This window comes from Lysobacter hankyongensis, from assembly GCF_039543145.1.
In the GTDB taxonomy this organism is placed as follows: domain Bacteria; phylum Pseudomonadota; class Gammaproteobacteria; order Xanthomonadales; family Xanthomonadaceae; genus Lysobacter_I; species Lysobacter_I hankyongensis.
Genome location: NZ_BAABJE010000010.1, coordinates 370,699 through 428,369 on the forward strand (window position 1 = coordinate 370,699; position 57,671 = coordinate 428,369).

Consider the following 57,671-nt stretch of genomic DNA (forward strand, 5'->3'; position numbering starts at 1 on the left):
AGCGCCGGCTTTCAACAGCCGAAGGCTGGTCAAGGCGCGAGGCCCGCGCTGGAATCGGTACCGCGAAGCGCGCAATCCGGGCACTCCGTACAGGGATTCGGATTGCATTCGGCAGCATCATTTCGATGTCGCGGGCTTCGCGCCTGCCGGCGCTCCTGCAAAAGCGCTCGGAACCGCTGTTATCCGCGCTGTGCCACGATCAACCAATTGTTGAACGGCGTGTTGCCGTACAGCGGCGCGGATTCCACCTGCAGGCCGGCGGCTTCGAGCGGCGCGCGCAGGCGATCGAGCGTGGGCCAGCTGCGCGGGCGGAACTGCATCCAGCCGATCCACTGCGCCATCCGGTCGGTGGTGCGCGAGGTGCGCGCGCGGCCGCTGTCGTCGTCGATCGCGCTGCGGATCACCAGCCGCGCGCCCGGCGTCAGCATCGCCGCGGCGTTCGCCAACAGCGCGCGCTGCGCATCGCTGTCGAGATATTGCAGCACGTCGAGAATGGCGACGCTGCCGCGATGCGCGGGCAGGCCGCGGGCGAGATCCATCACCTCGAAGCGCACGCCCTCGAAGCCGCGCTTTTCCGCCGCGCGGCGGGCGCGGGCGATCTTCGCCGGATCGTTGTCGACGCCGACGTAGTCCAGCGGATGCGCGTCGTGGCGCAGCGCGTGCGCGAGCAGGCCGAGGCCGCAGCCGAGATCCAGCAGCGGCGCATCGCACCCGCGCAGCGCGGCGAGCACGCCGGGATACAGCGGATCGCTGCCGACCTTGCCGCGGACGTAGTAGTAATCGAAGCGGTTGCCGAACGGATGCGGCGGCAGGAACGCTTCGGCGATCCGGCGCGCGTCGCTGCGCGCGAAGGGCGCCGTGGTGCCGCTCATGGCGACGACGTCCGGCGCAGCAGGTCGCGCACGACCGGCAGCGCGAGCCGCGCCCATTCGGCGTACATCGCCGCGGACGGATGCAGACCGTCGTCGGCCAGCATCGCGGGCTCGGCGCCGCGGGCGCGGCTCACCGCGGCGATGTCGACGAAGGCGACGCCGCGGGCCGCGCAGATCCGCGCGGCCGTCGCGTTGTAGGCATCGAGTTCGCGCGCGATGGCCGCGGTGTCGCGGCCGCTGCGCGCGGCGAACGGGGTCACGCCCCAGTCGGGAATCGCCAGCACGAACACGCGGTCGGCGCGGCCGCCGGCGAAACCGATGGCGCGTTCGAGCAGCGCGGAGAATTCGCGCGCGTACTCGTCGACCCCACGGCCGCGGTACTGGTTGTTCACGCCGATCAGCAGACTGACCAGGCCCCAGTCGCGGCCGAGCGGTTCGGCCGCGTCGATGGCCGCGGACAGCTCGTCGGTGGTCCAGCCGGTGGTGGCGATGATGCGCGGGCCGCCGACGGCCGCGCCATCGAGCACGAAGCCATCGGCGCGCAGCATCGCCGCCAGTTGCATCGGCCAGCGTCCCGCTTCGTCGACGCTCTCGCCGATGGTGTAACTGTCGCCGAGCGCGAGGTAAGCGATCGGCGCGTCGCCGGCGACGGGGCCGCCGAGCATCGCGGCCAGCATCGCCGGAACGGCGCCGGCGAGCATGCGTCAGGCCACCGCGACGCGCGTGGACGCGGCCGCATCGGCGCGACGCTGCAGCACGCGCTCGATCCGCGCGAACACCTCGCGCAGCACCGGCGCTTCCGGCAGCAGGGTCACGCGGAAATGATTGCGCTCGGGCACGTTGAAACTGGAGCCCGGCACGATCAGCACGTCTTCGGTTTCCAGCATCTCCAGCGCGAAGGCGTGATCGTCGAAGCCCTTCGCGGCGTCGCCGACCACCGCCGGGAAGCCGTACAGCGCGCCGGCTGGGGCGACCAGCTGCAGGTGTTCGCTGGCGTCGCAGCAGTCGATCAGCGCACGGCGGGTTTCGTAGAGACGGCCGCCCGCCGCCGTCAATGCACTGATCGTGTCAGTGCCGTGCAGCGCGGCGTCGATCGCGAACTGGCCCGGCACGTTCGCGCACAGGCGCAGCGCGCCGAGCAGATCCATCGCATGGTGGAAATCGCCGCTGCGCAGCGGATCGCCGCTCAGCACCGCCCAGCCCACGCGCCAGCCGCAGGCGCGATGCACTTTCGACAGCCCGCCGAACGAGAGGCAGGGAATGTCGCCGGCCAGCGGCGCCAGGGGCTCGAACGTCGCGTCGTCGTAGAGGATGTGGTCGTAGATCTCATCCGCCATCAGCAGCAGGTTGTGCTTCGCGGCGATCGCGACGATGCGTTCGAGGATCTCGCGCGAATAGGTCGCGCCGGTCGGATTGTTCGGGTTGATCAGCACGATCGCGCGGGTGCGCGACGAGACCAGCTGCGCGATCTCGTCGGGATCGGGCAGGAAACCGTTCTCGGCGCGGCAGCGGTAGTACACCGGGCGGCCGTCGTTGAGGATGGTCGCGGCCGACCACAGCGGATAGTCCGGCGACGGCAGCAGCACTTCGTCGCCCGGGTTGAGCAGCGCGCGCAGGCTGAGGTCGATCAGTTCGCTGACGCCGTTGCCGACGAACACGCGCTCGGGCGACGCGTTCGGCGTGCCGCGCTGCCTGTGGAACGCGGCGATGGCTTCGCGCGCGGCCGGCAGGCCCTGCTGGTGGGTGTAGGGATCGGTGTCGGCAATGCGGTCGGCGATGGCGCGCTGCAGGTGCTCCGGCGCGCGGAACCCGAAGGCGCCGGGGTTGCCGATGTTCAGCTTGATCTGCTTCCGGCCCTGGGCTTCCAGCTCCCGGGCCCGGCGGGCCAGTTCGCCGCGGATTTCGTAGCGGACTTCGGAGAGGCGTTCGCGGGTCTTGAGGCTGGGTTTCGCGCTGGAGGAAGACATCGTGTCGGAAAGGCGGAAAAAGTCGCGAAAGACTAGCGGAAATCGCCCGGGTCCGCTGCCGCGGCATAGAATCCGGGCATGAACGCCGCCCGCCGCCCCGCTTGAACACCCCCGCCCCCGACCTCCGCGCCATCGGCTGGCCCGATGCCGGGGACGCGACGCCCGCCGCAGACCGCGCCGGCGCCCTGGCCGCCCATCCGCAGGCCCGCCCGGCCCGGGTCATCGAACAACACCGCTCCGGCTACGTGGTCGCCGAGGCCCCCGGGCACGCGCTGACCGTGGAATCGCCGCCGGAGTGGATGCGCCGCCGGTTCCCGCCGCAGGACCGCGCCGCGGTCGGCGACTGGGTGCTGATCGAGGACGCGACCCCGCGGCCGCGGATCGTGGCCCTGCTGCCCCGGCGCAGCACGATCAAGCGCGCCGCCGCCGGCGAGCACTACCAGCAACAGCTGATCGCCGCGAACATCGACACCGTGTTCGTGGTCTGCGGCCTGGACGCCGACTTCAACCCGCGCCGGATCGAGCGCTATCTGCTGCTGATCCGCGGCGGCGGCGGCACCGGGCCCGACGCGCCGGAGGCGGTGGTGGTGCTGACCAAGGCCGACAAGGACGGCAGCGACGCGGACGCCTCGCTGGCGGCGCTGGCCGAGCTGGCGGCCCAGGGCATCGTCGCGGTGGCGGTGAACGCCAAGGACCGCGACAGCGTCGCCGCCCTCGATCGCTGGCTGGGCCCCGGCCGCACCGCGGTGCTGGTGGGCTCATCCGGCGCCGGCAAATCGACGCTCACCAACACCCTGCTCGGCATCGAGAAGATGAAGACCAGCGAAGTGCGCGAGAGCGACGCCCGCGGCCGCCACACCACCACCTACCGCACGCTGATCCCGCTGCCGTCCGGCGCCTGCCTCATCGACACGCCCGGCATGCGCGAGCTGAAGCCGACCGGCGAGGAAGACCTGGCCGACGGCGGCTTCGCCGACATCGAAGCGCTGGCCGCCGAGTGCAAATTTCGCGACTGCCATCACGCGAAGGAACCCGGCTGCGCGGTGCGCGCGGCTCTCCAGGCCGGCACGCTCGATGCGGCGCGGTTCGCCAATTACCTGAAGCTGCGCGACGAAGTCGCCGGCGCCGCCCATCAGCTCGCGACCCGGCTGGCGCAGAAGTCCGACGCCCGCGTGCAGGGCAAGGCGCTGAACAAGCGGCTGGACGAAAAATATGGGAAGCATTGACGCCCCGCCGCCCGCTTTCTGTCATCCCGAGCGCAGCGAGGGACCTGCTGTTTCATTTTTTCGCGACCACAGCAAAAGCAGGTCCCTCGCTGCGCTCGGGATGACAGGCAGCAGTACAGGACCGCGATGACCCCCGACGCCGCCCTCGCCCACCACGCCGCGCTCGATGCGCGGATGACCGCGGCGGTGCGCGGCATCCGCCTGCTGGAAACCCTGAGCTGGCCGGCGAGCGCGCAGGAGACCTTCCTCGCCGCGTGGAAGATCGGCCGCATCCACCTGCCGAAGATCGACTATCCGAAGGACGACTACGCCGCGGTGCGGACGGAACTCGACGCGGTCGCGGCCGGCGCCGATCCCGACCACCCGCTCGGCCAGTACCTGCAGCGCACCGCCGAGAGCTGGCGCATCGCCACCCGCCTGCTCGACGCCGCCGGCAGCCATCGCGTCACCGCGTACTCGACGCGACTCTACGGCCGCCCCGTGGAGATGCTGCCCGGCGATGGCCCGACCAACTTCGAGGCCGCCGAGCACTTCGTGGCGCTGGCCGACGACCTGGACCAGGAGCTGCGCGCGATCGAACCCGACGCCGTGATGGCCGCCGAAACCGTGCGCGACGAGCTGCAGCGCGACGTCGACGCCTTCTTCGTCGACCACACGGTCACGGTCGAGCTCGACCCCGGGCTGATCGCCAAGGCCGCCGCCAGCCCGACCCGGATCCGGGTCCGCACCAACACCGGCTTCAGCGAGTACGACCGCCACCAGCTCCTGGTGCACGAAGCCTTCGTGCACACGCTCACCGGCATCAACGGCCGCGAACAGCCGCTGCTGAAATCGATGGCCCGCGGCGCGCCGCGCACGACCGCGACGCAGGAAGGGCTGGCGACCTTCGCCGAACTCATTTCAGGCTCGATGGACATCGAGCGGATGAAGCGCATCAGCCTGCGCATCGTCGCCATCGACATGGCGATCAACGGCGCCGACTTCGTGCAGGTGTTCCGCTTTTTCCTCGACGCCGGGCAAACGCAGGAAGACAGCTTCGCATCGACCCAGCGCGTGTTCCGCGGCGCCCCGCTCGGCGGCGGCGCGGCGTTCACCAAGGACACCGTGTACCTGCACGGCCTGCTCAGCGTGCACACCTTTTTCCGCTGGTGCCTGCGCCATCGCAGACTCGCCGTCGCGCGGCAGCTGTTCGCCGGCAAGCTCGCGCTGGAGGACGTGTTCGCGCTGCAATCGATGTTCGACGCCGGCGCGATCGCCATGCCGCACTATCTGCCGCCGTGGATGCAGCGCGCGAACGGTCTGGCCGGGATGCTCGCGTTCTCGCTGTTCGCGAACAAGATCCGCCTCGACCGCGTCGACGCCGACGATCTGGTGCTCGGATTGGGCGTGTGAGAACGCCGGCGGCCGGGCCGCTCAGCGCAACGGCACGAGTCGCCCGTCCGCTTCGACCCTGTAATCTGCCGACGCATCCACCGACGCATCCGCCGCGACCAGCACCACCCGTGCGCCGATCGGCACCCCGCGATAACGCGGAATCTCGTGGGTCAACCGCTGGAAGATCCACGCGCCCGCGTCCGGCGCGACCCGCAGTCTGACCGGATGGGCCGGCGCGGCGGCCACCGCGGCGGCCAGCGCCGGCGAAAACACCGACTGGATCGTGCCGACGCGATGGATCAACCGCATCACCATCGCACCGTGGGCCAGCGCCAACAGCGCGGTGAGCACCACCAGCGCGCGCGACGATCGCGGCATCGCCGGCCAGCCCGCCGCAAAGCACATCGCGGTCCAGGCCGCCCAGGCATAACCGTAGTGGTTCCAGCTCGCGCCCAGCGGCAGCACCGGCAACAGCGCGGCGATGCCACCGACCAGCGCCAGCGCCAACAGGCGCCATCCGCCGCGCGACAGCGCGAACAGACCACCGAGCCACAACAGTGCCGCGATCGCCAGCCCGATGCGCCCGCCTTGCGGGAACGTCGCGAAGGTCTCCGGCACGTGCAGCAGCGGCGCGAACAGCTGGTATTCGAGCCAGCGCAGCGGCGGATGCGCGAGGCTCAGCGCGTACTGCGGGCCCTGCGCCACGGGTTGCAGCAGCGCCTCCAGGCGCAGCAGCAGATAGACCGCCGCCACGACCGCCGACGACACCATGGCGAACCGCCAGACGCGCCTGCGCCGATCGAACCACCAGGCCACCGCGAGCATCGCCGGAATGGCCATCGCCGCTTCCTTGGCCAGCAGCGCCGACGCCGTCAGCACGACCGTACCGGCCACCACCCACCCGGTGCGGACGCGCGCGGTCGCCAGCAGCCCGATGCCCAGCGCGCAACTGCTCCAGATCAGATCGCCGAGCGTCCCGACCCAGCCATGCACCAATGCGGCGAAGGGGCCCAGCGCGAACACCAGCGCCGCCGCGGCCGCCGGCAATGGCGCCACGCCCAGACGCCGGCCGAGCACGGCCAACAGCATCGCGTTGACGCTGCCCCACAGCACGCAGACCGCGTGGAACGCCTGCGGGTCGTCGAACAGGCGATGCGACAGCCACAACCACAGATTGAAGGTCAGCGGCCGGTACTGATACGCATCGACGGCCGTCCACGGAAACCACGGCAGCGGCGCTCCCGCCGCCACATCCGCAGCGGCCGCCCACTGCAGTTCGTCGTGGCTGAAATAACCGGGATTGAGCAGCAGCGGTATTTGGCCCAGCAGCGCCAGCAACAGCACCATCCACATCAGCGCGTTCGGCGACGACGACAAGCGGGCGATGTACGAACGGCGGACCGGCATGCGGTGTCTCCTCGGGCAAGCCGGATTCTGCGCGATCCGGAGGCCGCGGCGCGAATCCCGCGCGCGCATCCTGCGTCGACCATCCGCCCCCGCACGGCGGAGTGCCTGGGTTGCGGCTAGAATCGATGGCCCTGACCCGACTCCCGGCGCGGCGCCGCATCACGATGTCCGACCACAACGATCCGAATCAGTCCGACCTGAAGCAGTCCGCCCTCGACTATCACCGCCAGGACCCGCCGGGCAAGATCAAGGTCGCGCCGACCAAGCCCCTCGTCACCCAGCGCGACCTCGCCCTCGCCTACTCCCCGGGCGTGGCCTACGCCTGCGAAGCCATCGTCGAAGATCCCAACGCCGCCAGCGAAATGACCGCGCGCGGCAACCTGGTCGCGGTGATCACCAACGGCACCGCGGTGCTCGGTCTCGGCGACATCGGCCCGCTCGCCGGCAAGCCGGTGATGGAAGGCAAGGGCGTGCTGTTCCAGAAGTTCGCCGGCATCGACGTGTTCGACATCGAAGTGAACGAGCGCGACCCCGACAAGCTGGTCGACATCATCGCCTCGCTCGAACCGACCTTCGGCGGCATCAACCTCGAAGACATCAAGGCGCCGGAGTGCTTCATCGTCGAGCGCAAGCTGCGCGAACGCATGAACATCCCGGTGTTCCACGACGACCAGCACGGCACCGCGATCATCGTCGGCGCCGCCGTGCTCAACGCGCTGGAGATCGTCGGCAAGAAGATCGGCGACGTGAAACTCGCGACCTCCGGCGCCGGCGCCGCCGGCATCGCCTGCCTCGACATGCTGGTCGCGCTGGGCATGAAGCCGGAGAACATCCTCGCGGTGGATCGCGACGGCGTGATCTACGCCGGCCGCCCGCATCTCGACCCCGACAAGGCCCGCTACGCGCGCGACACCGACAAGCGCACGCTCGCCGACATCGTGGTCGGCGCCGACGTGTTCCTCGGCCTCTCCGCCGCCGGCATCCTCAAGCCGGAGATGGTCGCGACGATGGCGGAACGGCCGATCATCCTCGCGCTGGCCAATCCGAATCCGGAAATCCTGCCGATGGAGGCCAAGGCGGTGCGCCCGGACTGCATCATCGCCACCGGCCGCAGCGATTATCCGAACCAGGTCAACAACGCGCTGTGCTTCCCGTACATCTTCCGCGGCGCGCTGGACGTGGGCGCCACCGAGATCAACGAAGCGATGAAGCTCGCCTGCGTGCGCGCGATCGCGCAGCTGGCGCGCATGGAAGCCTCCGACCTCGGCAGCGCCTACGGCGGCGACGTGCCGTGCTTCGGCCCCGACTACATCATTCCGCGCCCGTTCGACCCGCGCCTGCTCACGGTGCTGGCGCCGGCGGTGGCGCGCGCGGCGATGGATTCCGGCATCGCCCTGCGGCCGATCCTGGACATGGCCGCCTACACCGAGAAGCTGGCGCAGTTCATTTACCGCACCGGCCTGTTGATGAAGCCGATCTACGACCGCGCGCGCAGCGATCGCAAGCGGGTCGTCTATGCCGAAGGCGAAGAGGAAACCGTGCTGCGCGCGGTGCAGACCGTGATCGACGAAGGCCTGGCGCGGCCGATCCTGATCGGCCGTCCCGACGTCATCGACACCCGCATCGAACGCCTCGGCCTTCGCATGCGCGCCGGCGTCGATTTCGATCTCACCAACATCAACGACGACCCGCGCTTCAACGAGTACTGGCAGCAGTACCACGCCATGACCGAACGCCGCGGCGTCACCCCGGCGGCGGCCAAGAACCTGCTGCGCTCGCGCCCGTCGCTGATCGCCGCGCTGATGGTGGAGCGCGGCGAAGCCGACGCGATGATCTGCGGCCTGGTCGGCCGCTTCCACAAGAAGCTCGGCTACCTGCTCAGTGTCTTCAATTTCGACCGCGGCGTCACCGGCACCGCGGCGATGACCGGCGTGATCAACGATCACGGCGTGTGGTTCTTCCTCGACACCCACGTGCAGGTGGACCCCAGCGCCGAACAGATCGCCGAAGCGACGCTGATGGCGAGCTATCGCCTGAAGCTGTTCGGCTTCGAGCCGAAGGTCGCGCTGCTGTCGCATTCCAACTACGGCAGCCACGAGAACCCCAGCGCGGCGAAGATGCGCCAGGCCTACCGGCTGATCCGCAAACGCGCGCCGCGGCTCGAAGTCGACGGCGAAATGCAGGGCGACACCGCCTGGGACGAAGTGCTGCGCAAGCGCATGTTCCCCAACACCACCCTGCACGGCCGCCCCAACCTGTTCGTGCTGCCGAACCTCGATGCCGCCAACATCACCTACAACATGGTCCGGGTGATGACCGACGGCGTCGCCATCGGCCCGATCCTCATGGGCCTCGACCAGCCCGCCCACATCCTCACCCCCGCCTCCAGCCCCCGCCGCGTGGTCAACATGACCGCCATCGCCGCAGTGGATGCGCAGATTCGCGGGTTGAGGTAGCACGACGGCAGGCTGTCGACGGCTCCGGCGAGGGCGTCCGCTGTTCGTCGCGACTTCCGTCGCTCCCACAGGGGCTGGCGGCGGAATCGCGGCGACACGACATTTCGCGCGCTGTCGCTTTACGAAGCACGCTGTGCGAGTCAAGGCGTTCAACGAACCGCGACGACCAACCGGCAGCCCCTGTGGGAGCGACGGAAGTCGCGACGAACCACCGCGCACACCCCGCAAGCCGCGCCACCTCAGCCGATCGGATCGTCGATGTCATCCACCGACCACGCACATCCCCAGTACGGATAGTCGGCGACGCACTTCACCAGACCCGCACGCATCGGATTCGCCACCACATATCGCGCAGCCGCCAGGAGATTCTCATCGCTTCGCAGGGCACGATCGTGATATCCGCTCATCCACACCGAGCCATATCGACCGCCGACCGTGTTCGCGATCCCGGCCGTCACGCATTTCACCCGCTTCATCAGTACAGCCAGCGATTCGCTCTGGCCGAGTTCAATCAGCGCATGCAGATGATCCGGCATCAGCACCCAGCAGAGCATCCGCGAATCACGCCATAACCGTACGCTGCCGATCGCGGCCGCCACCGGTACGGCATGGCGCGCATGTGCGGATCGTCGTTCGCGTGCATGGCAGACGGTCGTGACCAGATAGTGTCGACCTGCGGCGGACCGACGGCCGGAGCGCAATGCCCGGGCTCCGGGTGTGGTGAGGATATCCATGCCTTCAGTGTTTCCGGTCGATGCCGTTGGCGATCTCGGCGAATACCGCGATGTCTTGTCGGTGTTTTCCTGGTCCATGCGTCGTTGAAGTTCGCCGGCAGCCTGTCGCGACTCCCGTCGCTCCCACAGGGTTATTCGTAGGAATTGCGACGACTCGATGCGCCGCGCACCGTCGCTTGCGAAGATCCCCGCGCGAGTCACGGCTTTCGACGAACCACGACAGACATACCGCCAGCCCCTGCGGGAGCGACGCAAGTCGCGACGAACAACCGCGTTCCCTCCGCACCACCACCCACCGAAATCGATTTCCTGCCCGGATCGCGCCCACCGCACGCCCCCGTACGGGGAAGCGCCATGGGCCGCTGCTAGAATCCCTGCTCTAACTTGACGATCCCCCATCGAAGCGGCCCCGGGCCGCGCGCGGAGCCCACGGCATGAGCTGGTTGAACGAACTGCTGCAGAACGACCCCGACCCCACCGAGACCCGCGAATGGGTCGAGTCGCTCAAGGCGGTCATCGATACCGACGGCCCCGGCCGCGCGCACCAGCTGCTGGAAGGCATGGTCGAACTGACCCGCCGCGCTGGCGCCCACCTGCCGTTCGCGCCGACCACCGAATACATCAACACCATCCCGTCGCATCTCGAACCGCGGATGCCCGGCGACCAGCACATGGAATGGCGGATCCGCTCGATGATCCGCTGGAACGCCATGGCCATGGTGGTGCGCGCCAACCGCAAGCCCGGCGACCTCGGCGGTCACATCGCCTCGTTCGCCTCGTCGGCCACGCTCTACGACGTCGGCTTCAACCACTTCTGGCGCGCGCCCAGCGCCGACCACCCCGGCGACCTGATCTGCGTCCAGGGCCACAGTTCGCCCGGCATCTACGCCCGCGCCTTCCTCGAAGGCCGCCTCACCGAATCGCAGATCGACCACTTCCGCATGGAAGTCGACGGCCGCGGCATCAGCAGCTACCCGCATCCGTGGCTGATGCCCGATTTCTGGCAGTTCCCGACCGTCTCGATGGGCCTCGGCCCGATCGGCGCCATCTACCAGGCGCGCAACTGGAAATACCTCGAAGGCCGCGGCCTGATGCCGAAGACCGACCGCAAGGTCTGGTGCTTCCTGGGCGACGGCGAATGCGACGAACCCGAAAGCCTGGGCGCGATCTCGGTCGCCGGCCGCGAAGGCCTCGACAACCTCGTCTTCGTCGTCAACTGCAACCTGCAGCGCCTCGACGGCCCGGTGCGCGGCAACGGCAAGATCATCCAGGAACTCGAAGGCCAGTTCCGAGGCGCCGGCTGGAACGTCGTGAAGACGGTCTGGGGCAGCTACTGGGATCCGCTCCTCGCCAAGGACAACACCGGCCAGCTCAAGCGGCTGATGATGGAAACCGTCGACGGCGAATACCAGAACTGCAAGGCCTTCGGCGGCGCCTACACGCGCGAGCATTTCTTCGGCAAATACCCGGAGACCGCCGCGATGGTCGCGAACCTCAGCGACGACGACATCTGGCGCCTCAACCGCGGCGGCCACGATCCGCACAAGGTCCACGCCGCGTACGACAACGCGATGAAGACCACCGGCATGCCCACCGTCATCCTCGCCAAGACCGTGAAGGGCTACGGCATGGGCGCGTCGGGCGAATCGCTCAACCCCACGCACCAGACCAAGAAGCTCGACGACGACGCCGTGCGCGCCTTCCGCGACCGCTTCAAGATCGACATCCCCGACGAGCAGTTCAAGGACGGCGCGGTGCCGTTCTTCCATCCCGGCGAGAAATCGCCGGAAGTCGAATACATGCTGGAGCGTCGCCGCGCGCTGGGCGGCTTCCTGCCGCAGCGCCGCCGCAAGAGCACGCAGACGCTGGAAGCGCCGAAGCTCGAAGTCTTCGACCGCCTGCTGAAATCCAGCGGCGACCGCGAGATCAGCACCACCATGGCCTTCGTGCAGGCGTTCAACGTGATCCTGCGCGACAAGCAGGTCGGCCCGCGCTGCGTGCCGATCGTCGCCGACGAAGCCCGCACCTTCGGCATGGAAGGCCTGTTCCGCCAGATCGGCATCTACGCGCCGGAAGGCCAGAAGTACAAGCCGGTCGACCGCGACCAGCTGATGTACTACCGCGAAGACGCCGCCGGCCAGGTGCTGGAAGAAGGCATCACCGAATGCGGCGCGTTCTCGTCGTGGATGGCCGCGGCCACCAGCTACAGCACCAACGACCTGCCGATGCTGCCGTTCTACATCTACTACTCGATGTTCGGCTTCCAGCGCATCGGCGACAGCGCCTGGCAGGCGGCGGACATGCGCGCGCGCGGCTTCCTGCTGGGCGCCACCGCCGGCCGCACCACGCTCAACGGCGAAGGCCTGCAGCACGAAGACGGCCACTCGCACCTGCTGGCCGGCGCCATCCCGAACTGCCGCGCCTACGACCCCACCTTCGGCTTCGAGGTCGCGGTGATCCTGCAGCACGGCATGCAGCGCATGCTCACCGAGCAGCAGGACGAGTACTACTACCTCACCCTGATGAACGAGAACTACGCCCACCCGGACATGCCCGAGGGCGCGGCCGACGGCATCATCAAGGGCATGTACCTGCTGAAGGACGCCGGCAAGCCGAAGAAGGGCGAGCTGCGCGTGCAGCTGCTCGGCAGCGGCACCATCCTGCGCGAAGCCATCGCCGCCGCCGAACTGCTGGACAAGGACTTCGGCGTCACCAGCGACATCTGGTCCTGCCCCAGCTTCACCGAACTGCGCCGCGACGGCTTCGACGCCGAACGCTGGAACCGCCTCAACCCCGAAGCCAAGACTCCGCGCAAGGCCTACGTCACCGAACTGCTGGAAACCCGCCAGGGCCCGGCCGTCGCCGCCACCGACTACGTCCGCGCCTTCGCCGACCAGATCCGCGCCTTCGTCCCGATGCGCTACACCGTCCTCGGCACCGACGGCTTCGGCCGCTCGGATACCCGTGCGAACCTGCGCCGGCATTTCGAAGTGGACCGCTACTACATCGCCCACGCCGCGATCGACGCGCTGGCGAAGGAAGGCAAGATGACTGGGAAGGATGTGGCGCGGGCGATCAAGCTGTACAAGATCGATGCGGAGCGCGCCAATCCAGCCACAGCGTGACTCGATCAATCCAACATGCCGCGCGAGAAGCGTTTTTTGAAACAAGTAGAAAAAACTAGCAGCTTCGCAGCAGGCGTCCAACGACAGCGAATAAATCAACTTATATAGAACGACAAAAGGGGCGTAAATGCGCCCCTTTTGTCCATTTTTATATAAACAAAAATCCAATAAGAGTGGCAAGTCAATAGTTCAAGCCAAGCGATTCTCTATCACGTGCAACAGCTTCAATAGAATGACTGCAGGCACGAACGTCAAGCGAGCTTCTCGACAAGCTCAGTGGGATCAAGGTCAGGAGTACCAATTCGCCCGTAGTAACGAGAAAAATGAAGCATCAGCTCTTCAATATACGGACTGTCGAGTTGGCATATGACCTTCTTACGCTCCATGTCTGCCAATGGCAGCTGATTGAGCTTCTGAATGTCGACAACAAGATTGGGCAAGAAGAAAGTTCCCGGAAGGAATCGCCATCTATCTCCTCCATTGTTCCTCATGAGGGCTGTAAGTTTGTTCCAAGCGGCTCCATCAGGCTTACTTGGGGGCTCACCAACGCCTTTCCATTTGGCAGTAGCCTGCCACGCAATAAAGCGCTTCTCATTAGCAAGATCGTCTGCTCCAACCAAGAGCACATGCTCGGCATTGGCTTGAGCAAAATCGCAAGCCGGCGTCACAACAACCCAATGACTACCGCCCTCATCCTTGAAAATGCAGCCAGTTTTTATCTTTCGATCAATTGGAGGATAAATGTACATCTCAACTGGACGAGCCGCCCCGGGCTTGTGGCCAAGTAGCTCCTTAACCGAATCTCGATTGAATCTTGCAGCCAATCGCCTAGCAAGCAAGTAAGCAAGATCAGATTCGGCACTCTCGGCACCAACATCTGACCAATATCGATCGACTGTATCCCACATATACTCTCGCTTTTCACTATCTATCTGTCGAAGCAGCCTTGGCAGACCCGTGTCGTATATCTTGCGCGCAGCACTCCGCAAACCTTGTGGATCATCCTCACCCTTCTTCACGACGCGCACCACACCTGTCTCTATAGACTTTATTCTCTCTGCAAAGCCCGTATAGAAAATTACAGGTAAAAATCGCACTTCTCTTAAGGACTTGAGAACTCGCATACCTTCTTGATCGGCATTGTCACCTGCAGTACTGAGAGGATCAGGGTCGCCGGTGCCATGCAGATCAAGTGTGACCAAGTCAAAATGTTCGTTTTTTAGTCGACGAATTGCGCTTTCAAAGCTGCGCTCAATAACTACCTCGATTCCATCAGCCCCAAAAGGATTATCGTCATACCATTCAGAAAAAAAATCGACAAGATTCAACGCCACAGCTTCGTCATCCTCTACACAAAGAATTCTCCACATATATCCGCCCCTGATTGGATTTGATCAGACCCGCTTCCTTAGCTTGATTCGAAACGCCGCGCCGGATAAAGGTCCCGTATCAAGAAGCTCAAGACTTCCGTTGTAGTAGTCTCTAATGATCTCGCCCGCAATAACCAGGCCCAGACCAAGACCATCCGGCTTTGTTGAAAAGTAAGGCTCAAATATTGAAGATCTATTGCTTTTAGGTATCCCAGGTCCGCTATCTGCAAAAATGATATCCATCTCCCCGGCAACCGGCCGAGTCCATTCGACCAGTATTTTTCGCCCCCCTTTTGGGGACTGCTGCAGCCAATAAATACTATTCCCAATGAGATTGATTAGGACCTCCTGAAGCTCTAGCGCATCAACTTGCACCAAATCATCCGAATTCGGGATAGTGACATTAATACCAAGACCATCAATCTCTTGCGAAAAGTGCGAGAACGCATTTCGCACAATTTCGTTTAGATATACTTTTGATGGTCTACCCTTCTTTCGGCCTCCGAGCGGCTCTATTCGTCTAAGTAGCAAGTCAATTAATCCTGCAGAATCCTTGACTCGACTAACACGCTCAGTTAGAGATGAAATCAAGCCGCTGCACTTTGGCAGAATCTCAGGATCTCCAGCAGCTCTCTGGAGCGCCTCAAGAACCAAAGTAGATTGGCCTTGAATAGTTAAAAGCGGCTGTCGCCCGTCATGTATAACCTTGTCAACCAACTGCCCCAAGGTCGCTAGGGAGTGGTATCTGGAGAGAACTTCCTTGATCCGAATGATTTGTGCCTCCCAATCATTCGTGGTGTGCTCCAAAAGGGTTAATGCCTCTTCATCCCCACCCAGTTGAATAAGCCGCTCTTTGAGAGCGACTGTATCCGGAGAGGCGAGCAGTGGCTGCTCTTGTGCCCCACCAGACTCTTTGAGACCAGGGCGTTTTTTCTTCTCGCGGAATCTCAAGCTCTCCAGCTTGGCGAGCGACAGGCGAATTATTTCCTGAAGATCAGCATAAGCTTGATTGTTGTCTAAGCCTTCCCTGTTACTTTGATCTTTAAGTTGCGGATTCGTATCAGCTCCAATTTTAATAAATCCCGTCAGCTGATTATTAGAAATTCGAAGGGTAGGATTCTGCACTCGGCGTAAATCAAGCTTTAGCCAATCATTCTCCTGCTCGCCATATGGAAGAACTCGAAAACCATCCCGATAAATACTGATTCCAGCAATAGAATCCAAATCCTTTCGAATACTCCTGATGCCTGTTCCTATTTTTTGCTCGACGTTGTCTAACTGATCCCGATCCCAAACAAATATCTGAAATGAAATAGGACCGCATGTCATGAAGGCCGCTTTTTCAATCGGCTCGATCGCCTCGGTAACAGCTGTCGGCGCTACTCGCTGAAACCATCCTGAAAAAACTTCTGTTTCACCAGTCGCGTGCAGTTCCACGGCTATATGGAATTTCCCCTGAGCATCAACATCGCCTTTTAGTGTGTAGTGGGGATACTTTATTACTTCAGGCGGCTCTAACTCTTGCGAACTACTTTCATCTTCGTCAGGCAACTGCAAGAAAATCCGAAATTCGCGCTCCGCTTCGAATGGCGAGATCAATCTACTCAAGCCTCGACGGAGCTCACCAACCTCATGCGTAGACCACCCGCGCTTAAGACCATTCATTCGAAGCACCGTCCCGTGACTTCCATCTCTTGGAAGTTCAGGATGTCCTGATGGATGCAAATCAGCCAAGTGGCGTCCGGCAACCAAATCCTCTGGATCTCTTTCCTCAGCGAGAACTATCACTTCATCGAGATAAACATCTTCATTATCGAACTGCGACCAGTCGAAATATGCATATATTTCTTTACTACTGCCAGCAGCCCGTGTACTCAATTCGAGCTCAGATGCTAGGCGAGCGGCAGCGAAACGACCGACACCTTTTTCACCCAGCAGCCTCCTTTTCAGATAGGCGCTTTGTTTCATCTTCTTCTTGTTATTTGTCGCCGGCTCCATCCAAGATCTCTCTACAACAGAAAGGCTCATCCCATGGCCATTGTCTTCTACGCTCACAGAGCCGATGTCCTGCTCAAGACTTTTATGAAATCGGATCAGTACGTAACCAGCGTCTGCGTCGTAAGAATTTTTGACAAGCTCTATCAAAGCGACAGTTTCGCTACTTATCAACTCCTCGCCTAGAGTTCGGAGAATTCTAGCCCTTGGCCTTAGTGCTTTTGAGACGACAGCTGTTGCGTTTGTCATTTCATATGTCCTTTTCGGAGCAAGATACAAAATCACATGGTTAAAATCTCAACACATACAAGACGTCGAACGGCGCTGCAGTTATTGCGCTATTGTTAAAAACACTTCATTGTCAAGTTGGCCACCATACGTGCCAACAGGGGAGGCACTGCATTCCCTACTTGCACATACTGCGCGGTTCTTTCTCCTGTGAAGAAGTAGTTGTCCGGAAAGGTTTGCGATCGAGCAGCCTCACGCACAGTGAAACTTCTACACTGCTCCAACTCAGGGTGAATAAAGTAATGCCCATCCTTCGATATGTGGCTCACTACCGTTGCCGATGGACTGCCCGGTGCCTGAACACGAAAGCGATTGGCGAACTTCCCGGACTCCCAGCTTTTGTGATCCGCCGCCAGCGCCGAGGGAAATTCATCCGTGGAGGGAGACCTCCCCTCCCGCGCAGCACAGTATCCGGCGCAGAACATGTATCGCCCAAGATCGCTTGCCATGTGACCACGCGAATCATGATTCAGCGTGATGCCTAGGCGCTTATCCCGGTACCAATCGGCATGTGCGAGCGAGACGCGCAGGTCGGGTGCACGCAGGGATGATCGTTCCGCATTGTCGATGAACTCGACGCTCCTGATCGTGTCCGCCACATCCTGAAGATCACGTCTGCGAGCAAGCGCCGAAAGCACGATGCGCCGCTGCCTTTCAACCTCATCCTGCCAGGCATCCCTTGAATCGCCTTTCGACAGCGCACTGCGGATTCTCGGCAGGTCGCGAATGACCTTGCCGACCGGAATCGTGTCGGTACCCGCGAGGGGCACCGGGGCTCGAAGACCCAATCCCCGGCGGATGCCCAGAAGGATCACCCGGTGCCTCGCTTGGGGAATTCCCAGTTCCTCGGCCTTCACGAGAAAACGCGAGAGCCCAGCTTCCGGTTCGCCGGGTTGATATGCCCCGTCGACCGCATCCGCGGACAGGGGGTAGATGTCATAGATTCCGTTTGAACGGCCACCAAGCGCCCGGCCCGGATCATGAAGATCCCGAAGGATGTCCGGAAACATCCTTCGCTCCCCGACCCTTGCCGTCAGGATGCCCTTGACGTTCTCCATGACGAAGACGGGAGGGGCGAACTTCGAGAGGATCTGCAGGTACTCCCGATAGAGAAAGTGTCGAGGGTCTTCCTCGGGGACATAGTCCAGCTTGCCCTTGTTTCGCGCCCGCCCAACCAATGAGTACGCCTGACAGGGAGGGCCGCCGACCAGCACCCAAGGCTCATCGCGCTTCACACGGGTGGCAATTTCTGCATGCAGACGCGCCGACTCCGGGCCGAGTTCAAGCAGCAACGCCTCTTTCTCGGCCTCCTGCCATTCGCGCGCATTCGCGCCGCGAAGATCCGCGATGCTCATTTCGCCTCGAACAATTCGATAGTAATCCTCGGGCACATCCGAGGGACAGCCGAAACGGCGGAAGAACGCACGCAGCATCAGCGTTCTTTGAGCATTGACTTCCTTCTCGGCCGAGACAAGGATCTTGAAGGCCGATTGATTGCTCCCGGGCGGCACGAAGCTTGAGAACCCTTCGCCCAGCCCTCCGGGGCCGGCAAAGATGTCGACGACTCCGATCGAGGAATGTGTGTGGTATGGCTTGACCGACAAGACAAAAGGCTCGCGTGATGGCTGACGTGATGAGCGCGGAAAAGCGATCTTCGCTGATGTCCCGCATCAAGGGCAAGGACACGCGCCCTGAAATGCTGGTGCGGCAGGGCCTTTGGCGCGCAGGCCTCAGATATCGTCTTCATGATCGACGTTTGCCGGGGCGTCCCGATCTTGTGCTGCCCAGATGGCATGCGGTGGTGCTCGTACATGGATGCTTCTGGCATCAGCACCCGGGCTGTCCGCACGCGGCAGTGCCGGCAACACGTGCGGAGTCCTGGCAGCAGAAGCTGTCGGGGAACCGGGAACGCGATGCCCGGGCACACGGCGCACTGCTTGCTTCGGGCTGGCGCGTTGCCGTCGTCTGGGAATGCGCGCTGCGGCAGGACGCCGAGCGATCCATCAGGACGCTGGAACAGTGGGTGCGCAGCAGCGGGCAGACCATCGAGATCGGCCGTCAGCCCTGAAGTGTTCAACCGACTCGCTTACGGCCATCTCCTTCGATAGGGTCGCCCCCGGTATGGCGCTCAATCGAGGAACGGTATCCCATCTTCTTCGCACAGCTTTTTCAGTTCCAGAACCGCGTCCCCAAGCACCGGATGGCGCGGGTCGACCGAAATTTCGATATCGCCATCGATCTTCAACGCAGCCCTCGCTGCCTGATCAAGAAGTACCGTCAGCCTGTCATGGCCCGCCCAGACCTCAACGATCCCGCCATATCCGGATCGTGATTGATCCTCGATCTGGATGTGAACCTTGTCGAATCCCATTGCGCGATCACGCTCATCGACCTTCATCGATTTCTGGACAAGCACGAACCTCGATGGCGAGAATTCATTATCAGCGAAGCCGATGACGACCGCCGAGCCATCGGTATCGACTGCAATGTGGTGCGCGTTGAATTGATATTTCGCTGCAGTATTGATCATTGGGTGACTCAAATTTCCTATCTCACCATATCCATTAATCGCCTTGCGCTCACCAATAAAATCACGACTCATCGCCTGAGCCGACCTTATTGCCTCCAAGTCCGAGTCCTGTCGCTCAAGCTCTTTCTGCATCAATGGATGCCTCAATATCTTCGCCTCAAGCTCAGGATCACCCGGCTCGACCCCATCCGTTTCTTGAACAAACAGATCCACGGAATCGGTCGCGTACGTAGCCGCCTGCACGATCTTATCGATGTCGTTCTCCAGAACGTAATCCAGCAGGCTGCAAACGGCAAAACATGCATCCTGGGCCGCAGTCACGTATATGGACGTGAAGTCATCCGAGCTTGGCGCAGCCAATTCGCAAACACTGCTCGCGTCGACAATTTCCGCCGCCTGCTGCGCATTGCCGTAAACATGCGCCCACACACAATCAAGCGCCTTTCGTACTGCGGCGAAGTCGCCCCATCCAGAATTCCTCTGAAACGATATGTAATTGGGCAGCAGCCTCTCGCAGCAAAGAGCGCCAAAGACGAGCCTTCTGCCGCTATCCAGCGCTACAAGTTGCTCACGAATGTATGTGGTTCGGGGCCTGCCGCTTGCCATTTTGATCTCATGCCATGAAATGAAGATGCGCGCGTTTCGCAGGCATCTTCATTCGATCGAATTCAGACCGTGGCCGCGCTGATGGTGATGAGCCTGACAGATTGATTGTCTTCTGAGTACTCAAGATGCAGCCTCTGCCCATCAACGATAAAGGCATCCCATGCTGGACGGGGACCAAGCAGAAGAACCCGGCAGCCATCCCCGCACTGCGCAGGATTGCCAAGGCGAGCTCTTGCCTCTTCGCGAGACATCGCAAAGACGATGCCTGCAGGCAGCTCACCCTGAAATTCGGAATAGCCCTCATGCCCGGAAGCGTGCAAATGGACCGCAGAGATCGTCTCGCCATCAGGCAGAACCATCGAAATTCCGAGCAATGGAAGTTGCAGATAGCTCTCGTCTCCGATCTTCTCAACGTCCAGCATCGCAACATTTCGAAAGATGCCCATGCCGTGGACATCAGTGATATTTTGCCCAACAAGCGACTGGATCGGCGCTTTCATCAATATAATTCTGTTTTTCTATTTGGCACGAGCAGACAATACTTCAGCCCATTCACCATTCGCCTTGCTTATGGCTTCCGACAACGGCCATCCGGGTGCTTCCTCGATGATGTGAACCAACGTCCATGCCAGACCATGGCAGTCATCCGGACCCAACAGTCCAACCAATGTCTGGGCTTCTTGATCAGTGACAGGCCGTTGAATCATCGATAGCAAATTCTGAAACTTCTCAAGAAAATCGGGATCAGCCTCATCGGCGCTCGGAAGTCCGCCTAGATTTGCCAAACTCTCTATTGAAGCTTGCATTGCGTGAAAAATTAAAACTTCCGGATGATCGTCGTTTTAAATCCAACGGCCGATAGCGACCGCTGACCCATTCGTATTTTGCATCATTGAATTCGAAAGTCAGCGATCTATTGTCGCTGAAAACCTTCAATTTCCGACAATACCATCCGCAGATCACTCAGATCTTTCGACGAATACTGCATCTCGTTGCAGCGAATCAACAACCTCCTTGCAGAATCCACGAATGAATCCCTGAAAGCCACCACTGACTCCTGACACGCAGCCACGATATTTCGCTCAAACGATTCGTTGATCGCACTGAAGTGAAGTTCTGCGCTGTCAGGAAGTCTTACCACGCTCACAGAAAAAGATCCTTCCATGAAATCTATATCTTCATCGCAGGACTGCCCTGTCAGGATCCGACGCAATGCCGCCCCCCACCAACTCATAAGAACAACGGGGAAATCGATCCAATTCTGTTCTGGAAAATCAATTCCGTCGAGACTCATCCAAATGCCGCCAGTCATTGGTCCCATCTTGCCAACAGCGAGATTCTTCAGGTCTATTTCAATTGACACGCTCACGAATTATTTTCCTGGTCTAGACTTAATCTTCGGAAATGCAGTCTCGATTGTTCTCTCTGCTCTGTTGTACCACATACGCACTTCATAGCCTGCCTTGGAATATCCGGATAACAATACGCGCTCACCTTGGATCTTCAGAACACTAGCATTTCCATACGCCTGTCTGATAGCTGCCATCACACCATTCCTACTCATCATAGGGAAAACATCTCTGCCAGTCGTGAGTGCCCCACCCATGATGTGACGCTCAGCTACATGCTCCATGTTAACTGTAACCTTCCTCCAAGCAGGAAACTTGAACGCTCGCGCCGCTCTGGCAGCCCTTACCACACCTGCCTTCCCAATTCCCGGCCCGTAGCCTTTGAGCGTCGTTACTGTCTGATATGTGTAGCCACCACAGCGCGCAGGCCGCACAGCCACTGAGTCAGTAAATCCATTGATGAGCTTGTCATACCAAGCTCGATCAGAATCAATTTCACGGTAGTAGTTATCCGCAGCTCTTTGAGCTGCTTCTCTTGTTCCAAAAACATCACCCGGGGCCAACCCGAACAGATCTACAAGCCGCAGCGGCGCGCTCTCAACATATGAGTATCCGCTGATTCCACCCATCAACCCGGCCGGATCACTCTCCACATACCTACCCGTGGTCGGATCGTAGTCGCGGAAGTAGTTGTAATGGAAGCCGGTGACGCTGTCGAACTGCTGGCCCGGCAGGCGCAGGTCGAGGTTGAAGACGAGGCCGTCGCCGTCGGGATCTTCCTCGGGATGATCGCGACCGAAGGCTTCGCCCAGCGGGTCCCAGCGCCAGACCGCGACGTTGCGCTGCGGGTCGATCACCGCGCGCGGGCTGCCCAGCGCATCGGCTTCGATGTAGTGCAGCGTCTGGCCGGGGTTGCTGCCGGTCAACAGGCCCACCGGGAGATCGTCCAGCCAGATCGCCATCTGCACCGGCTGGCCTGTGCCGTTGAAGTCGCCCAGCCAGCGGCCGTCGCTGTCGTACAGCGTGTAGGTGTCGACGCCGTAGACGGTGCGACGCACGCGCTCGCCCAGGGCGTTGTAGGCATAGGTCGCCAGCACGGTATCGATCGGCGGGTCGGTGCCGTTGGATATCGGCGCACCGGTCCAGACCGCGCTCAGGCGATTGGCGTCGTTGTAGCCGAACCGGCGACGCGGACCGCCCGGGGCGTTGGGGTCGCCCTGTTGCGTGAGGTTGCCGGCATCGTCGTATGCGCGGGGCTCGCCGCCGACATCCAGCAGGCGATGGCTGTCGCTGGCGTAGCCGTAGTTCGCGGTCTGGAATGCGTAGGTCGGCGCACCGCCGCCGGGGCCGCCGCCGGCGTCGGTCATCACCCATTGGCCCGCCGTCAGACGGTTGCCGGTGCGGTCGTAGCCGTACCTCTCCAGCACGACGGCGTTGGCGTCCTTCGCCTCGGCCAGACGATCCTGGCCGTCGTAGCCGTAGGTTTGAACCGTAGCGTTGGGCGAGCGGCCGCTGCGCAGCTGCGCGAGGTTGCCCACCGCATCGAAGCCATAGCCCAGCGCGATGCCGAGACCCGCGCCGTTCTCCGGGCCGTCCTCCACCGCCAGCGGCCGGCCGTTCCGGTCGAGCGTGCGGCGCAGTTCGAGATCGTTGCCGAACACCCAGCGCGCGACCGGGCCGAAGGGATGGTAGGTCGCGTTCTTCAACAGCACCTGCCGCGCGCCGCCGGTGGTCACCCCGATCTCGGCGACGCGGCCCTGTGCGTCGTAGCGATAATCCACCTCGGTACTGCCGGGGTAGATCATCTTCTGCAACCGGCCATCCGCCTGATACACCCAGCGCAGGGTGAAGGTGCGGTTGCCGGTGCGCTGCACCTTGCGGACGAGATCGCCGAAGCGGTTGTAGCAGAACACGGTGCTGCCGCTGGCGTCGGCGATGCGGCCCAGGCGCCCGGCGGCGTACTGTTCGCCGGCCGCGCAGTCGCCCATGGCGGTGTCGTAGGCGAACGGCTCATCCGGAACCGCCGCGGCGTAATCCACCATTTTCAGGCGATTCAATGCGTCGTAGCGGAACTGCGTGGACTTGCCGTTCGCATCGATCTGGCCGGTGGTGTTGCCGGCGGCATCGTGGGTATAGCCCGTCAGGCCCGTGTCCGGACTGTCGAGTTCGACCAGTTCGCCGAAACCGTTGTAGCGGTAGTCGGTATGCAGCCCCTTCGGGTCGGTGATGCGGGTGATGTTGTCCAGCGCATCGTAGCGATACAGCGTCTCGGCCGATTCGGCGGTGCTGGTCGCGTTGCGCAGACTGCGGACAAGACGACCCAGCGGGTCGTAGTCGCGATCGTCGCGGCGCGTGAGCGGATCGGTGGCGGTCTTGAGCCGCCCCTCCGCGTCGTAGCCGAACACGGTGCTGCGGTCGTCGGCATCGACGACCGATTGCAGGCGTCCCAGCGTGTCGAAGGTGCGCGAGACGGTCTGCAGCAGCGCACCGCCGGCATCGCGGATGTCTTCTCGCTCGCGCTCGCCGGCCGCGTTCAGCGTGTAGACCATCCGATGACCGTCGCGATCGGTGATCGACGTGAGCCGCTGGATGTCGTCGTAGCCGAAGGTGACGAACACGCCGTCCGGCTGGACGACGCGATGCACCAGTCCGTCGACGGTGTACTCGATCCGCTCGATGCGGTCGTCGTTCTCGCCGCCATCATTGGTGCCGCGCATCTTGCGCGCGACCAGCCACCCGCGCGGGTCGTATTCGACATCGGTGACGACGCCGGCGACATCGCGGATCGATCGGATCCGGCCGGCGCCGTCGTGGGCCAGCAGTTCCGTGATCTGGCCCTTGGCGTCGACGATCCGCCACAGGTCGCCCTTGCGCCAGAGGCAGGTCGCGGGCGCCGTTGCGCAACCGGGTTCGTCGGCATCGCGATATTCGTAGCGGGTGACATCGGCGACATCGAGAGCGTTGTCGCGGGCGCCATCGACGCTCAACACCAGTCCGACGAGGGGACAGACCCCCGCGGCGACATCCGCCGCTTCGCAATAGGCGATCGTCGTGGTGCGGGTCGCACCGGTCGTCGGATCGATTTCGGTCGTCGTAAGCGGCTGGCCGCGGCCGTTGTAGGTCCACGTCGTCTGCGCCTTGAGCGCACCGGCAGCATCGCGTGTCCGCTGTTCGGTGACGCGATGGGTCGCCGGATCGCGGACGGTCTCCGTACGCCGTTGCTGCGGCGTGCCCGCCGCTTCGATCACCGCGGACAGATAGGCATCGGTGGCGTGGTACTCGTAGTCCGTATGCTCGCCGAGCCGGTTCGTCTGGCGCTGCAGTCGACCCTGCGCATCGAAGACCTGCGCGTCGCTCGCGGTCTGACCGGCGGTCTTCACGTCGGTGATGCGCCGATACAGGCCGGGCGCGATCGTGTAGATCCGCTGCTCGCCGGTGGCGGCCGCCACCGTGGCCTGGGTCTCGCTGTCGTAAACGACGGTGGTGACGTTGTTCGGCGTGCCGAAGGCCCGGCTCTCGATCACGCGGCCGCGGTCGTCGTAACGGAACGAGGCGAATCGACGGCCGGTCTCGGCGGTGATGCCGGTCAGGTGATGGCGCTGGCTGGGATCGCCGATCAGCCCGGATTCGGCGTAGTGATACCGCTTGATGCGGCCGCTGCCGTAGTCGGCGGAAATCAGATTGCGGTCGGCATCGTAACCGTAGGCGACGGATGCGCCATCCGGCAGTACGGCGCGCGTCATCAGCTTGGCGGCGTTGTACTCGAATCGCAGCACGCGGCCCTGTCCATCGGTCGCGGTGGCGAGCAGGCCGTTGCGATAGCCCAGGACCACGTCGAGACGCGGATCGTCGGGGTGACGGATCGCCGTCAGGATCCTGTTGACGTCGAATTCCCGAACCTCGCCGTCCGGCGAGCGCAGGCGCCAGCGGACCGCACCGGACGCGATGTATTCGAGCACGTGATCGGTCGAATTGACGCCACGCAGGCGATTGGACGCGAACGGCGCATAGCCTTCGTACGCGCCGGTCTCGTCCACGATCGCGGCCATACTGCTGCCGTTGGTGCCGGTCAGACGATCGCTGAAAGTATGGGTCCAGCCCTCCGCGAAACCGATGTTGTTCCGGAACTGGCGCAGCGAATGGTAGTAACGCGTGAAGGTATGGCCTGCGAACTCGAAGTCCGGTTCGGCCCTGACCTTCTCGCCCGTGGCCGGGTAGACGGGGTAGTCGCTGGCCTCGCAGCTCGCGCACTGCTGTATCGGACCGCTGATGCGGACGGACCCGCGGTTGTACGCGCAGAGGACCGGCAGCGTGAGGTCGCCGATGCCATCGTTGGACACGATATCGCTCAACCGGTCGTACCGCGACGGACAGGTGAAGGAGGCTTCCTGCCGGATCATGAAATGGAACGCGCCGGCGCTGCCGCTTTCGCAGCTGAACCGGGTGATGTAGCGGCGATGGCCGTAATTCACGACCCCGTGCGTGGCCTGCGAAATGTTCTGCATGCCATCCACCGCCTTGTAGGGAGAGACACGCAGATCGGTCGCCAGACTCGCACCGCCGAAGGTGCAGGTCGGATGGAGCGCGCGATACTTGTCGACGGCCCTGGCGACCAGATCGCTTTCGTCGGCGCACAGATTGGGCAGATTCGGATCGCTGCCCCGGGCGCAGCCATGACCGCCGGAAATGAGGTCGCCATCGCTGCCGACCGCATCGACGGTGAATCCTCCCGTATACAGGGTGCCCGGCTGATCCTTCACGCGATACACGTACTCGGCGCGCTCCTGGGCCGGAATGACGTTCGTCTCCGCCTGTTCCAGTAGGGTCGCGACCGGGGCATGCACGGTATCCGCACGCATCGCCTGTTCGGCCTTGTCGAGCGTATTCGCGCACTGCTGCGTCGCGCCCTGATAGCAGAACTGCGGCTCGGGCCCGGTCGCGACCTGGGCCACCGCCGCTGCAGCGATCAGCAAACCCATGAACGAGCGCGCGCGCATCGGTCGATTGCGCCACCCTCTCCCCAGCAGATCGATCGCCCTGCTTTTCATCGCATCGCTCTTCATGGTGTCTTCACCGTGTTTTGACTCGTCCACTGAACGCTCTCCTCGACAGAGGTCGATACATCGATCCGGGTACGCCTACGGAATGATCAGCAGTACAACCACATGATCACGAACATCCAGAACTTCGCGACATTCTCGATCCAATCCAGCAGCGACCACCGCTTGCGTCTTCGCATGCTGCGTCAGGCTGCCGGATGGGCATGCATGGAGGCGCGCAAATGCGGCGCACGAACCGCTCGCGCACAGTCTGCGCCGGCAGAATCGCAGCGCCTGAGACCGCGTGTATTCGACAGACGCACGTGAACCGCGCGTCCACAGCGACCCGGCTGCATGATCGGCGCGATCCGCTCTGCCGTTCGGCCCTTGCACCGGGCCCTGCGCCACAAGCGGCGACCTGTCCTGAAAATGGAATGAGAACACATGTTCCGTTGCTTTCCCCGCTGCCTTTCCGATCATGGGGCGTTCCAGACGCCCGTCCCTTCGGGCGCCATGCACGCCACCGTCATGGATGCCCCATGGACAGAAACCTACCAACTTTCTTTTTATGTTGCAACAATATGAAACATATTGTTGATACCCGCTGTGGCGACGGGCCATCAGAGGCAGAGCTAAGCGGAGCGAGGGGGGAATGAGGACAGGGTTACTTTTTGGCGGAAACAATCACCGCAGTGGGCTTCATGCACACCGCAAGGAAGCATCCATGCCGGGAAAACGGCCCCACATCGCACGCTGGATGCCTGATTGCGTGATGGGATGGCATCGTCTCTCGGAGCGTGAGGCCTGAGCCCAATCGGCTGAATCTGGGAGGCAAGCGATTAACGCGCAAAAACTGACTCGTAGGGGGTGGTGAGCGCAGCGAACCCCAACAGAACGAAGCGAAGAAAAATCCGTCGATGCAAGCACTGAAACGCGTGCCTTTGCGGTTCGGTAGCGCCACCGATGTGGGGCCAACGGTGGGGTTCGCTACGCTCACCACCACCCGACGGTCTGCAGCCGGCGCGGTATGCCTGGATCGCTGCCGAGAGACGACGAACGGCGGAAGGGCCTGATTGAACGACTGCGCCCGCTGTCGGATGATTCCGACCACCGCCATGACCACCGAATGACATGCCATACCGCCCGCTTGCGATCGCCTTGCTCCTGCTGCCTCTGGCCGTTCCGGCTGCGGATGACGAAGAGAACTCCCGGACCGGCACCCTGCACATCAGCCGCCCGAAGTACTTCACCAATGGCGGCATCAAGCCGGCAATCGTGATCGATGGAGAAGAGTATCCCGTCCTTCCGAACGGCGCCTGCATGACCATCGACCTTCCGCCAGGGGCGCACACCATCGCGCTCAAGCTCAGCAATCGCTACACGACGATGGAACCCCGATCCTTCAACGTGGATGCAGGCGGCAGGACATATGCCCGGGTATCGACCCTCATCGACAAGGTGGACGACGACATGTTCCATCGTCTGTTCACCATCGACATCGTGGAAATGCCAACGCCGGGCAATGAGATCGCGTGCACCCGGCAGATCGACCCCGTGAGCGGCAAGCGGCATCGCAAGAGCGCCTGGACGGACAACTAGGCCTTGTCCAAAAAAGGGGGTTGCCTGCGAACCTGCACGCGGCATAGCCCACCCGGTGGTCCGAGCTGCGATGATGCATGCTTCGATCAGGAGAACACCCATGCGGACACTTCTCTCGTCTTTCGCTTCCCTGTCGCCGCTGGCCCTGGTTGCCGGCATGGCGCTCGCCGCAAACCCAGGCAGGGAGAGAATCGTCGTCCGCTCCGAGCAGGATCTGCACACGGCATGGATCGTGCTCAATCCCAACAAGGATATCGACCTGCTGACGCTGAAAGGAACACGACTGCGCTACGGCTGCGTCAACGTCGCATACCGCATCGAATCGGACGGCAGAATTGCCGAAGGCACGCGTCTGCTTGCCTACCGCGCAGACCGCGCCCATGCCGCAAGCGAGAACACGTTCGATTTCATGGGCAACTTCGTGAAGAGCGCGCTGCCAGGCTACACGCCGGCACCCGGCACGACGGCACCGGTTGCGACCTACACCAGCCGCTCGATTCCCGTCTTCGGTGCGGAGACCGAGAGCACGCTGAGTCCCATACAGATCGCGACCCTGAAAGCCGCGTTGCGCAAGGCCTGCGCGATCGATGACCTTCCTGGCCGGCTGAAGAATGGGCTGAAGCACGCGGTGCGGCTGGAGACCCTGCCTCCGATGGAGACATTGCTGGGCAATCCGCAGGTCACGCCCGATCCGGGCTCATGACGCAACTCGCCCGGACAAGGCCAGGTTCATTTCAGGCAGAAGAAAGAAATGAACCTGATCCTTTTCGCTTCGACTCGTCGTCCCGGGTACGCGCTTTGGGCCTACCCGGGCGACGCGTCATGTGGTTCAGATCACCTGCACCTGCTCGGCCTGCATGCCTTTCTGGCCCTGGGTGACGATGAACTGGACGCGCTGGCCTTCCTGCAGACTCTTGAAGCCCGAGGACTGGATGGAGCGAAAGTGGACGAAGAGATCGGGGCCGCTCTCCGGGGTGATGAAGCCGAAGCCTTTGGCATCGTTGAACCACTTGACGGTGCCGGTTTGAGTCTGGGACATGGTGCGTACTCCTGCCAGCGAACAATGGGCTGGGGTCGTCGATTGTACGACAACGCGCAGAATGCATCCGTCGGGGGCCGGTGAGCGCAGATAACCCGACCGCAACGGCGCATCGATCGGCCGATGCCGTCTTTGAAACGCTTGCGCGCACGATTCGATGCCATCGCCCCTGCATCAACGATGGCGGGGTTCGCTGCGCTCACCACCCCCCTACGAGTTGCCGCACGCCAACCAATGGCGTCAGGTTCATTTCGAAAGAAGTGAGCCTGATCCCATGATCGCTGCAGGCTCGCCCGACCGAATCCGAGTGGCCGCCGATTAGACTATGCAGGCCAGCGGGCGTCGCCGCCGCCATCGCATCGCGGCATTCCCCACTGGAGTTCCTGCATGTCGTCTTCCCTGTCGCCCGCCGGGCGTCTGTTCGCCATCGCGGCCTTCGCCGAAGGCCTGACCTGGGCCGGTCTGCTGATCGGGATGTGGTTGAAATACGGCACGCAGACCACCGATGTCGGTGTGTGGCTGTTCGGTCGCCTGCACGGTGCGGCGTTCCTGTTCTACGTGATCGTGACGCTGTTGTCGGCCATGCGTCTGCGCTGGCCCTGGTGGGCATGGACGCTGGCCCTGCTGGCAGCCGTGCCGCCGCTGGTGACGGTGCCGCTGGAAATGTGGTTCCGGCGGATTGGTTTGCTCGCACACGGAACCTGACCATGGCGCAGGCCGAAGAGATCGACGTCGAACCCACGACGATGTTCCGTGAGTCAAACGTGTCTCCGTTGCGTGCCGATCGGCTTGACAATGCCGACCCCCGAAAGGAGGATCGGGGACCGGTCCGCAACGGGCCGGGCGACCATCCAGGCCAACCGTATGGAGACGATGATGAGCGATACCCGGAATACGAAGCAGGAGTTCTGCCTGAACGATCTCGATGCGCAGTTGCAGGCGCTGCTTCCGGACAAGGAAGCGTTCCTGCGCGCGTTCTATTACTGCTGCGAGTGCGTAGGCAATCCGGACTGCCCGAGCCAGAGTTGAGCCGGCGAGCGGTGCGACAACGGGTGTCCCGGGGCCGGATGAACCCCGGTCCCGGGACATCCCGATGCATGGATCGCGAAGCCACGCGCGCATGAACGTGTTCGCATTTTCGCCGCAGGCCGAAGCCGTCATCGCGCGGATCGATGCCGAACTGGCGACGCTCGATATCGACGCGAACGAAACGCACCCGCCGGAACGGGATCACGCGTTCGCCAACGCCTTCCACATCGCGGACGCCAACCTGCGGCATTTTCTTCCCGACCTGGACGGCGCCGATTGCCGTCGCCTGATCCGCGAAATCCTGTTTCACCAGCGCATGAGCGCGCTGGACCAGAACGATTTCGACCTGCTGCGCGTCACCGGCATCGACAGCCGCTGCGGCGACCTGCCATGGTCGAACGGCACGCCGCGCATCTTCTGCACCTATCACCTCGGTTCCTACAAGTTTCTGTTCCATGCGCTCGCCGCGCGCGGCGTCGACTGCATGCTGTTCGTCTCCGGACGCACGCTGATGAAACAGGGAGCGTCGTTCCTGCAGGCCGTGCAGCGTGCGCGGGAGACCCGCGGCTGGAGCGGAAGGCTCGAGATCGTGGATGCGGAGAACCGCAACAGCGTATTGGTCGGCATGCGGGCGCTGCGGCACGGCAAGGCGCTGGTGCTGTACGCCGATGGCAACGCCGGCACCGGCGAAGGCGACGAGCGCTTGCGCCCGGTGTCGTTCTTCGGCCGCACGCTCGCGGTGCGTTCCGGAATCGCCTATCTCTCGCATGCCGGAGGCGCGCCGGTGGTGCCGACGACCTGCCGACGTCGCGCCGATGGCAGCCTCGACCTGGTGTTCCACGAGGCGATCGCGCCCGATGGCCGCGAGCGCACGGCCTACATCGATGCGACCCTGCAGACGATCCACGACCGGCTCGCGTCGATCCTGCGCACTTCGCCGGGGCAATGGGAGGGCTGGCTGTACGCGCATCGCGCGCTCGCCGGCACGGCGTTCGACGGCGGCACGGGCGCGCCGCTCGCGATGGGCGAGGCGATGCAGCGCGCGCACGACCGGGAACGTTACGCACTGCTGCGCTTTCCCGGATTGCGGCTGTTGCTCGACAAGCGCGCCTTCACCTGCACGGTGATCGAAGCTGCCGGATGACGATGGCCATGCCGCCGCCGATGACGGCGCCGCCGGGAATCCGGAAACGATGAGCGGGAATCGATGAGCGGGAATCAATGAAAACGTGGGTCTACTTTCTGCTGTGCGAGAACGACACGCTGTACACGGGCACGGCGATCGATCCCCTGCGCAGGTTCAACGCACACTGCGCGGGTCGCGGTGCGCGGTTCACGAAAATGCGGAAGCCCATCCGGCTGCTCGGCGCATTCGTCTTCGAGAGCCGCGGCGAGGCGTTGTCGAACGAGTACCGGTTCAAGCGTCTGCCCGTCCCCGAAAAGCGCCGGCTCGCGGCGTTGGCGGCCGAGGACCCTGCCTGGCTCGCTTATCTCATGGAACACGAAACGGGATGAGCAGGAGAACCGGGAGCCGCGCCGACTGTTTGACGACGCGAACGATGCGCTCCCGGCTGATGGCCCCGCCAGGCGCACAACGCGGACCCCAATCAGGCGCAACCACCGATCACGGGATCGATCAGACGACCCACCGCCATGCGTACCAGATCACCAGCACGTTGAAGATGAAGCTGACGCCGATGAGGAAATTGTCGTAGGCGCCCTTGTAGGGCAGGCTGATGATGTTGAAGGGGATCACGATGCCGGCGACGATGATGTTCGTCCAGCGGGCGGCGGGATACGGCAGTATCAGACTCAGCACGATCATGAAGATCGGGACCAGCATGATCGCCGCGACGATCAGCCAGATTTTCTCGGTGCCCGGCGTTTTTTCGTTGAGCATGCCCGGCGTCACGTGGCCGGCCAGAATCCGCAGCACGTCGCCCCAGAGATAGGTCAGCATCGTCGCGACCCACAGCCCCGAAAGCACAATCCTTGTCTCCAGCATCGTTCGCCTCCTTCCCCGAAGCCCGCGAGTTTACACCAGCGCCGAACGGGGCCGGAGGCGTCGGGGGACGGCAAGGCGCTCGACGCCTGCGGTCGATACACCTTGCGGGGCAGCGTCATTTGCCGGTTTCGTATGCGGCATGTTCGAGCATGCGCCACTGTTCGTCCGCCCTGCGGATATGGCCGGGGCGGTCCTCGTTCCAGGTCTTCTGCACGGGCAGGCTGTAATTCAGATAGAGCCTGCCGTCGACGATCGCGAAGGCCTGGGGGTTGGTCGAGACCTTGTAGCCACGCGAGGTGCCGTAGGCGCAGAAGCCGCCGTAGCGCGGGGCGTAACGCTCGGGATCGGCCGCGAACAGAGCGCGATGGGCCTCGCTGGCGAAGCGCCAGGTGGCGCCGTTCCAGGTCAGGGTGATGTCGGCCCGGCCGGGAACGGGTTTTGCCTGGGTGTGGTAGGCGACCGGGTCGTAACCCCGGATGGCGCCGTCGGCGGTGACGAAGACCTCGTCGGCGGCGTTGGCCGACCGGAATCCGGCCACGACGGCGAGCGATGCCAGCGCGAGCAGCAGCGGCAGGGAAAAGCGGCGAAGCATGGGACACCTCCTGTTCCAACAATGGTCTCCACAGGAGGCGCGCAACGCGCGAAGCGTTGCGCGAGTTCCGGATCGCGATGCGCCCGGGGCGGCCCGGAATGAAGTTGGGGGATCGAAGACCGGCGCACCCGCTTTCGGGCGAACGGTGCGGCGGCCGCACCCGCCCGCCCTGCCTTTCCAGCCACGGCGCGATCGCACACACTGCGCGTTCGCGTCCACGGCTTGGATCACTCATGGCGATCACGCTCGATCATCTGCGCCGGCATGCGGTGGCGCGCACCCTGTTCAAGCCGAAGACGCTGGCGCGGGCGATCGATCGGCTCGGGTTCGTGCAGGCCGATCCGATCCGCGCGCCGGCGCGGGCGCAGGATCTGACCCTGCGCCACCGCGTCGCCGGTTATCGCGCCGGCGATCTGGAACGCCTGTATCCGAAGCTGCCGATCGAGGAAGACTATTTCGTCAATTACGGCTTTCTGCCGCGCGCGCATCACGCACTGATGCATCCGCGCACGCCGCGTGCGGTGTGGACGCCAGCGCAGTGGAATCAGGCGCATGCGGTGCTGGACTTCATCGCCGAGCGTGGCACCGCGCATCCGCGCGAAGTCGATGCGCACTTCTCGCACGGCAAGGTCACAAACTGGTTCGGCGGTTCGTCGAACGCGAGCACGCAGCTGCTCGATGCCATGCACTATCGCGGGATGTTGCGGGTGGCGTATCGCGAAGGCGGCACGCGGGTGTATGCGCCGCGCATCGCCGATGCCAAGCCGATCAGCACCGACACCGCCAACGCGCGCATGGATGCGCTGATCGACCTTATCGTGGGCAAATACGCGCCCCTGCCCGCGCCGAGTCTGGCGCAGCTCGTCCGGTTCCTTGGCGGCGGCGTGCCGCAGTGGGAGGCGCAGCGCGCGGCGGCGTTGACGCGTGCGAAGCAACGCCTCGGCCAGGCGCGCGTGGACGGCATCGACTGGTATTGGCCGAGCGGCGAGCACCCGGCCGCGGCGCGCTGGAAGCCCGACGACGCGGTGCGCCTGCTCACGCCGTTCGATCCGGTGGTCTGGGACCGCCGGCGCTTCGAGATCCTGTGGGGCTGGACCTACCGCTTCGAGGCCTACACGCCCGCGCCCAATCGCAAACTCGGCTACTACGCGCTGCCGCTGCTGTGGCGCGATCGCGTGATCGGCTGGGGCAACCTGAGCGTGCGCGATGGCGCGCTCGCGAGCGGTTTCGGGTACATCGACGAACGCGCGCCGCGCGATGCCGCGTTCCGCGCCGGACTGGACGCGGAGCTGGCGCGGATGCGGCATTTTCTCGCGCTGGAGGATTGAATCCTGCGCGCGACCCGACGGCGGCGCTCGCGTCCGCCGTCGGGCGGTCGCGATCAACCCGACGGCTGTTCGCCAATCCGTGGGGCGGAAGCGGGCGTGAGGCGGCGCCGCAGCCAGGCCTTCAGCCGAGCGAATACGGGGGACCTCGCCGGCGACACGGGAGCGGTGGACGCGATGGCGATGGCGAGCAGCGTGCGGTCGATCAGTGCGCGGTCGTACATGGGACGAGTCTCCTGTGGTCGATCGCGTTCAATGACTGAGGCCGATGCGATTCGGCGGCTCGTAGGACGTGTGCGCGAACAGGATCTTCGGCCAGGTCCGCAGCGGGTTCGCGCGCAGCTCAAGCACCATGCGCAGCGGCGGAAGCAGCAGGTAGCGCACCGGATTCACGCAGGTATCTGCATGCGGATCGAACAGGCCGGTGTCCGGAATGTGCGCGGTGGGCTCGACGTAGGTGCCGAACAACCGGTCCCACAGCGTCAACCGCGCGCCGAAGTTGCAGCCGGTGCCGTGCGGTCCTTCGCTCTCGCGGGCGTGATGCATGAAATGCACGCCGACGGTCACGAACAGCAGGCGCAGCGATCTGAGCGCCTTCGACTTCGACTCCAGCCGGTACATCGCCGGCGAATGCGAAGGGTCGGTCCAGGTGTCGATCAGCATCAACACCACCAGCGCGATACCGGCCGAGGCGATGTCGGTGGTGAACAGCTTCGACAGCAGCGGCAACAGCAGCAGCGAGAGCGCGCCGGACGCCTGCAGCAGCTTGAACGGTGGTTCGATCGCCGTGGTGAGCTGGGACAGGCTGCGGTTGCGATGATGATAGATATGGCCGAGATACCAGAAGAAACGGTTGCCGTGGCACAGTCGATGCGACCAGTAGAAGCAGAAGTCGCCGATCAGGGCCGCCAGCACCAGCGCCGGCGCGCCGTGCAGATCGATCAGGGTCGGCACGCGCGCGAGCAGGGCATCGTATGCCTGCATGGCCGCGTCGATGGGCAGGTGCAGCAGGGCCAGGCCGCCCAGCGCGATGAAGATCGCATTGACGATCGAGACGTTGATCATCGATTCCCAGTCGAACGGTTTGCCGGTGATGCGCTCGTACAGCGCCATGTCGAGCAGCCCGACCAGGATCACGAAACCGGCGCGCGCGACCGCCAGCCACAGCAGCAGGCGCGCCATCGAGCCGCCCACATCGGCCAGACCGAGATCGGCGACCATGTAGAACACGCGCACCGCGTCCGCGCCAGTCAACGCGCCGATGTCGGAAACGATGTCCTGCGGCCACAGCCACAGCGCGATGCCCGCGAGCGACGCCAGCGCCAGCCACATCCGCTGCGCGCCGCTGCGGGCGAAGCGGATGTCCGCGTGCCACACCCGCTGCAGCGCCACGCCGATGCGGTTCGCGGCGCGGTGCGCGAGCCGCGGCGCTTCCGGTGGAACGGGATCCGAACGCAAACCGCGGTTCGCGGTGTCGATGCCCGCGATCTCGATATCGAGCTCGTGCATGTCGATGACTCCTGTCGCTGATGCCCCGCGTTCTTCTGATGGCGCGAGTGCGGTGTTGCCTCCCGGACGCGACCATACATCGAAAATGTTGCGGCGCAACATCCGTCGCGCGAAATCGCGCATGAAAACGACGCCATCGACTTCGACACCGTGCGCATGCGTCGCGACATCGCGCGTCGAACGCGCCGATCGCGCAGATGCGCACGACGCGATGCGCACGGATGAAAACGAATACATCGGCAACGGTGGCACGATGTCGGAACACGCCGGCTATCCTGCGCGGGCAGTGGCGTCCGGAGGATCGCGGCGCGCACAGCGCATCGTTTCCATCGACCGCACACCTTCACCTTCCGCATGCGCGACATCGCCCTTCCGCCGCTCTACGCCGCGTCCGTGCCGGTCTTCCTGCACGCGCTGCAGCGGCTGCACGACTGGCTCGCACTGATGGAAGCGCACGCGACCCGCGCCGACATCGCGGTCGATGCGACGATGCGCGCGCGACCCGCGGCCGACATGTTTCCGTTCGGCGTGCAGGCGCAGATCGTGGTCAATTTCACCCTGCGCGCGGCCTTTCCGCTGGCCGGACAGGCGCGTCCCGACTACGGCGATTTTCCGGACGATCCCGACGGCCTGCGCGCACGGATCGCGCGCGCGGTCGCGCTGCTGCGCGCGCTGGATCCGCGGGCATTCGCCGGCGGCGAAGACCGGCGGGTGCGCGACCGCGCCGGCGACGCGGACGTGGATCTGCCGGGCGATGTCTTTCTCCGCGACTACGCGCTGCCCAATCTGTATTTCCATCTCACCGCCGCCTACATCGCCCTGCGCGGCGCCGGCGTGCCCCTGGGCAAGGCCGACTTCGACGGCCTGCACGCGTATCCGCCGATGCCGGGACGCGCCGCCGCAACGCAAGGCCCCAATCAGGGCGACATTCAGGGCGACATTCAGGGCAACCAGGCGTAGCTGATCTTCAGGAACAGATTGCGGCTGCGATCGGTCAGCCCATCGGTGCGTTCGTCGGAGAAGCCGCCATGCGCGTAGCCCGCGTAGAGGCCGGTGCGCGGATCGATCCGATACGAATAGATCAGCTGCGCACCGATCTCGCGCGTGCGCGATTGCACCGGGTCGACGTAGCGTGCGCGATCGCGGCGCACATCGATGCCCTGCATCGACAGCCGCAGGCGCTGGCGGGTGTCGAGCTGCCAGCTCAGGCGCAGATCCAGCACCTGGGCATCGAACGCCACGCCGCCATCGCGACGCAGGCGCTGATGCAGATGATTCAGACTCAGGTTCACACCGCGTCCGGCATCCAGCACCAGCGCGGGCTGCCATTCCTGCACCTGTCCGGTGCGCGCGGCGACCAGATCCAGCTGCTCGCCAGCGCGCAGCGTCAGCGCGAGCTTCAGGCCACTGCGCGCGGTGAGCGCGGCCGAAGCGACGCCCCAACGCTCGTCGAACAGGCGGCCATCCCAGGCGCGTGTGCGCGTGAGCGCCGACAGCGCATAGGTCGACTGCAGCGGCCCGGAGACGCTGATCCCGGCCTCGGCCTGACGTTCGAGCAGGCCGCCGTCCTCGCCGTGCGACATGCGCCAATCGCTGCTGAGCACGATCTTGTTGAACGCGGCGTCCGGCGCGCCGTACCAGCTCCGGCTTCCGCCCAGCGCGGTGCGGCGGAAGCCGACCTGTCCGATGAAGCCCAGATCCGCGGCGAAACCGCGGTCGATCCGGGTGTGATTGAGGCGCGCGGTCCAGCGGCTGTCGCTGTAGCGGTATTCCGCCACGCCGGCATCGCCGGCCATGCGCGCATCGCCGGCGCGCAGGCCTGCGGGATAGCGCGATTCGCTGCGCAGCCACTGCGCATCGACGGTGTGCACCCCACGCAGCCAGCGCAGGTCCGCGCCGACCAGCGCATTGCGGTAATCCTCGCCCTGCCGATACGTCCCGATCGCTCCGAAGCTGGCGCGCCCGGCGATGTCGTAGCGATAACGGCCGATCAGGGCGTCGTTGGGCGTATCGAGCACGCGCAGCTCCGAGCCGAGCACGCCCGGCAGCAGCAGCGTGGTTACCGCATCGCGCGCCACCACCGTGCTGTAGGCGTGGCGGCCGCTGCGCCCGGTGGCACGCAGACCGACATCGGGATCGGCGATCTGCCGGGTGTAGACCGCGTTCAACGGCATGTTGAAGTAGTCCGACCCTTCCAGAAAGAACGGTCGTTTTTCCGGAAAGAACAGCGCGAAGTTGGAGGTCGGATCCAGCCGCGCGCTGTCCGATTCCACCTGCGAGAAATCCGGATTGAGCGTGCCGCCGAGGGTGAGATTGGGGCTGGGCGTCCAGGCCACATCCAGCCCGGGCTCCACCTGCATGCCGTCGATCTCCCGCCACGCACCCGGCTCCCGCCGCTGCGCGTAGCCGACGGTCAGGGTCGGCACGATCTCCAGATTGCGGCCGCCGCGGATCCCGCGCGGCGCTTCGAGTTTGCCCATGGTGCAGAGGTTGCAGGCCGCGCCGCGCGGGCGCGGTGCATCGAAATAGACATAGAGGTAATCGCGCGGGCGAATCCGCATCAGCCGCATGCCCCAGCGACGCGGCACGTGTCCATCGGGAAAGCGCAGGGTCGAGAACGGAATCCGCATCTCGGTCTCGAAGCCGCGGTCGGTGATCCGACCGGCGCTGTTCCACAGGCCGTCCCACGACGCATCGCCGACATTCCGGGTTTCGTCGAACAGGCCGTCGGCCTGCACGCCGAATGGATTGACGAACATCTCGTAGGCGCGGCGCTGGTCGTCGAAGGTGTCGATCTGGATGCCGACGAAATCGTCCTCGTACAGCGCGTCGCGGTCGCGCAGGAAGGCGCGGATCGCTGCGGGATCCGGGTCCTCCGCGCGAAAGGCGAGATACAGCGCGTCGACGGTGTGGAACATCAGCGCGGTGGTGCGCACGCCGGCCGCGGTGTTGTCGCCCGGGTTGTTCTCGTACGCCAGCTCGACCCGCGTGGCCGAGGCCCAGACGGCCTCGTCGAGACGGCCGTCCACGATCACGTCAGCAGCGCGCGCCGCCGCGGCATCGCCGCCGAGATCGGCGATCTCCAATGCCGGCCCCGCCTGCGCCACGGTCGCGGCGCAGGCCAGCCACACGCAGGCGAACCATGTCAGCAGCGACGAGGCGCGGACCGGCGATGCGAACAACAGACGCGCGCAGCATCTGCGCACGCGCGTGATGGGTGGTCGCATCGTCGATGCGGTGTGCGGGTGTGTGCCGGTCGGCACACCGGCAGTCAGGAGATCCGTGTCCATGCAGGCAGCCTAGCCGCTCGGCGCTACGCCGTGTCGTCGACGAAATCGTATTCGCAACGATGCGCACCCGATCGCAGGCATGCGTTCGACCGTCGGTCGGCGCGATGGCGGGTCTGGACACGCCGCTGCGACGGAAGGAAGCGGGAAGGGCGCATCGCATGGGCGCCCTCCCCGCGTCGCCGCGTGCGAAGGGCGACGCATGCCTTCAATTCCCTTCCGATCGAGAGGATTTCCGTCATGAACACACCCCGTTTCGCCGCCGCCGGCCTGCTGCTGGCGCTGGGCGCACTGCTGCCGCCGCTCGCGACCGCCGACGATGTCGCCGTCCAGACCAACACCGGCGGCATCCCGGTGCCCGTCGGCCCGGCCGATGTCGAGTTCATCGCCAAGACCATCGCCACCACCGGTCCGCGCACGCTGCTGATCCACTATGCCGCCGAATGCCAGGTGGTGCGCGGGCACGTCGAGTACGACATCGTGGTGAGCCGCGACTTCCTCACCCTCACCGCGCGCCAGGCCGCGCCGACCAACGACACGCTGAGCGCGCTGTGCTCCAACGATGGCGCATCGGCCGAAAGCAACCTGCGCGCCGCGAGCGTGGGCACGGTGGTCGCCTGCACGGTGGACGCCGCGGCGAATTACACCGTGCGCGTCCGCGGCCATGTCGAAGGCCCCGGGCTGGTGGGCGCCGGCATGGTCGACGATCAATCGCTGGTGATCGAAGAGCGCGCGTTCTCGTCGGGCATTCCGGCCTGCGTCACCGCATTGATCGAACCGCAGTAGATATCACGCGTCCGGCGTGCGTCGAACGCGCGCCGGACGCTGGATTCTGCACGATCCACACCGCATTCCGCACACGATGAAACGCAACTGAGCGCCCATGCGCGATTTCACTTTCCGTTGATGTTGCGATGCCGATACTCGGCGCTCCCCCACCGCAGGAGACGCCCATGCGTCGCACGATCCACAACACGACCGCACATGCCACTGTCCGCCGCGCGCTGTTGCGCACCGGCATGTTCGCTGCGCTGGCGTTCGCAGGCGCCGCCGCCGCGCAGGACGCCCTCACCGAGGCGCAGGTGAAGGCGATGCTCGAAGCGCAGGGCTACACGCGCATCAACGACGTGAAATTCAAGGACGGCACGTGGAAGGCCGACGCGCGCAGCGCCGACGGCAACCGCGTCGACCTGCGCGTCGATGCCGCCACCGGCAAGGTCTATCCGGACACCCAGGTCGCGAACCTGAGCAAGGCCGACGTGGAGGCGAAACTCGCCGCGGCCGGCTATGTCGACGTGCACGATCTGGATTTCCGCGACGGCGTGTGGACCGCGGAAGCCGAGAACGACAGCGGCAAGGACTTCGAACTGCGCATCGATGCCGCGACCGGCCACATCATCGGCAAACGCAGGGATTGATATCGCGCGAAAGCGCGGCTTTCCCGCCCTCATCCGCCCTTGGGGCGGATGAGGGATGGTGTTGATGGACGATCCCCGGAAACGGTCGACGCTCAGGGCAGATACGTCACCGACGGATCGAAGCGGGTGTTGTCGCAGTAATTGTTGGCGCCGGGCGCGACGATGAAGAACAGGCCGTCGCCGGCGGCGACAGGGCGCGTGGTGTTGATGCTTTTGCCGACCGTATCCGCCGCACCGATCTGCGCGTTGAAGAGCGAAAGCCCGTTGTGCATCACCGCGACCGCGACGCCATCGCCGCATTTCGGTGTGCCATCGGGGAACAGATCCGGGTTGGCGGAACGCGCGGTGCCTTCGATGCGCACGGTGCCGGCGCGCGGCGCGATCCATTTCAGCACCGGCATTTCGCTGATGCCGGGATGCATCGCGTCGCTGTAGATGTGGTTGTAGGCCTGGGTGCCTGCCCAGTAGGACGACTGCGGGAGCATGTCGAACAGACCGCTGCCGTCGCCGCGCTGATAGACCCAGTGCGGCCCCTGCGACAGCGTGAAGTCGACGGATTGCCGGAAGGTGTCGACGGACGCGCCGAGATTCACCTGCCAGCGATACAGCGCGAAATTGCGCACGCCCGCACCGCCGCCGTACTGCGCCTCAATGATCGGATCCTTCATGCAATACAGGTAGAAACGCTGGCCGACCACGGCATTCCCCTGCCCCGCGCTGTCGGCGATGCTGCAGTACTGATAGCCGCCGGTGTGGCGCAGGGTGGCGCCGGTTTCGTCGGCGACGACGAAGGCGGGCGACGGCGACCAGGTCACGGCGTCGGTGGATTCGTAGATCTTCACCGACGAGTTGATCCATTGGCCGGTGTTGCCGGGATCCCAGGACAGGAAGGTCAGCGGCAGATAGTACTTGCCGGTGTGGGTGCTGTAGGCCGCCTGGGTATGGGTGATGCCCCAGAGGCCGTTGCCGCCGGCGTTGCCGCCGAGGCCGAGGCTGTCGAACGATCCGCCCCCCGGCGTCGAGAAGCCGTCGCCGCCGGGCGCGGAAAACTTGCGCCACAGATTGACGCCGACGCTGTCGGCACGCGCCGCGGCGACGACGCTGTCGATCGATGCGCGCGCGGTCGCGATCAGCTCGCCGGTCTTCTGGCCATTGCCGTCGATCAGCGCGTCGGTGTAATAGACGTACAGATACCCGTCCCTGACCACGTACGGCGTGCCCTGCACGTTGTGCTTCGCGGGGTCGCCATGGGCGATGAGGATGCGGCCCAGATAGGTCCAGCTCTGGCCGGCGTCGGTCGAACGCGCCAGCCCGATACGGGTCTTGCCTTCGGGATTCTCGGGCGTACCGCCGGTCCAGCCCGCGCGCTCCTCGTGCACGAAGGCGAGCAGTTCGTCGCCGTTGCCGGTCGGGACCTGATACACGCTGGTGATCCAGAGACTGACCACATCGCTCGGCAGCACGCGCGTGAACAGATGGCCTGCGTGGGTGCCGGCGGCGCAGAACATGCCGTCGGTCTTGTAGCAGGTCGGGCGCGTCCACAGCGTGGTCGCGTACGGCGCGTCGAGACCGCCCTGATGCAGCGAATGGCTGATGCCGCCGGGCGGCGTGTCGCGGATCCACTGCGAGGTGATCCAGTAGCGATCGCCATTGGCGCGCACGAAGGTGGCGACGGGCGCATCCATCTGGGTGCCGGCGAGGCCGGTGCCGGCGGTCATCTGCGCGCGATCGGCCACGATCACCGGCGACGAGATCTTCGCGGTGGTGGCGATCTGCGCCTGCGCCGCGCTGCCGCACATCAGCGCGGACAGCGCGAGCAGGCACGTCAGGGGCTTGTCGCGTCGAATACGTTTCATTGCAGAAGCTCCCGAGGGATGCGATTCATTTTCCGGCGGCGGCATCGAACGCCGCCAGCGCCTTGCGCGCGTCCGCATCGCCCTTCGCGGCCTGCGCCGCGAGGCGTTCGCGCGGCGTCATCGTGCCGCCGCAGCGTCGCGTGGTATCGGCCTTCTTCTGCAGCAGCAGGGTCAGGGTGCGGGCATCGTTGCGCGCGGCCGCGCCGCAGAGCGCGGTGTCTCCCCACAGCCCGCTCAGCGGCTGATCGATGTCCCTCGCATGGCGCAGCGCGACCGCCACCGCGTCCGGCCTGCGTTCGCTCACCGCGCAGCCGAGCAGCGCGTCGGCGATGTACGCCTCGCTGCCGGGATTGGGATTGGCGCGGATGACCGTCTCGATGATCGCGGCATCGCGCGCACCGCAGAGCGCCTGACCGGTGACCTGCGTGTCGCGCGAGATTTCGTGCACGCGCTTCGCTTCCGCGGCCCTGGCCGCAGGCGCAGCTTCGATCGCCCGCTGCACCTGCACGCGGGTCATCGCGACCTTGCGGCGCGGCGGCTGCCACGTCTCCGGCACGGACGCGATGACCGCCTCCGCATCGGCGGCGGTGCCGGCGCCGTCGAGCAGCGCATCGGCGTAATCGAAACGCAGCGGCCACAGGTCGGGGAACGCCTGCAGCGTCTTCGCCGCGATGGCGGGATACTCGCCGCCGCGGCCCTGCGCGCGCATGGCATTGCCCAGATGCCGGGCGGCGAGATCGCGCACCGACGGCGCCGCCTCCGCGACCGCCAGCGATTCGCGATACAGGCGCTCGGCCTTCGCGACATCGCCGCCGACATAGGCCAGATCGCCTTCGAACAGCGCCAGCGTCGCCGGATCGGCCTGCAACCGCCGCGCTTCGCGCAGCATGTGCGCGGCGACGGTGTCGTTGCGCTGCAGGAACTTCGAACGACCGAGATACAGATGCGCATCGGCGTTCGCGGGTGCGAGCAGGATGGCCTTGGCCAGATCGCGGTCGATCTGCTCGTAACCGCTGGCCATGTTCGGGCCGCCGGGCGCGACGCGATCGCGAATCTGCCCGCGATCGTGCGGTGCCGCCATCGCCAGGTGCGGACGCAGGGCCATTTCGATCCGCGACTTCAGCACGAGCACGTCGGGATTCTTCGGTTCCAGCCGTTCGGCGTTCTGCAGCAGCGTGCGCGCATCGTAGAGCCCCTGCGGATACTCCTGCGCCGGCATCGCCTCGGCTTCGAGCAGGCGACGCGCCTCGGCGAGTTTGTCGCCGGAAGTGCCGGCGCCGAGCGCCGCGGCCTGCGGCGCGATCTGCGCGTTCGCGGCCGTCTGCAGACGCGCCAGCCAGTCGCGCATGCCGGCGCCGTAGGTCGCCTGTCGCGCGCGATAGAACGCGCGTCCCGGCCCGGATTCGGCGAAGGCGAGGAAGCGCTGCAGTGCGACGGCGTCGACGCCGTCGAGCTGCATCGCGAACCAGTCTTCGGCGGCGCGCTGCCGCGGATCGGGCGGTGGCGGTGTCGCCTGTCCGTCGGGTCCGCGTCGGCTCGGCGTGCGCTTCTGCGGCGGAACTTCGCCCGGCGGCGCAACGGTTGCGGGCATGCCGGACGCAGGTTTGCCGGGCGCTGGTTTGCCGGACGCAGATTTGCCAAGCGCGGTCTCGATGATCGCGTTCGACGCGCGCGACGTGGATTCGGCCGCAGTGGACATGTCGACGAATCCGGTCGCGCGCATCACCCGTCGCAGCAGCGCGACGCGCTGGGCATCCGGCGGCGCACCGGTCGGTCCCCGCAGATTCGGCGGGCCGAAGATGCGGCCATGGATCCCGCGCATGTCGGCATCCGCGACCCAGGCCTCCCAGGCATCGAGCGTGGCGCGACCTCGGCCTTCATGCGCGAACGCGCAGGTGAGCCGCCTCTGGATTTCCGCATCGGCGAACAGCGGATCCAGCGCCGGCCCGAACCGCTCCGGCGCGGCGACATCGAACTTCGAGAGCGTGCGCTCCAGGTCCAGCCGCAGCAGGCGGAAATGCTGGCGGCCGGCCTCGAGATCGCCGCTGCGCGTCAGCAGCGGGACGAGCCGCGGATCCACGGACGCGTCGCCGGCGCGCGCATCCTCGCAGGTCGGCGGCATCTTCGCGGCGGCGCGAAGACCCGACGCCGATTGCGCACCGCCGTCCTCGGCGCAGGCGGCGAGCGCCACCATGCAGAGCAGACCCACGAATCCTCGGCGCATCGTCGTTCTCCGGTTCGGACTGGATCAGTCCGGATCAACGGCATGCCCGGGCGGCATGCTCAACGGCAGGGGATCGCATCGGATCCCGTCGTCTGGACCGACGCCCGCATGGCGTCGATCCGATTGCTCGATCCGCCTGCTCGATCCGCGTGCGAAGCGGGCGCGGAATTCACTGCTTGCGATAGAACCGGCTCATGATGCCCTGCATCTGCGGGATGGCGCGATCGCCGCCGTAGGCCATGCGCGACAGGCGCTCGGCGACCGGATTGCCGTCGTTGCATTTCACCACCGGATTCACCTGCAGCTTCGCCAGCGCGCTGAACGCCTTCACGTCCTTCAGCGCCGCGGCGTAGCACATCGGCGTGTCGCCCATCAGATCCTGCTGCGGCTGGCTCAGTACCGTGGACTGCGCGCTGGGGGTGACGACGCGGATGATGTCCGCGCGCCGCCAGCGCAGGGCGCAGACGACCATGGCGCTGGCCACCGCCGGCACGTTCTTGCTGGCATCGCGTACGAACACCGCGATCTTCGCGTCCACACCGGAACGGCACACCGCTTCGGCGAGAGTCCGCGGATCGGGGTTGAGCGAAATCGCGCGACGCATCGCGGCCATGCCTTCGCCGATCGGTTCGCCGGTCTTCTTTTCCACCCGTTCGGACGCCTTGCGCACCAGCGCGGCGGACAGCACGCCGTACTTGCGCGCGGGCTGCCAGGCGTCGGGCACCGGCTCGGCCACCGCGATGATCTTGTCGGCCTTGATGTTCGTCGACATCAGATAGTCGGCGTAGTCGAGGCGGATGTTCCAGGCATCGGGATATTTGGCGAGATAGGCGTCGGCGTGGCGCGGGTAATCGGCGATGCGGTTGCCCTTGCGCAGCGCGATCTGCAGATGCGCCATGGTGATGTAGTGCTGGTACGGCTGGCTTTCGGGCTTGGCCAGCACGGCCAGGTAATACCGCGCGGCCTTGCTGTAGTCGGGCGCCTCGAAGAAGAGGTCGCCGAGATTCAGATCGAGGCTGGGATGCATCGGATCGATTTCGCCGGCGCGCTGGTAGGCCTGCATCGCCTCGTCGTCGCGGCCCTGCAGATAACGCAGGCGACCCAGCCACATGTGCGCGTTGGGGTCGATCGGCGCGAGTTCCAGGGCCTTGGCGATGTGCTTGTCGGCCTGCTCGTAGTTCGGCGATTCGATCACCACCCGCAGCTGGTCCGGGCCCAGCGGCATCGTCGTGCTCTTGATCGCGGCTTCGGCGAGCAACAGGTGGATTTCGGGATTGCGCGGGTCCACCCGCTCCACCTGCAGCAACCGGTGGGTGGCATCCACCGCCGCCGCGGGCGTGGCGATGTTGCGCAGCAGATTGCGGGCCTCGGCGATCACCGCGTCCTTGCCCGGATTGCCGGCCGGCAGGTCGCCGGGCGCGCTGGCTTCGCGCAGTTGCTCGTAGAGCTTGGCGTACCAGTCGCCGTTGCGGAAATCGTAGGCTGCGGTCAGCGCGACGTAGTAGTCGGCGCCGAACGGACTTTCGACGAAATTGAGGAACGCGGCCAGATCGTCTTCGGAAATCTTGATCAATGCGGGCGTGAGCCAGCGTTCGACGACTTCCTCGATCGACACCACGCGCTTGGCGGCGGGCGCGCCGACCTGCGACACCGGCGCGTCGAGCGCGGCGATCAGGTTCGCGGCTTCGCCGGAAGCGACCACGTCCATGTTGGCCTGGATCTGCTGCAGGGCCATCGCGGTGCCGATGTCGCGCAGCAGCGTCTTGCGCCGCGGGGTCATTTCCGCGTTGTCCTCTTCCGAGGGCGCCGGCTTGCGGTTCCAGATCGATTGATTGATCGCGCGCATCTCCGGCGAGCGCGACCACTCGTCCAGCGCGGCGAGACCGCCACCGCCGCCGGCGAGCGGGGCGAACCCGCAGGCGGCGCGTGCGCGGAGGGCGTCGTCGGCGAAATATTTGTCGAGCACCGGCTTCAGGCGCTGCGCGAGCGCGGGATCGCGCTTGGCGATGGCGGCTTCGATCGCCTTGCGATGCGCATGGAACTGTTGCACCACCACGGGCAGATCGCCGGCGCGATCCTGCGCCGAAACGAAACGGGCAAACGCCTTGGCGGCATCCTCCCCGACGGCCTCGCACTTGGGGGTCGGATACTTGGGCCGTTTGGCCTCATAGTCGTCCTTGCCGCAGCCGACGACCAGCACCGCGGCGATCCCCAGGCACACAATCGCTGAACGCATCTCTCCCACTCCGTTCCGTTCGGAAGCGATCAGGATAAGGCCAAACGCGTGGGGATTCGCCACCGCAACCCCGAAGGGCCGCGCAATCGACGTCCGGTCCGGGCACGCTTGACACGTCTTTCTCGCATCGATCCGCCGCGATGGCCTGGTCGAGCGGGACCGCCAGCATGTGCGTCTGTCCGCGGACCCGGACACCGCGGAGAACGTCAGCTCGCGCCACGGCAAGCCGGTCGTGCTCGTCGTGCGCGCGGACGCGCTGGCGACCGCGGGACAGGCCGCGCAACGCGACCAACCAAAAAGCGCATGACACACGCTCCAGGCATGGCCCCGACCGGCGTCGGGGCCGTGGCATGACTCGGGTCACGCCACTTTGCGCGGCGCGGACTCTTGCTGCGGGTCGTTCTGCGTCTGCTGCTGCGGCTGTTGCGCGGCCTGCTCGGCGGCGCGTTCGTGGACACGATCCACCTGCTGGGTGCTGGCCGCGAGTGGCTGGGCCTGACCCTGCGCCACGTCGGTGCCGGCGATACGGTTGTGCGCGGCCGAAGGATCCGGATTGTCCGACGCGAAGATCCGGCCATTGCCGGCGCCCGGGTCGACGCGTGCGATGCGGGTCAGACCCGCCTCCACGGAATCGGCGACCAGCGCACCGGCCAACTGGTCGCGCTGGGACTGGGACATCGCATCGAACGGCGCACCCAGCGCGTTCACGCCGCGCTGCGCATCGCGGTACATGCCGTTGTTCGGATGCGCGGCATCGTCCAGCAGCGGCGCCGCCGGAGGCGTTACCGGCCGCGATGGCGCATCCGGCGACGGCGGCGCCGCGCCGTCCTGGACGCGGGAAGCCTGCAGCAGTTCGCGCGCCTGGGCTTCCTGCGTGCGGACGACCGCTTCGAGGCTCGGCGTCACCGTTTCCATGAGATGGCGCTGCAGCGCTTCGTTGCCCGACGGCATCGCGTTCTGTCCGAACGTGAAGGTCTGGCCGATGTTCGAAAGGCTGTAGGGATTCTGCGGGCCGTAGGTGATGGCCACACCGGTGACCAGCCCGACGCCCGTCCCGACCACGGCACCCGCGGCGGGCGCCTGATCGGTCACGCCGCGGACCGTGCGGCCAGCGGCATCCGCGCCGTCCTGCAGGACGGCACCCACCTCCTGGCCGGTCTGGCGTGCGGTCGCGGCGACGGCGGCGGCGTTGCTGTCGATCGTGCCCGCCACGCTGCTGACGCCTTCGCGGATCCAGCCGGCATCGGTATGGGCGGCGTCCACCGACTGCCGTGCCGAATCGCGGTTGTGCGCCAATGCGGCGTTGCCGTAGGCCTCCACGCCCTGCGCCTGCCGGCCGACCCAGCGCTCGGCATCCTCGGGCAGCGCACGCGCGGCCCAACGCATGGCGCTCGCGGTCCAGGAGGTCGCGGCATGCTGGACTTCACCCTGCGCCAGATCGATGCCTGCGCCGACATAACCGGCCGCGACGCGGGCGCCCACGACGACCTCGCCGCCGGTCCGCACCGCGGTGCTGCCGATCGTGCCCACCGTGTCGCTCACCTGCGCGACGGTTTCGCCCGAATATTGTGCGGTGTAATTCAGCGCGGTACCGCCGTAATGCAGCGCCTGTTCGGCGCCCTGACCCGCCACCTGCACGCCCTCGCCCACGACACGCCCGACGCGTCCGCCGACCGCAGCGGTATTCAGGACATCGACCAGCGGGCCGGCGTAGGTCATGAGCTCGCTGACCGGCATCTCGTCGGGACGCGGCACATGGCCATCGCCTTCCCGCGCCATCGCCGGCATCAACGGCTGCACGTTGCCCGCAGCGGTGGGCACGTCGCGCAACAGTTCCGCGCCGGGCTGGGTGGCGAGCAGATCGATCGCCGCCATCGCCGGGCCACGGGCGTTCTCCGGCAGCATGCCGTCGATCTGCCCCTGCACCCGGTCGCGAATGCCCGGCGTCTGCAGCAGTTGACCGATGTTGTTGGCGAGCGCACCGCCCTCCTCGCGGCTGGCCTCGCTCATGCGCTGGGCGCCGGTCTGGCTGTCGGTCAGAACGTCGCCGTTGACCTGGAACGCGGTGATCGTGGCGCGCAGGTCGTGCACGGCGCCGCCGTTCTCTTCCACGTAGCGGGCCGGGGTGTTGGGATGCAGGCCGGCCGCGTTGAACGTGGTGGTCTGCACGCCGGTGACCGCGCCGGCGGCCGAGGCGATGCCGCCGCCCAGGGAATGACCGGTGATCTCGAAATCCAGACCGGGCTGGCGCTGCAGCAGACGCGCCGCGTCCATCGCCCGGTCGTAATAATCGGCGCGCAGGCCGAGCCCCTGCGGGATGTTGTTGGCCAGATAGTCTTCGGCGCCGCTCTCGCGCATGCCGCCGGGCGCGGCGGGATCGACGATCGGACCGGTGGAGCCCTTGATCGCGAACACCGGCCGCGCATCGGGGCCGAGAATCGCGGGATCCGGAAGATAGATCTCGGCGCGGAACCCGGAACCTTCCGGACGCAGCATTTCGTTGATCTGTTCGCGGCTCAGCCCCGGGGCGAGCGCCTGCAGTTGTTCGGGATGTTCGCTGGCCCGGGTCCAGCCCGGCGGCGGCGCACCCGTGCCGGCCGCGGCCCGGTAGACATCCTGGGCCAGACCGGCCATCTGCAGCCCGTGGTAATTCACCGACAGCTGATCGGCTTCGGTGGCTCTGCCGGCAGCGCGCAGATCGGCCAGCAACCGGGTCTGCCGTTCGCGGTCTTCGCGGACGCTCTCGTTCGTGGGTTCGGTCATGGCATGGCTCCTTGCGCGGGCGTTTGGTCTCATCGTAGCCCAGCCGTTCGCCGAAAACCTCACTGCATGCGCGATTCCTGCGCCGGCCCGGCGCATTGCGGGATCGGCTCACGGCGAATCAACCGTTTACATGCCCTCTGCGTCGCGACGATCGCCAGTGCAGGGGACGTACCGGCCGAATTCATCGACTTCGGCGACGGCATCGATCCATCGCGACACGACAACACACGCGGAGAGGGACGGATCGTGATTCAGGCCAGTCTCGGGGCCGGGCGCGCGGGATCGTCGACGCCGCGCGATTCCATCGGCGCTGTCTGCGCGGCGAACTGCCTGGCTTCGGCCAATCGCTGCTCGCTGGCGGCGAGGGGCTGATTCACCGCCTGGGCGATATCGACATGCGCATAAGACTGCGCCTCGGGGCGTGCCGCATTCTTCTCGAACGCGAACGCGCGGGTACCGGTGTTGTCGAAAGCGACTTCGATCGGCGGCGCGATCCGTTGGCGCTCCACCTCGACCGTGAGCGCGGCGGCGAGCTGCAGACTGTGCTGGTCCGGCGTGCGCCCCAGGCGCTGGTCCTGCTGTTGGATGCCCGCATAGACATCGCGGAACGCAGGGCTGTCGGCGATCGTCGACAAGCCATTCGCCGGGAGCGCATTCCCCGAAAGCCGGCTCGTCGACAGCGAGTCCGGCGTGTTCGCCGCGACCTGCTCCGTGCGCACCGGCGACGGCTCGGCGGCCAGCGGCTGCGCGGGCGACCTGTCGCCGTTCGTGGATTGCTCCCAGGGGAAACGGAAATTGTCGATCCGCTCGCGAATGCCGTCGATGGTGCGCTGCGCATCCTCGCGCAACTGGTCGGTGCGTTCGCCGATCCCGCGGCCGAAATCGTCGAGCTGGCGCTGGGCACCCTTCAGCGCATCGCGCAGATCGTCGAAGATGCCCTCCTGATTGCCGTATTCGCGGATCGCCGCGCGCTCGGTGTCGGTGAACTCGCGCAACTGCGCCGGCTGCCCGTTCGGCGTTGGCCGCACCAGGATCATCGCGTTCTCGTAGCCGAGGGCCAACGGATCCGAAGCGTCGCGGCCATCGAGGTACCAGGCGCGCGCGTAGAAATCGCCGTCGCCGTTGAGCACGTACTTCGCGCGATCGCCGTAGACCTCCTGCGCGGCCGAATAGGTGTCGCGCGTCGAGATCGGCGGCGTCGACAGACGACCGACGAAATCGCCCTGGGCATCGAACACCAGCAGCGACCGCGTCTCGGTCACATTGGTCGGGTCGGTGTCGTACTGGCCGCCGGTGGTACCGGCCGGTCGCGGCGTCCAGCCCGGCGCGCCGCGATCGGCGTCGTACGGCGCATTGCCGATGAGGTCCTCCACGCCGTCGGCGGCGCGGTGCGTGAACAGATGGATCGCGACCACGTTCGGGTCGTTCTTCATCTTCTCCAGCTCGGCGTTCACCTGCTGCGGCTGGGGAAAACGCTCGCGGTCGAGGTTGAGCAGATGCATTTCGCCCTGCGCATCGACCCAGTAGCCCGCGCGCAGATTGGTGCCGTTCTGCGGATCGCGCTGCTCGGTCGGAGCGATGTTGGCCCGGGCTTCTTCGCCGTTCTCCAGCCGCGCGAAATTGGTGTAGTGATAGCCGATGATCGGCGTCTGCCCGTCTTCGCGCTTGTTCGACGGCGTGATGAAACCGGTGCCGAGCACCGCGACCGGCTCCAGCCCCTGCTGCGCCAGCTGGGCAAGCACCTGATGCGCGGGCCGTCCGCCGCTGGGCACGAGGAAGGTGCCGTCGGTTTCGGTCACCGCGATCTGGGCGTTGCCGCGCGTCTGCTCGTTCATGTTGGCGATCACGAACAGATCGCGCGCCGAGTCGCGATTGCCGATCAACTCGGTACCGTCGCGCAGCGAGAACCGGCCCTGCGCATTGTTGTGCGGCAGCAGTTCGAGTTCGGTCACCACCGCGTTCTGCCCGGCAGGCACCGGGATCTCCAGGTTCTCGGCGATGTTGCGCGGCAGCTCGACGCGCTGGCGCGCCCATGCCGCCTGCGACGGATCGCTGTAGCCGGCCTTCTCTTCGATGGTTTCGCGCACCGAATACGGTGTGGCGGTTGCGGGCAAGGGCACTTCGCGGGTCACCACATCCGGTGAGGTGCGATCCACCACCGGGGCGACGATGCCGATGCCGGTGCCGCTGGGAATGCCGAGCGTGGCCCCATCGAAAGCCGCGGTCCGATCGTTGCGCGGAATCAGCAGGCGGCCGTCGCTGCCGAGCGAGAGCGGATAGGCATCGCCGACCTGGCGGTTGTCGCGATCGACCCGATACAGAGTGGCGTTGTTCTCCGGCAGATCGGTCGACACCCGCCACTCGCTCGGCCGGCCGTCGATGTAGAGATGTTCGATGCGACGCTCTTCGCGATAACCGCCGTCCGCGGCCTGGCTCCACAGCGACCGCAGGTCGCCGGCGGCGTTGATGACGGTCGCGCCGCCCTGTTCGCGGATCAGCCGCGATCCTTCCGACAGCCGGATCGTACCGCTTCTGGGCAGGTCGTCGTCGCCGGGGCCGAAGGTCACGATCGAGCCGCGCGACGGATCGTTGGAACGCACCTCGCGCACCGCGAGTTCGTTGTTGGACGCGAAGGTCAGCAGGACGCGCTGGCTGTCCGCATCCAGATAACTCGCGTTCCAGCGCGGCGGCGAACCGTCCTGCGGCACGATGTAATCGAAACTGGTCGCATTGGGACGCACCGCGTCGGTGATGCGCTCGGACGGCACCATGCGCATGACCTCCGGCGGCACCTGCCGCCATCCTTGCGACGTCGGCACCAGCAATTCCGTCAATTGGCCGCTGCCGGGCGCATCGCTGCCGTGCCATCGCGCGATGTAGGCGTTGGGATGGGTCTCGTTCTGGGCGATCACCACCGTGCGCGGTTCGAGTCCGTTGCTGTTGCCTTCGTATTTCAACCACGAGGCCTGCTCGTTGAGCAGTCGCTGGCTGTTCGCATCCCAGCCGGTCTGCGCCAGCGGCAGGGACGGACTGGTCTGATCGTCCGACATGCGGATGGTCCAGTGACGAATCTGCGACACCGACTCGCCCGAATTGCGCACGCGCTCGGTGGCGATGCTGAGTTCGACGATGCCGTGCGACGTCTGGATCCGGTAAGGGGCGTTCTGATCGGCTTGGCTCATGCGGCACCTGCGGCGGGAGGACATTCCGTTGCGGCCGATCTTAGAGCGCGCGATGCGCTTTTCCATATGCCGCACATCGCGCAGCCGCGGCCTGGTGCCTCTGTTCCGTGACGAAGTACAGAACCGCGTTGGCGCCGGTACAGCGTACGCCTGCGGGAAAACGTTTCCAGCGCCATCGCCCGACGGGACGCGAAAGCCTGCGGGTATCTCCGACACGGCACCCGGCACGGCGCCCGGCACGCAGAGTCGCACCGACGACGGATGACGCGCCTATACTTTTCCGATGCACGACAGCGTTGTCGCCACCAGCAGATTTCTCAGCCTGATCCTGCGTCATCGGCCCGACGCCATCGGCCTGACGCTCGACGACGCCGGCTGGGCCGGGATCGACGAGATCCTCCGCCTCGCCCCGCAGGATCTGCGGCTGACGCGCGAACGCATCGACCGCGCGGTCGCGGAGAACAACAAGCAGCGGTTCGCGATCAGCGAAGACGGCACCCGCATCCGCGCGCGTCAGGGGCATTCGATCGAGGTCGACCTGCAATTGTCCGCGGTCGCGCCGCCACCGCGGCTGTATCACGGCACCGCGACCCGCTTCGTCGCATCGATCCGCCGCGAGGGTCTGCTCAGGCGCGATCGCCGGCATGTGCATCTGTCCACCGACGCGGGCACGGCCGCGACCGTGGGCGCGCGTCACGGCAAACCGATCGTGCTCGTCGTGCGCGCGGACGCAATGGCGGCGGCGGGACACGCGTTCTTCCTCTCGGAAAACGGCGTGTGGTTGACCGATGCCGTGCCGGTCGGGTTCATCGACTTCGACGCGGGCTGACGCGCATCGCTGCCTGGACCGCCTATGATGACGGCGCTTCCGGAACCCCATCGCGCATGCCCCGTACCGCCCCACCACCGCTGCCCCGTGCCGCACCGTCGCCGCCCGCAGTCGTTGCCGCATGGCAATCGCGCAATGCGTGGTATCACCTCGCCGCCGCCATCGCGCATCTGGTCGCCGCCGCGTACACGCAGCGCTGGATGGCCGATCACTGGGCCACGTACTGGGGCGCGCAGACCGTCATCGAGGCGGTGCAGGGCCTGTACGAGGGCCCCCTGCTCGTCGAATTCGGCCAATGGCTGTTGATGGTGATGCTGCTGGCGTATCTCGTGCTGGGTGCCGTGCAGTTCGTCGTGACCGCGGGCGTGTTCCGTTATTCCACCCGTCGCAGCATGCTGCTGACCTTCGCCTGGTTCAGCATCCTGTCGCCGCCGGCGGGCACGCTCGCCGGTCTGCATGCGCTCCGTCATCTCAGAGCAACGAACGGATCGGCAAACGCGCCATAAGACTTGTCGCGCACCGTACCGGCAACGCTGCGAACCCCGAGAATACGTTTGCAGGCGACCGGGCTCGCCTTGTACTCGCTGCGCGGATCATCGACAGTGCAACGCCGGTCGCCCGGCAATGCGTTTTCGCTGTTTTCCCCCGGGTTTTTGCTGCAACGCACAACCCGTCGACCGTCGCGATGCCCCGCTGCGATGCGCCCGATGCGATGTGCCATGGAGGTCAGGATGCGTCCGTTTTCCACACGCGGCAGCCGCGCGCTGCCGGCGATTTTCGTCTTCTTGCTCACGCTGCTGCTCGCGGCCTGCGATCTGCCGCTGGGCGGCGACGTCGCGACCGACGCCGCCGATGCGGTCTCGATTCCAAAACACGGTTCCTCCGGCAACGGCGGCGCGACCAGCGGCATCTGCGATGCGACGACCGCGAGCACCGTGCTGACGCCGGTGCCGGCGCCGCCGCGCGACGGCGCGCCGGTCGACGTGCGCATCCACTACAACCGTCCGGACGGCAATTACGGCGACTGGGGCCTGCACCTGTGGCAGGTGAACGACGCCGGGCAATACATCGCCGATTATCCCGGCGTTTCCTGGCCCCAGCCGCTGGTGCGATCCGGCATCGACGGTTACGGCGCGTACTTCGACATCCGCGCGGACCAGTTCACGAATCCCGCGGCGGCCGGCTTCGGCTTCATCGTGCATCCGCCGGGCCAGGGCGGCGATCCGGGCATCGATCGCATCGTGAAATTCACCGATGGCGGCGAATTCTGGCTGCGCTCCGGCGACGCCACCGTGTATCGCAGCAATCCGCTCGGCGCCACACCCGATATCGACACGGTGCGCGTGCACTACAAGCGTTTCGACGGCGCCTACGACCAGTGGGGCCTGCATCTGTGGCCGACCAGCGGCATCGATCCGGCGCGGCTCGCCGGGCTGACCCTGGACCAGTGGGGCAATCCGGTGCCGCTGGCGTCGATGCCGGGCTACGCCGCGGGCGGCAACGAGATCGTGTTCGATCTGCCGGTGCTCAACCCGCAGGGCGACGCCAACCGCAGCGCGGTGGAATTCATCATCCACGGCATGCCCTCGAATCCGAACGGCGGCGTCAACAACAAGGACGGCTGGAACGACAACATCCGCGTGAGTTACGCCGCGCTGTCGATCAGCAACCGCGTCGGCCAGGTGTGGCTGGTGCAGGGCACGCCGACCGTGTTCACCGCACCGCCGAACACCCGCCGCGTCTCCACCACCGACGCGCGCGCCGCATGGCTCACGCGCAATCTGCTGAAGTGGCCGCTGGCCGACGATTTCGGTACGTTCAGGCTGTATCACTCGGCGAACGGCCAGATCATCGCGCCGCGCGGACAGCCGGTGAGCGGCGCCGACGGCGCGCTGACGCTGCAGGTCGGCGGCAGCGTGCCCGCGGACGCGGCCGAGCGCTTCAAATACCTCGATGCCGGCGTGGTGCTGGCGGTGAATCCCGCCGACGAACCACGGCTGGCCGATCTGGCCAAACATCAACTGGTGCTGGTGCAGGAAGACGCCGACGGCAAGGTGCTGGGCGCGACCACGCCGCAGCTCGCGGGCCTGCTCGACGATCGCTACGCCGCCGCCGAAACGGTCGATGATCTCGGCGTCTCGCTGCGTCGCGGCCGCACCACCTTCAAGCTGTGGGCCCCGACCGCTCGCAAGGTCACGCTGTGCACCTACGGCGCGCAGGGCGTCGCCCACAGCGAAGACGCGATGCGCTTCGACGCGGCCACCGGCATCTGGCGCGCCGACGCACGCGGCGAACGTCACGGCCGTTACTACAAATACGCGGTCGAAGTGTTCGTCCGCGGCGTGGGCGTGGTGCGCAATCTGGTCACCGATCCGTATTCGATCGGCCTGAACGCCGACTCGCAGCGCAGCTACATCGCCGATCTCGATTCGCCATGGCTGATGCCGCCGGGCTGGCGCCACGCCCGCTCGCCGGACAATGTCCGCGCGCAGGAAGACATGTCGATCTACGAGCTGCACGTGCGCGATTTCTCCGCCGGCGACGACAGCGTCAGCGCGCGCAACCGCGGCAAGTATCTCGCGTTCACCGAGTGGAACTCGAACGGCATGCGCCATCTGCGCGGCCTCGCCCGCGCCGGCGTCACCGACGTGCACCTGCTGCCGGTGTTCGATTTCGCGAGCACGCCGGAACGCGGCTGCGTCACGCCGGTCATCCCGGTCGCCGCGCCGGATTCCGACGCGCAGCAGGCCGCGGCCGGCGCCGCGCGCGGGACCGACTGTTTCAACTGGGGCTACGACCCCTGGCACTTCACCGCGCCGGAAGGCAGCTACGCCAGCAATGCCGACGACGGCGCCGCGCGCATCCGCGAATTCCGCGCGATGGTGATGGCGCTGAACCAGGCCGGCCTGCGCGTGGGCATGGACGTGGTCTACAACCACACCAGCGCTTCGGGCCAGGGCGACCGCTCGGTGCTCGATCGCGTGGTGCCCGATTACTACCACCGTCTGAACGCGGCGGGCGACATCGAACGCTCGACCTGCTGCGAGAACACCGCGACCGAAAACCGGATGATGGCCAAGCTCATGATCGATTCGGTCAAGACCTGGGCAACGCAGTACCGGATCGATTCGTTCCGCTTCGACCTGATGGGCCACCAGCCGCGCGCGGCGATGGAACGACTGCGCGATGAGGTGTCCGCGGCCGCCGGCCGTCCGATCCAGCTGATCGGCGAAGGCTGGAACTTCGGCGAAGTGGCCAACGGCGCGCGCTTCGTGCAGGCCTCGCAGCTGTCGCTCAACGGCAGCGGCATCGGTACCTTCAGCGACCGCGCCCGCGATCATGTCCGCGGCGGCTCCGGTTTCGACGGCGGCAACGCCCTGCGCAGCAACCAGGGCTACATCAACGGCATGCACTACGACGACAACGGCGCCGGCGGCAACAAGAGCCGCAACGACCTGATGTGGTCCGCCGACGTGATCAAGGTCGGCCTCGCCGGCTCGATCCGCGACTACGTGCTGCAGACCCACTGGGACGCCACGCTGCGCCTCGATCAGATCGATTACGGCGGCCAGCCGGCCGGCTATGTGGTCGATCCGCAGGAAGTGGTGAACTACGTCGAGAACCACGACAACTGGACGCTGTTCGACAACAACGCGTTCAAGCTGCCTGTCGCCACCAGCCGCGAGGACCGCGCGCGAGTGCAGATGCTCGGCGCGGCGATCAACAGCTTCAGCCAGGGCGTGGCCTATTTCCACGCGGGCATCGACACCCTGCGCAGCAAGTCGCTGGACCGCAACAGCTACGACAGCGGCGACTGGTTCAACCGCATCGACTGGCGCTATCTCGACAACGGTTATGCCGCCGGCCTGCCGCCGCAGGGCGACAATGGCGACAACTGGCCGGTGATGGCACCGCTGCTGGCGAACGCCGACATCAAGCCGACCGCGACCGAGATCCGCTGGACCCGCGACGCCTTCCGCGACCTGATGAAGATCCGCGCCAGTTCGCGACTGTTCCGCCTGCGCAGCGCCGACGAGATCAAGCAGCGGCTCAGCTTCCGCAACACCGGCAGCGCGCAGGTGGCGACGGTGCTGGCGGGCCATCTCGACGGCCAGGGCTATCCCGGCGCGGGCTTCCGCGAAGTGCTGTACTTCGTGAACGTCGACAAGGTCGCGCAATCGCTGACCCTGCCGAGCGAAGCGGGCAAGTCGTACCGCCTGCATCCCGTGCACACCGCCCACGACGCCGCCGACCGCCGCGCCGCGCAGGCGGCCTACGACCGCGCGAGCGGCCGCTTCACCCTGCCGCCGCGCACGGCCGTGGTGTTCGTGGTGCGCTGAACGCCACGAACGCACGCAGTACGAACGGAAACGGCGACCGCAAGGTCGCCGTTTTCATTTCCATTTCCGCTTGCGGATCGCCCGCAGCGCGGGTGTGCGA

Annotated in this window: 43 protein-coding genes; 19 read left to right on the forward strand and 24 right to left on the reverse strand. The window is 65.4% G+C overall.

Annotated features, from left to right (window positions below):
* Nucleotides 1-179: 179 nt before the first annotated feature.
* Genes ABD974_RS11410 through ABD974_RS11420 form a run of 3 tightly spaced genes read right to left on the reverse strand, consistent with a single transcriptional unit; the run spans nt 180 to nt 2,839 of the window.
* On the reverse strand, nt 180-872 hold the full coding sequence (locus tag ABD974_RS11410; protein ID WP_345303438.1) for a methyltransferase domain-containing protein: 693 nt from the start codon (nt 870-872) through the stop codon (nt 180-182).
* On the reverse strand, nt 869-1,537 hold the full coding sequence (locus ABD974_RS11415) for an SGNH/GDSL hydrolase family protein (RefSeq protein WP_345303511.1): 669 nt from the start codon (nt 1,535-1,537) through the stop codon (nt 869-871). Before ABD974_RS11415 ends, ABD974_RS11410 begins: the two co-directional genes overlap by 4 nt.
* 39 nt (nt 1,538-1,576) lie before the next feature.
* Entirely contained in the window at nt 1,577-2,839 is a 1,263-nt protein-coding gene (locus tag ABD974_RS11420; protein WP_345303439.1) for an aminotransferase class I/II-fold pyridoxal phosphate-dependent enzyme, read from the reverse strand.
* Nucleotides 2,840-2,940: 101 nt separating this feature from the next.
* Between ABD974_RS11420 and rsgA the strand changes: the two genes are divergently transcribed.
* Together rsgA and ABD974_RS11430 are read left to right on the forward strand one after the other, a co-directional pair.
* The gene (gene rsgA, locus ABD974_RS11425; RefSeq protein WP_345303440.1) at nt 2,941-4,065 is read left to right on the forward strand and encodes a ribosome small subunit-dependent GTPase A; all 1,125 of its coding nucleotides are present in this window, start codon (nt 2,941-2,943) and stop codon (nt 4,063-4,065) included.
* Between the two features lie 126 nt (nt 4,066-4,191).
* A complete protein-coding gene (locus ABD974_RS11430) occupies nt 4,192-5,457 on the forward strand; it encodes a peptidase MATCAP family protein (RefSeq protein WP_345303441.1) in 1,266 nt (421 codons plus the stop codon).
* Between the two features lie 21 nt (nt 5,458-5,478).
* Here the strand turns inward: ABD974_RS11430 and ABD974_RS11435 are convergent, their stop codons facing one another.
* Nucleotides 5,479-6,846, reverse strand: coding sequence for a hypothetical protein (locus tag ABD974_RS11435; RefSeq protein ID WP_345303442.1), 1,368 nt, complete (start codon nt 6,844-6,846; stop codon nt 5,479-5,481).
* 164 nt (nt 6,847-7,010) lie between these two features.
* Between ABD974_RS11435 and ABD974_RS11440 the strand changes: the two genes are divergently transcribed.
* The gene (locus ABD974_RS11440) at nt 7,011-9,302 is read left to right on the forward strand and encodes an NADP-dependent malic enzyme (protein ID WP_345303443.1); all 2,292 of its coding nucleotides are present in this window, start codon (nt 7,011-7,013) and stop codon (nt 9,300-9,302) included.
* A gap of 239 nt (nt 9,303-9,541) precedes the next feature.
* Here the strand turns inward: ABD974_RS11440 and ABD974_RS11445 are convergent, their stop codons facing one another.
* The gene (locus tag ABD974_RS11445; protein ID WP_345303444.1) at nt 9,542-10,036 is read right to left on the reverse strand and encodes an REP-associated tyrosine transposase; all 495 of its coding nucleotides are present in this window, start codon (nt 10,034-10,036) and stop codon (nt 9,542-9,544) included.
* Nucleotides 10,037-10,470: 434 nt separating this feature from the next.
* Between ABD974_RS11445 and aceE the strand changes: the two genes are divergently transcribed.
* Nucleotides 10,471-13,161 (forward strand): pyruvate dehydrogenase (acetyl-transferring), homodimeric type, encoded by a 2,691-nt coding sequence (aceE, locus tag ABD974_RS11450; RefSeq protein WP_345303445.1) that lies wholly within the window; start codon nt 10,471-10,473, stop codon nt 13,159-13,161.
* 251 nt (nt 13,162-13,412) lie between these two features.
* Here the strand turns inward: aceE and ABD974_RS11455 are convergent, their stop codons facing one another.
* The 3 genes from ABD974_RS11455 to ABD974_RS11465 all read right to left on the reverse strand — a co-directional run bounded on the left by ABD974_RS11455 (nt 13,413) and on the right by ABD974_RS11465 (nt 18,418).
* The gene (locus ABD974_RS11455; RefSeq protein ID WP_345303446.1) at nt 13,413-14,531 is read right to left on the reverse strand and encodes a DNA-binding transcriptional response regulator; all 1,119 of its coding nucleotides are present in this window, start codon (nt 14,529-14,531) and stop codon (nt 13,413-13,415) included.
* Nucleotides 14,532-14,555: 24 nt separating this feature from the next.
* On the reverse strand, nt 14,556-16,700 hold the full coding sequence (locus tag ABD974_RS11460) for a sensor histidine kinase (RefSeq protein ID WP_345303447.1): 2,145 nt from the start codon (nt 16,698-16,700) through the stop codon (nt 14,556-14,558).
* Nucleotides 16,701-16,870: 170 nt separating this feature from the next.
* Nucleotides 16,871-18,418, reverse strand: coding sequence for a DNA cytosine methyltransferase (locus ABD974_RS11465; protein ID WP_345303448.1), 1,548 nt, complete (start codon nt 18,416-18,418; stop codon nt 16,871-16,873).
* Nucleotides 18,419-18,435: 17 nt separating this feature from the next.
* On the opposite strand from ABD974_RS11465, the gene ABD974_RS11470 reads away from it, so the two are divergent.
* Complete coding sequence (locus tag ABD974_RS11470; RefSeq protein ID WP_345303449.1) at nt 18,436-18,882, forward strand: very short patch repair endonuclease; 447 nt, start codon at nt 18,436-18,438, stop codon at nt 18,880-18,882.
* A 60-nt stretch (nt 18,883-18,942) separates the two neighbouring features.
* Here the strand turns inward: ABD974_RS11470 and ABD974_RS11475 are convergent, their stop codons facing one another.
* From ABD974_RS11475 to ABD974_RS11490, 4 genes are all read right to left on the reverse strand, one after another.
* On the reverse strand, nt 18,943-19,950 hold the full coding sequence (locus ABD974_RS11475; RefSeq protein WP_345303450.1) for an Imm10 family immunity protein: 1,008 nt from the start codon (nt 19,948-19,950) through the stop codon (nt 18,943-18,945).
* A gap of 62 nt (nt 19,951-20,012) precedes the next feature.
* Entirely contained in the window at nt 20,013-20,450 is a 438-nt protein-coding gene (locus ABD974_RS11480; RefSeq protein WP_345303451.1) for a hypothetical protein, read from the reverse strand.
* Nucleotides 20,451-20,863: 413 nt separating this feature from the next.
* Complete coding sequence (locus ABD974_RS11485) at nt 20,864-21,319, reverse strand: hypothetical protein (RefSeq protein ID WP_345303452.1); 456 nt, start codon at nt 21,317-21,319, stop codon at nt 20,864-20,866.
* 3 nt (nt 21,320-21,322) lie between these two features.
* Nucleotides 21,323-26,392 carry an RHS repeat-associated core domain-containing protein gene (locus tag ABD974_RS11490; RefSeq protein WP_345303453.1) on the reverse strand — a complete coding sequence of 1,690 codons (5,070 nt, stop codon included), beginning with the start codon at nt 26,390-26,392 and terminating at the stop codon, nt 21,323-21,325.
* A 1,077-nt stretch (nt 26,393-27,469) separates the two neighbouring features.
* On the opposite strand from ABD974_RS11490, the gene ABD974_RS11495 reads away from it, so the two are divergent.
* A complete protein-coding gene (locus ABD974_RS11495; protein ID WP_345303454.1) occupies nt 27,470-27,937 on the forward strand; it encodes a hypothetical protein in 468 nt (155 codons plus the stop codon).
* Nucleotides 27,938-28,037: 100 nt separating this feature from the next.
* Nucleotides 28,038-28,640, forward strand: coding sequence for a hypothetical protein (locus ABD974_RS11500; protein WP_345303455.1), 603 nt, complete (start codon nt 28,038-28,040; stop codon nt 28,638-28,640).
* A 126-nt stretch (nt 28,641-28,766) separates the two neighbouring features.
* Here the strand turns inward: ABD974_RS11500 and ABD974_RS11505 are convergent, their stop codons facing one another.
* On the reverse strand, nt 28,767-28,976 hold the full coding sequence (locus ABD974_RS11505; RefSeq protein ID WP_345303456.1) for a cold-shock protein: 210 nt from the start codon (nt 28,974-28,976) through the stop codon (nt 28,767-28,769).
* A 387-nt stretch (nt 28,977-29,363) separates the two neighbouring features.
* Between ABD974_RS11505 and ABD974_RS11510 the strand changes: the two genes are divergently transcribed.
* The 4 genes from ABD974_RS11510 (at nt 29,364) to ABD974_RS11525 (ending at nt 31,520) form a co-directional block, all read left to right on the forward strand.
* On the forward strand, nt 29,364-29,681 hold the full coding sequence (locus ABD974_RS11510) for a DUF3817 domain-containing protein (RefSeq protein ID WP_345303457.1): 318 nt from the start codon (nt 29,364-29,366) through the stop codon (nt 29,679-29,681).
* Nucleotides 29,682-29,852: 171 nt separating this feature from the next.
* Complete coding sequence (locus ABD974_RS11515) at nt 29,853-30,005, forward strand: hypothetical protein (RefSeq protein WP_345303458.1); 153 nt, start codon at nt 29,853-29,855, stop codon at nt 30,003-30,005.
* A gap of 91 nt (nt 30,006-30,096) precedes the next feature.
* Nucleotides 30,097-31,149 carry an LpxL/LpxP family acyltransferase gene (locus tag ABD974_RS11520; RefSeq protein ID WP_345303459.1) on the forward strand — a complete coding sequence of 351 codons (1,053 nt, stop codon included), beginning with the start codon at nt 30,097-30,099 and terminating at the stop codon, nt 31,147-31,149.
* 77 nt (nt 31,150-31,226) lie between these two features.
* Complete coding sequence (locus ABD974_RS11525; protein WP_345303460.1) at nt 31,227-31,520, forward strand: GIY-YIG nuclease family protein; 294 nt, start codon at nt 31,227-31,229, stop codon at nt 31,518-31,520.
* A gap of 121 nt (nt 31,521-31,641) precedes the next feature.
* Here ABD974_RS11525 and ABD974_RS11530 read toward each other — a convergent pair whose 3' ends face one another.
* Both ABD974_RS11530 and ABD974_RS11535 read right to left on the reverse strand, forming a co-directional pair.
* Nucleotides 31,642-32,010, reverse strand: a complete 369-nt coding sequence (locus ABD974_RS11530; protein ID WP_345303461.1) for a DUF6326 family protein — start codon at nt 32,008-32,010, stop codon at nt 31,642-31,644.
* Between the two features lie 115 nt (nt 32,011-32,125).
* On the reverse strand, nt 32,126-32,602 hold the full coding sequence (locus ABD974_RS11535; RefSeq protein ID WP_345303462.1) for a YHS domain-containing (seleno)protein: 477 nt from the start codon (nt 32,600-32,602) through the stop codon (nt 32,126-32,128).
* A 233-nt stretch (nt 32,603-32,835) separates the two neighbouring features.
* Between ABD974_RS11535 and ABD974_RS11540 the strand changes: the two genes are divergently transcribed.
* Nucleotides 32,836-33,930: a DNA glycosylase AlkZ-like family protein gene (locus ABD974_RS11540; RefSeq protein WP_345303463.1), complete on the forward strand. Its 1,095-nt coding sequence runs from the start codon at nt 32,836-32,838 to the stop codon at nt 33,928-33,930.
* 53 nt (nt 33,931-33,983) lie between these two features.
* Here the strand turns inward: ABD974_RS11540 and ABD974_RS11545 are convergent, their stop codons facing one another.
* Together ABD974_RS11545 and ABD974_RS11550 are read right to left on the reverse strand one after the other, a co-directional pair.
* Nucleotides 33,984-34,151: a hypothetical protein gene (locus tag ABD974_RS11545; protein WP_345303464.1), complete on the reverse strand. Its 168-nt coding sequence runs from the start codon at nt 34,149-34,151 to the stop codon at nt 33,984-33,986.
* A 28-nt stretch (nt 34,152-34,179) separates the two neighbouring features.
* Nucleotides 34,180-35,436, reverse strand: coding sequence for a sterol desaturase family protein (locus tag ABD974_RS11550; RefSeq protein WP_345303465.1), 1,257 nt, complete (start codon nt 35,434-35,436; stop codon nt 34,180-34,182).
* A gap of 354 nt (nt 35,437-35,790) precedes the next feature.
* Between ABD974_RS11550 and ABD974_RS11555 the strand changes: the two genes are divergently transcribed.
* Nucleotides 35,791-36,396: a DUF1993 family protein gene (locus tag ABD974_RS11555; protein ID WP_345303466.1), complete on the forward strand. Its 606-nt coding sequence runs from the start codon at nt 35,791-35,793 to the stop codon at nt 36,394-36,396.
* On the opposite strand, the gene ABD974_RS11560 is transcribed toward ABD974_RS11555, so the two are convergent.
* On the reverse strand, nt 36,378-38,642 hold the full coding sequence (locus ABD974_RS11560) for a DUF5916 domain-containing protein (RefSeq protein WP_345303467.1): 2,265 nt from the start codon (nt 38,640-38,642) through the stop codon (nt 36,378-36,380). The two genes, ABD974_RS11555 and ABD974_RS11560, sit on opposite strands and share 19 nt — an antisense overlap.
* Before the next feature lie 321 nt (nt 38,643-38,963).
* On the opposite strand from ABD974_RS11560, the gene ABD974_RS11565 reads away from it, so the two are divergent.
* A complete protein-coding gene (locus ABD974_RS11565) occupies nt 38,964-39,509 on the forward strand; it encodes a hypothetical protein (protein ID WP_345303468.1) in 546 nt (181 codons plus the stop codon).
* Nucleotides 39,510-39,676: 167 nt separating this feature from the next.
* The gene (locus tag ABD974_RS11570; protein ID WP_345303469.1) at nt 39,677-40,141 is read left to right on the forward strand and encodes a PepSY domain-containing protein; all 465 of its coding nucleotides are present in this window, start codon (nt 39,677-39,679) and stop codon (nt 40,139-40,141) included.
* 92 nt (nt 40,142-40,233) lie between these two features.
* Here the strand turns inward: ABD974_RS11570 and ABD974_RS11575 are convergent, their stop codons facing one another.
* From ABD974_RS11575 to ABD974_RS11585, 3 genes are all read right to left on the reverse strand, one after another.
* Nucleotides 40,234-41,997 carry a hypothetical protein gene (locus ABD974_RS11575; RefSeq protein WP_345303470.1) on the reverse strand — a complete coding sequence of 588 codons (1,764 nt, stop codon included), beginning with the start codon at nt 41,995-41,997 and terminating at the stop codon, nt 40,234-40,236.
* A gap of 25 nt (nt 41,998-42,022) precedes the next feature.
* Nucleotides 42,023-44,221 carry a hypothetical protein gene (locus tag ABD974_RS11580; protein WP_345303471.1) on the reverse strand — a complete coding sequence of 733 codons (2,199 nt, stop codon included), beginning with the start codon at nt 44,219-44,221 and terminating at the stop codon, nt 42,023-42,025.
* A gap of 169 nt (nt 44,222-44,390) precedes the next feature.
* Nucleotides 44,391-46,457 (reverse strand): tetratricopeptide repeat protein, encoded by a 2,067-nt coding sequence (locus tag ABD974_RS11585; RefSeq protein WP_345303472.1) that lies wholly within the window; start codon nt 46,455-46,457, stop codon nt 44,391-44,393.
* A gap of 169 nt (nt 46,458-46,626) precedes the next feature.
* Here ABD974_RS11585 and ABD974_RS11590 point away from each other — a divergent pair, with 169 nt between their 5' ends.
* Complete coding sequence (locus ABD974_RS11590) at nt 46,627-46,764, forward strand: hypothetical protein (protein WP_425562678.1); 138 nt, start codon at nt 46,627-46,629, stop codon at nt 46,762-46,764.
* A 53-nt stretch (nt 46,765-46,817) separates the two neighbouring features.
* Here ABD974_RS11590 and ABD974_RS11595 read toward each other — a convergent pair whose 3' ends face one another.
* The gene (locus tag ABD974_RS11595; RefSeq protein WP_345303473.1) at nt 46,818-49,220 is read right to left on the reverse strand and encodes a Tle-like phospholipase domain-containing protein; all 2,403 of its coding nucleotides are present in this window, start codon (nt 49,218-49,220) and stop codon (nt 46,818-46,820) included.
* Nucleotides 49,221-49,471: 251 nt separating this feature from the next.
* On the reverse strand, nt 49,472-52,402 hold the full coding sequence (locus ABD974_RS11600) for an XVIPCD domain-containing protein (RefSeq protein WP_345303474.1): 2,931 nt from the start codon (nt 52,400-52,402) through the stop codon (nt 49,472-49,474).
* 283 nt (nt 52,403-52,685) lie between these two features.
* Between ABD974_RS11600 and ABD974_RS11605 the strand changes: the two genes are divergently transcribed.
* The gene (locus tag ABD974_RS11605; RefSeq protein WP_345303475.1) at nt 52,686-53,231 is read left to right on the forward strand and encodes an RNA 2'-phosphotransferase; all 546 of its coding nucleotides are present in this window, start codon (nt 52,686-52,688) and stop codon (nt 53,229-53,231) included.
* A gap of 56 nt (nt 53,232-53,287) precedes the next feature.
* Nucleotides 53,288-53,737 carry a hypothetical protein gene (locus tag ABD974_RS11610; protein WP_345303476.1) on the forward strand — a complete coding sequence of 150 codons (450 nt, stop codon included), beginning with the start codon at nt 53,288-53,290 and terminating at the stop codon, nt 53,735-53,737.
* On the opposite strand, the gene ABD974_RS11615 is transcribed toward ABD974_RS11610, so the two are convergent.
* Nucleotides 53,698-54,024, reverse strand: a complete 327-nt coding sequence (locus ABD974_RS11615; RefSeq protein WP_345303477.1) for a hypothetical protein — start codon at nt 54,022-54,024, stop codon at nt 53,698-53,700. The genes ABD974_RS11610 and ABD974_RS11615 overlap by 40 nt on opposite strands.
* Between ABD974_RS11615 and ABD974_RS11620 the strand changes: the two genes are divergently transcribed.
* Nucleotides 54,017-57,571 carry an alpha-1,6-glucosidase domain-containing protein gene (locus ABD974_RS11620; protein WP_345303478.1) on the forward strand — a complete coding sequence of 1,185 codons (3,555 nt, stop codon included), beginning with the start codon at nt 54,017-54,019 and terminating at the stop codon, nt 57,569-57,571. The two genes, ABD974_RS11615 and ABD974_RS11620, sit on opposite strands and share 8 nt — an antisense overlap.
* The last annotated feature ends 100 nt before the right edge of the window (nt 57,572-57,671 follow it).

Coding starts and splice junctions, on each gene's coding strand:
- ABD974_RS11410 (WP_345303438.1), bottom strand. CDS start 872: ATGAGCGGCACCACGGCGCCCTTCGCGCGCAGCGACGCGCGCCGGATC.
- ABD974_RS11415 (WP_345303511.1), bottom strand. CDS start 1,537: ATGCTCGGCGGCCCCGTCGCCGGCGACGCGCCGATCGCTTACCTCGCG.
- ABD974_RS11420 (WP_345303439.1), bottom strand. CDS start 2,839: ATGTCTTCCTCCAGCGCGAAACCCAGCCTCAAGACCCGCGAACGCCTC.
- ABD974_RS11430 (WP_345303441.1), top strand. CDS start 4,192: ATGACCCCCGACGCCGCCCTCGCCCACCACGCCGCGCTCGATGCGCGG.
- ABD974_RS11435 (WP_345303442.1), bottom strand. CDS start 6,846: ATGCCGGTCCGCCGTTCGTACATCGCCCGCTTGTCGTCGTCGCCGAAC.
- ABD974_RS11440 (WP_345303443.1), top strand. CDS start 7,011: ATGTCCGACCACAACGATCCGAATCAGTCCGACCTGAAGCAGTCCGCC.
- ABD974_RS11445 (WP_345303444.1), bottom strand. CDS start 10,036: ATGGATATCCTCACCACACCCGGAGCCCGGGCATTGCGCTCCGGCCGT.
- aceE (WP_345303445.1), top strand. CDS start 10,471: ATGAGCTGGTTGAACGAACTGCTGCAGAACGACCCCGACCCCACCGAG.
- ABD974_RS11455 (WP_345303446.1), bottom strand. CDS start 14,531: ATGTGGAGAATTCTTTGTGTAGAGGATGACGAAGCTGTGGCGTTGAAT.
- ABD974_RS11470 (WP_345303449.1), top strand. CDS start 18,436: ATGGCTGACGTGATGAGCGCGGAAAAGCGATCTTCGCTGATGTCCCGC.
- ABD974_RS11475 (WP_345303450.1), bottom strand. CDS start 19,950: ATGGCAAGCGGCAGGCCCCGAACCACATACATTCGTGAGCAACTTGTA.
- ABD974_RS11480 (WP_345303451.1), bottom strand. CDS start 20,450: ATGAAAGCGCCGATCCAGTCGCTTGTTGGGCAAAATATCACTGATGTC.
- ABD974_RS11495 (WP_345303454.1), top strand. CDS start 27,470: ATGCCATACCGCCCGCTTGCGATCGCCTTGCTCCTGCTGCCTCTGGCC.
- ABD974_RS11500 (WP_345303455.1), top strand. CDS start 28,038: ATGCGGACACTTCTCTCGTCTTTCGCTTCCCTGTCGCCGCTGGCCCTG.
- ABD974_RS11505 (WP_345303456.1), bottom strand. CDS start 28,976: ATGTCCCAGACTCAAACCGGCACCGTCAAGTGGTTCAACGATGCCAAA.
- ABD974_RS11510 (WP_345303457.1), top strand. CDS start 29,364: ATGTCGTCTTCCCTGTCGCCCGCCGGGCGTCTGTTCGCCATCGCGGCC.
- ABD974_RS11515 (WP_345303458.1), top strand. CDS start 29,853: ATGAGCGATACCCGGAATACGAAGCAGGAGTTCTGCCTGAACGATCTC.
- ABD974_RS11520 (WP_345303459.1), top strand. CDS start 30,097: ATGAACGTGTTCGCATTTTCGCCGCAGGCCGAAGCCGTCATCGCGCGG.
- ABD974_RS11525 (WP_345303460.1), top strand. CDS start 31,227: ATGAAAACGTGGGTCTACTTTCTGCTGTGCGAGAACGACACGCTGTAC.
- ABD974_RS11530 (WP_345303461.1), bottom strand. CDS start 32,010: ATGCTGGAGACAAGGATTGTGCTTTCGGGGCTGTGGGTCGCGACGATG.
- ABD974_RS11535 (WP_345303462.1), bottom strand. CDS start 32,602: ATGCTTCGCCGCTTTTCCCTGCCGCTGCTGCTCGCGCTGGCATCGCTC.
- ABD974_RS11540 (WP_345303463.1), top strand. CDS start 32,836: ATGGCGATCACGCTCGATCATCTGCGCCGGCATGCGGTGGCGCGCACC.
- ABD974_RS11545 (WP_345303464.1), bottom strand. CDS start 34,151: ATGTACGACCGCGCACTGATCGACCGCACGCTGCTCGCCATCGCCATC.
- ABD974_RS11550 (WP_345303465.1), bottom strand. CDS start 35,436: ATGCACGAGCTCGATATCGAGATCGCGGGCATCGACACCGCGAACCGC.
- ABD974_RS11555 (WP_345303466.1), top strand. CDS start 35,791: ATGCGCGACATCGCCCTTCCGCCGCTCTACGCCGCGTCCGTGCCGGTC.
- ABD974_RS11565 (WP_345303468.1), top strand. CDS start 38,964: ATGAACACACCCCGTTTCGCCGCCGCCGGCCTGCTGCTGGCGCTGGGC.
- ABD974_RS11570 (WP_345303469.1), top strand. CDS start 39,677: ATGCGTCGCACGATCCACAACACGACCGCACATGCCACTGTCCGCCGC.
- ABD974_RS11575 (WP_345303470.1), bottom strand. CDS start 41,997: ATGAAACGTATTCGACGCGACAAGCCCCTGACGTGCCTGCTCGCGCTG.
- ABD974_RS11580 (WP_345303471.1), bottom strand. CDS start 44,221: ATGCGCCGAGGATTCGTGGGTCTGCTCTGCATGGTGGCGCTCGCCGCC.
- ABD974_RS11585 (WP_345303472.1), bottom strand. CDS start 46,457: ATGCGTTCAGCGATTGTGTGCCTGGGGATCGCCGCGGTGCTGGTCGTC.
- ABD974_RS11595 (WP_345303473.1), bottom strand. CDS start 49,220: ATGACCGAACCCACGAACGAGAGCGTCCGCGAAGACCGCGAACGGCAG.
- ABD974_RS11600 (WP_345303474.1), bottom strand. CDS start 52,402: ATGAGCCAAGCCGATCAGAACGCCCCTTACCGGATCCAGACGTCGCAC.
- ABD974_RS11605 (WP_345303475.1), top strand. CDS start 52,686: ATGCACGACAGCGTTGTCGCCACCAGCAGATTTCTCAGCCTGATCCTG.
- ABD974_RS11610 (WP_345303476.1), top strand. CDS start 53,288: ATGCCCCGTACCGCCCCACCACCGCTGCCCCGTGCCGCACCGTCGCCG.